Origin of the sequence: Streptomyces sp. NPDC049879 (assembly GCF_044461265.1) — a bacterium.
GTDB lineage: Bacteria > Actinomycetota > Actinomycetes > Streptomycetales > Streptomycetaceae > Streptomyces.
In genome coordinates this window covers 229,408-287,078 of the sequence record NZ_JBITKT010000007.1, presented here as the reverse complement: position 1 = coordinate 287,078, position 57,671 = coordinate 229,408, and the positions used below count along the sequence as shown (strand labels likewise).

Annotated in this window: 47 protein-coding genes (2 of these 47 only partly in view); 24 read left to right on the top strand and 23 right to left on the bottom strand. The window is 72.9% G+C overall.

What is annotated here, in order from left to right:
- Together ACIBPC_RS24375 and ACIBPC_RS24370 are read right to left on the bottom strand one after the other, a co-directional pair.
- On the bottom strand, window positions 1–412 hold the 5' end (the start) of the coding sequence (locus ACIBPC_RS24375) for a cytochrome P450 (protein ID WP_398847525.1). Its footprint begins 794 nt before the window's first position; 412 of the gene's 1,206 nt are visible here — the first part of the coding sequence; its start codon is at window positions 410–412; its stop codon lies beyond the left edge, outside the window.
- Between the two features lie 276 nt (window positions 413–688).
- Complete coding sequence (locus ACIBPC_RS24370; protein ID WP_362959771.1) at window positions 689–1,966, bottom strand: ROK family transcriptional regulator; 1,278 nt, start codon at window positions 1,964–1,966, stop codon at window positions 689–691.
- 318 nt (window positions 1,967–2,284) lie between these two features.
- Between ACIBPC_RS24370 and ACIBPC_RS24365 the strand changes: the two genes are divergently transcribed.
- The 6 genes from ACIBPC_RS24365 (at window position 2,285) to ACIBPC_RS24340 (ending at window position 11,350) form a co-directional block, all read left to right on the top strand.
- Window positions 2,285–3,967 (top strand): ABC transporter substrate-binding protein, encoded by a 1,683-nt coding sequence (locus tag ACIBPC_RS24365; RefSeq protein WP_398847523.1) that lies wholly within the window; start codon window positions 2,285–2,287, stop codon window positions 3,965–3,967.
- A 9-nt stretch (window positions 3,968–3,976) separates the two neighbouring features.
- Window positions 3,977–4,966 (top strand): ABC transporter permease, encoded by a 990-nt coding sequence (locus tag ACIBPC_RS24360; RefSeq protein WP_362959765.1) that lies wholly within the window; start codon window positions 3,977–3,979, stop codon window positions 4,964–4,966.
- Between the two features lie 18 nt (window positions 4,967–4,984).
- Complete coding sequence (locus ACIBPC_RS24355; protein ID WP_398847521.1) at window positions 4,985–6,898, top strand: dipeptide/oligopeptide/nickel ABC transporter permease/ATP-binding protein; 1,914 nt, start codon at window positions 4,985–4,987, stop codon at window positions 6,896–6,898.
- A complete protein-coding gene (locus ACIBPC_RS24350) occupies window positions 6,895–7,824 on the top strand; it encodes an ATP-binding cassette domain-containing protein (RefSeq protein WP_362959759.1) in 930 nt (309 codons plus the stop codon). Before ACIBPC_RS24355 ends, ACIBPC_RS24350 begins: the two co-directional genes overlap by 4 nt.
- 188 nt (window positions 7,825–8,012) lie before the next feature.
- The gene (locus ACIBPC_RS24345) at window positions 8,013–10,511 is read left to right on the top strand and encodes a glycosyl hydrolase 2 galactose-binding domain-containing protein (protein WP_398847519.1); all 2,499 of its coding nucleotides are present in this window, start codon (window positions 8,013–8,015) and stop codon (window positions 10,509–10,511) included.
- A 14-nt stretch (window positions 10,512–10,525) separates the two neighbouring features.
- Window positions 10,526–11,350 (top strand): substrate-binding domain-containing protein, encoded by an 825-nt coding sequence (locus tag ACIBPC_RS24340; RefSeq protein WP_362959754.1) that lies wholly within the window; start codon window positions 10,526–10,528, stop codon window positions 11,348–11,350.
- A gap of 57 nt (window positions 11,351–11,407) precedes the next feature.
- Here ACIBPC_RS24340 and ACIBPC_RS24335 read toward each other — a convergent pair whose 3' ends face one another.
- Complete coding sequence (locus ACIBPC_RS24335; protein WP_398847517.1) at window positions 11,408–12,514, bottom strand: ATP-grasp domain-containing protein; 1,107 nt, start codon at window positions 12,512–12,514, stop codon at window positions 11,408–11,410.
- A 197-nt stretch (window positions 12,515–12,711) separates the two neighbouring features.
- Window positions 12,712–14,169, bottom strand: a complete 1,458-nt coding sequence (locus tag ACIBPC_RS24330) for an MFS transporter (RefSeq protein WP_398847515.1) — start codon at window positions 14,167–14,169, stop codon at window positions 12,712–12,714.
- 170 nt (window positions 14,170–14,339) lie between these two features.
- Here ACIBPC_RS24330 and ACIBPC_RS24325 point away from each other — a divergent pair, with 170 nt between their 5' ends.
- Both ACIBPC_RS24325 and ACIBPC_RS24320 read left to right on the top strand, forming a co-directional pair.
- The gene (locus ACIBPC_RS24325) at window positions 14,340–14,708 is read left to right on the top strand and encodes a tetratricopeptide repeat protein (RefSeq protein WP_362959748.1); all 369 of its coding nucleotides are present in this window, start codon (window positions 14,340–14,342) and stop codon (window positions 14,706–14,708) included.
- A gap of 7 nt (window positions 14,709–14,715) precedes the next feature.
- Entirely contained in the window at window positions 14,716–15,801 is a 1,086-nt protein-coding gene (locus tag ACIBPC_RS24320; protein ID WP_398847513.1) for a hypothetical protein, read from the top strand.
- A gap of 7 nt (window positions 15,802–15,808) precedes the next feature.
- Here ACIBPC_RS24320 and ACIBPC_RS24315 read toward each other — a convergent pair whose 3' ends face one another.
- From ACIBPC_RS24315 to ACIBPC_RS24305, 3 genes are all read right to left on the bottom strand, one after another.
- Window positions 15,809–17,674: a transketolase gene (locus ACIBPC_RS24315; protein ID WP_398847511.1), complete on the bottom strand. Its 1,866-nt coding sequence runs from the start codon at window positions 17,672–17,674 to the stop codon at window positions 15,809–15,811.
- A gap of 157 nt (window positions 17,675–17,831) precedes the next feature.
- Window positions 17,832–19,022 carry a Vms1/Ankzf1 family peptidyl-tRNA hydrolase gene (locus ACIBPC_RS24310; RefSeq protein ID WP_398847509.1) on the bottom strand — a complete coding sequence of 397 codons (1,191 nt, stop codon included), beginning with the start codon at window positions 19,020–19,022 and terminating at the stop codon, window positions 17,832–17,834.
- A complete protein-coding gene (locus ACIBPC_RS24305; protein ID WP_362959739.1) occupies window positions 19,019–19,561 on the bottom strand; it encodes a type 1 glutamine amidotransferase domain-containing protein in 543 nt (180 codons plus the stop codon). Before ACIBPC_RS24305 ends, ACIBPC_RS24310 begins: the two co-directional genes overlap by 4 nt.
- 208 nt (window positions 19,562–19,769) lie before the next feature.
- On the opposite strand from ACIBPC_RS24305, the gene ligD reads away from it, so the two are divergent.
- Both ligD and ACIBPC_RS24295 read left to right on the top strand, forming a co-directional pair.
- Window positions 19,770–20,717, top strand: a complete 948-nt coding sequence (gene ligD, locus ACIBPC_RS24300) for a non-homologous end-joining DNA ligase (protein WP_398847507.1) — start codon at window positions 19,770–19,772, stop codon at window positions 20,715–20,717.
- 164 nt (window positions 20,718–20,881) lie between these two features.
- The gene (locus tag ACIBPC_RS24295) at window positions 20,882–22,927 is read left to right on the top strand and encodes a Dyp-type peroxidase (protein WP_398847505.1); all 2,046 of its coding nucleotides are present in this window, start codon (window positions 20,882–20,884) and stop codon (window positions 22,925–22,927) included.
- 76 nt (window positions 22,928–23,003) lie between these two features.
- Here ACIBPC_RS24295 and ACIBPC_RS24290 read toward each other — a convergent pair whose 3' ends face one another.
- A complete protein-coding gene (locus tag ACIBPC_RS24290; protein WP_398847503.1) occupies window positions 23,004–23,984 on the bottom strand; it encodes a TIGR03557 family F420-dependent LLM class oxidoreductase in 981 nt (326 codons plus the stop codon).
- 656 nt (window positions 23,985–24,640) lie between these two features.
- On the opposite strand from ACIBPC_RS24290, the gene ACIBPC_RS24285 reads away from it, so the two are divergent.
- The 8 genes from ACIBPC_RS24285 (at window position 24,641) to ACIBPC_RS24250 (ending at window position 35,468) form a co-directional block, all read left to right on the top strand.
- Entirely contained in the window at window positions 24,641–25,642 is a 1,002-nt protein-coding gene (locus ACIBPC_RS24285) for a LacI family DNA-binding transcriptional regulator (protein WP_362959728.1), read from the top strand.
- A 191-nt stretch (window positions 25,643–25,833) separates the two neighbouring features.
- The gene (locus ACIBPC_RS24280; RefSeq protein ID WP_398847501.1) at window positions 25,834–27,525 is read left to right on the top strand and encodes an ABC transporter substrate-binding protein; all 1,692 of its coding nucleotides are present in this window, start codon (window positions 25,834–25,836) and stop codon (window positions 27,523–27,525) included.
- Between the two features lie 197 nt (window positions 27,526–27,722).
- Complete coding sequence (locus ACIBPC_RS24275; protein ID WP_362959722.1) at window positions 27,723–28,874, top strand: ABC transporter ATP-binding protein; 1,152 nt, start codon at window positions 27,723–27,725, stop codon at window positions 28,872–28,874.
- Window positions 28,871–29,851, top strand: coding sequence for an ABC transporter permease (locus tag ACIBPC_RS24270; protein ID WP_362959719.1), 981 nt, complete (start codon window positions 28,871–28,873; stop codon window positions 29,849–29,851). Before ACIBPC_RS24275 ends, ACIBPC_RS24270 begins: the two co-directional genes overlap by 4 nt.
- A 4-nt stretch (window positions 29,852–29,855) precedes the next feature.
- The gene (locus ACIBPC_RS24265) at window positions 29,856–30,911 is read left to right on the top strand and encodes an ABC transporter permease (RefSeq protein WP_362959717.1); all 1,056 of its coding nucleotides are present in this window, start codon (window positions 29,856–29,858) and stop codon (window positions 30,909–30,911) included.
- On the top strand, window positions 30,908–31,900 hold the full coding sequence (locus ACIBPC_RS24260; protein ID WP_398847498.1) for an ABC transporter ATP-binding protein: 993 nt from the start codon (window positions 30,908–30,910) through the stop codon (window positions 31,898–31,900). Before ACIBPC_RS24265 ends, ACIBPC_RS24260 begins: the two co-directional genes overlap by 4 nt.
- Before the next feature lie 39 nt (window positions 31,901–31,939).
- The gene (locus ACIBPC_RS24255; protein WP_398847496.1) at window positions 31,940–33,361 is read left to right on the top strand and encodes a GH1 family beta-glucosidase; all 1,422 of its coding nucleotides are present in this window, start codon (window positions 31,940–31,942) and stop codon (window positions 33,359–33,361) included.
- 214 nt (window positions 33,362–33,575) lie between these two features.
- Window positions 33,576–35,468, top strand: coding sequence for a discoidin domain-containing protein (locus ACIBPC_RS24250; protein ID WP_398847494.1), 1,893 nt, complete (start codon window positions 33,576–33,578; stop codon window positions 35,466–35,468).
- A 207-nt stretch (window positions 35,469–35,675) separates the two neighbouring features.
- Here ACIBPC_RS24250 and gndA read toward each other — a convergent pair whose 3' ends face one another.
- The 11 genes from gndA to ACIBPC_RS24195 all read right to left on the bottom strand — a co-directional run bounded on the left by gndA (window position 35,676) and on the right by ACIBPC_RS24195 (window position 45,449).
- Window positions 35,676–37,115: an NADP-dependent phosphogluconate dehydrogenase gene (gene gndA, locus ACIBPC_RS24245; protein ID WP_398847492.1), complete on the bottom strand. Its 1,440-nt coding sequence runs from the start codon at window positions 37,113–37,115 to the stop codon at window positions 35,676–35,678.
- Window positions 37,116–37,191: 76 nt separating this feature from the next.
- Window positions 37,192–38,022 (bottom strand): aldo/keto reductase, encoded by an 831-nt coding sequence (locus ACIBPC_RS24240; protein WP_362959703.1) that lies wholly within the window; start codon window positions 38,020–38,022, stop codon window positions 37,192–37,194.
- Window positions 38,023–38,184: 162 nt separating this feature from the next.
- Window positions 38,185–38,565, bottom strand: a complete 381-nt coding sequence (locus ACIBPC_RS24235; protein WP_362960066.1) for a MerR family transcriptional regulator — start codon at window positions 38,563–38,565, stop codon at window positions 38,185–38,187.
- A gap of 50 nt (window positions 38,566–38,615) precedes the next feature.
- Window positions 38,616–39,278 carry a nucleoside/nucleotide kinase family protein gene (locus ACIBPC_RS24230; protein ID WP_398847490.1) on the bottom strand — a complete coding sequence of 221 codons (663 nt, stop codon included), beginning with the start codon at window positions 39,276–39,278 and terminating at the stop codon, window positions 38,616–38,618.
- Window positions 39,279–39,312: 34 nt separating this feature from the next.
- Window positions 39,313–40,008 (bottom strand): GNAT family N-acetyltransferase, encoded by a 696-nt coding sequence (locus ACIBPC_RS24225; protein WP_398847488.1) that lies wholly within the window; start codon window positions 40,006–40,008, stop codon window positions 39,313–39,315.
- Window positions 40,009–40,190: 182 nt separating this feature from the next.
- Window positions 40,191–41,444 carry a cytochrome P450 gene (locus tag ACIBPC_RS24220; protein ID WP_398847486.1) on the bottom strand — a complete coding sequence of 418 codons (1,254 nt, stop codon included), beginning with the start codon at window positions 41,442–41,444 and terminating at the stop codon, window positions 40,191–40,193.
- Window positions 41,445–41,453: 9 nt separating this feature from the next.
- A complete protein-coding gene (locus ACIBPC_RS24215) occupies window positions 41,454–42,737 on the bottom strand; it encodes a cytochrome P450 (RefSeq protein WP_398847485.1) in 1,284 nt (427 codons plus the stop codon).
- A complete protein-coding gene (locus ACIBPC_RS24210; RefSeq protein WP_362959689.1) occupies window positions 42,734–43,330 on the bottom strand; it encodes an ATP/GTP-binding protein in 597 nt (198 codons plus the stop codon). The genes ACIBPC_RS24215 and ACIBPC_RS24210 overlap by 4 nt, the downstream gene beginning before the upstream one ends.
- On the bottom strand, window positions 43,308–43,673 hold the full coding sequence (locus tag ACIBPC_RS24205) for a DUF742 domain-containing protein (RefSeq protein WP_362959687.1): 366 nt from the start codon (window positions 43,671–43,673) through the stop codon (window positions 43,308–43,310). Before ACIBPC_RS24205 ends, ACIBPC_RS24210 begins: the two co-directional genes overlap by 23 nt.
- Window positions 43,670–44,083 (bottom strand): roadblock/LC7 domain-containing protein, encoded by a 414-nt coding sequence (locus ACIBPC_RS24200; RefSeq protein WP_362959684.1) that lies wholly within the window; start codon window positions 44,081–44,083, stop codon window positions 43,670–43,672. Before ACIBPC_RS24200 ends, ACIBPC_RS24205 begins: the two co-directional genes overlap by 4 nt.
- Before the next feature lie 13 nt (window positions 44,084–44,096).
- Entirely contained in the window at window positions 44,097–45,449 is a 1,353-nt protein-coding gene (locus ACIBPC_RS24195; protein ID WP_398847482.1) for an ATP-binding protein, read from the bottom strand.
- 1,446 nt (window positions 45,450–46,895) lie between these two features.
- Between ACIBPC_RS24195 and zwf the strand changes: the two genes are divergently transcribed.
- From zwf to ACIBPC_RS24175, 4 genes are read left to right on the top strand one after another with little or no spacing between them, the layout of a single operon-like run.
- Window positions 46,896–48,434: a glucose-6-phosphate dehydrogenase gene (gene zwf, locus ACIBPC_RS24190; protein ID WP_398847480.1), complete on the top strand. Its 1,539-nt coding sequence runs from the start codon at window positions 46,896–46,898 to the stop codon at window positions 48,432–48,434.
- Window positions 48,431–49,480, top strand: a complete 1,050-nt coding sequence (gene opcA / locus ACIBPC_RS24185; protein ID WP_398847478.1) for a glucose-6-phosphate dehydrogenase assembly protein OpcA — start codon at window positions 48,431–48,433, stop codon at window positions 49,478–49,480. The genes zwf and opcA overlap by 4 nt, the downstream gene beginning before the upstream one ends.
- Complete coding sequence (pgi, locus tag ACIBPC_RS24180; RefSeq protein ID WP_398847476.1) at window positions 49,473–51,122, top strand: glucose-6-phosphate isomerase; 1,650 nt, start codon at window positions 49,473–49,475, stop codon at window positions 51,120–51,122. The genes opcA and pgi overlap by 8 nt, the downstream gene beginning before the upstream one ends.
- Window positions 51,115–51,717 carry a histidine phosphatase family protein gene (locus ACIBPC_RS24175; protein WP_362959671.1) on the top strand — a complete coding sequence of 201 codons (603 nt, stop codon included), beginning with the start codon at window positions 51,115–51,117 and terminating at the stop codon, window positions 51,715–51,717. Before pgi ends, ACIBPC_RS24175 begins: the two co-directional genes overlap by 8 nt.
- A 24-nt stretch (window positions 51,718–51,741) precedes the next feature.
- On the opposite strand, the gene ACIBPC_RS24170 is transcribed toward ACIBPC_RS24175, so the two are convergent.
- Window positions 51,742–52,824, bottom strand: a complete 1,083-nt coding sequence (locus ACIBPC_RS24170) for an Lrp/AsnC family transcriptional regulator (RefSeq protein ID WP_398847475.1) — start codon at window positions 52,822–52,824, stop codon at window positions 51,742–51,744.
- A 93-nt stretch (window positions 52,825–52,917) separates the two neighbouring features.
- Here ACIBPC_RS24170 and ACIBPC_RS24165 point away from each other — a divergent pair, with 93 nt between their 5' ends.
- Both ACIBPC_RS24165 and ACIBPC_RS24160 read left to right on the top strand, forming a co-directional pair.
- Window positions 52,918–54,153 (top strand): amidohydrolase family protein, encoded by a 1,236-nt coding sequence (locus ACIBPC_RS24165; protein WP_362959665.1) that lies wholly within the window; start codon window positions 52,918–52,920, stop codon window positions 54,151–54,153.
- Window positions 54,154–54,197: 44 nt separating this feature from the next.
- The gene (locus ACIBPC_RS24160; protein WP_362959662.1) at window positions 54,198–55,778 is read left to right on the top strand and encodes an AbgT family transporter; all 1,581 of its coding nucleotides are present in this window, start codon (window positions 54,198–54,200) and stop codon (window positions 55,776–55,778) included.
- A gap of 97 nt (window positions 55,779–55,875) precedes the next feature.
- On the opposite strand, the gene ACIBPC_RS24155 is transcribed toward ACIBPC_RS24160, so the two are convergent.
- The 3 genes from ACIBPC_RS24155 to ACIBPC_RS24145 form a co-directional block, all read right to left on the bottom strand.
- Window positions 55,876–56,223 (bottom strand): ankyrin repeat domain-containing protein, encoded by a 348-nt coding sequence (locus tag ACIBPC_RS24155; protein WP_398847472.1) that lies wholly within the window; start codon window positions 56,221–56,223, stop codon window positions 55,876–55,878.
- 79 nt (window positions 56,224–56,302) lie between these two features.
- Window positions 56,303–56,782: a hypothetical protein gene (locus ACIBPC_RS24150; protein ID WP_398847471.1), complete on the bottom strand. Its 480-nt coding sequence runs from the start codon at window positions 56,780–56,782 to the stop codon at window positions 56,303–56,305.
- A 119-nt stretch (window positions 56,783–56,901) separates the two neighbouring features.
- A protein-coding gene (locus ACIBPC_RS24145; RefSeq protein WP_398847469.1) for a DUF6531 domain-containing protein crosses the window boundary here: on the bottom strand, window positions 56,902–57,671 show its 3' end. The gene runs 3,787 nt beyond the window's last position; 770 of the gene's 4,557 nt are visible here — the last part of the coding sequence; its start codon lies off the right edge, out of view; it ends in the stop codon at window positions 56,902–56,904.

Sequence of the window (57,671 nt, the reverse complement as noted above, 5' to 3'; positions counted from 1 at the left end):
GGTCCGCGGGCGGGCCGTGGTCCTCCAGGCCGGAGAGCAGCGCGTCGACGATCCGCTGTGTCTTCGGCTTCATGGCCTCCACCTTCGGCGCGGTGAACGCCTGGGAGACCAGCCTCCTGAGCCGGTTGCTGGCCGGCGGGTCGAGCAGGTTGATCGACTCCGACTGCACGATCGGCGCGGGCGTCATGCGCGGGAAGTCGCGTCCCGCCACCGCCGCCCTGCTGAACCTGCGGTCGGTCGTCACCAGGCGCACGTCCTCGTAGCGGGTGACGAGCCAGGCCTCGCCCTCCCCGTAGGACATGCGGATGCGGGCGACAGGTGCCTCCGTCATCAGTTGCCGAAGCAACGGGTCGAACTCAAGGCCGTCCGCGAAGTCGAACGGACAGGCCCATACCTTGTCGGAGGTATCCACTCCGGCGCTCCAATCGTCGAGGACCGCCGCGTTCCGGCGTCTTTCCCCTGGACGACCGATGTGTCCCCGCCTCCGCGCGGGGTCATGTGCGGGGGAGCGCCAATTAACCCTTTAGTGGACACCGGCGCCGAACGGGCTTGCGGCTGCCGAGACTTCGACCGGCGCCTTTCGCGGCAGCGACGGTCCGCGCGCGCCCGTCCGCGCGTCGGTCCGCCGGGGGCGCGCGCCACCGGATCACCCGGAAGGGGGGCGCCGCGGCGCCGGGCCGCCGCGCGGTCAGCGGTGCGCGGACGGGGCGGCGGGCTCGGCGTCGGCGAGGTTGTCCGGCAGCCGCAGGCCCTCGCGCAGCGGCACCAGTTCCGACTGGAGGACGAGCGCCGCCGCCCCGATGGCGGGCGCGGTCGCCGCCGACCGGGACAGCCGCACCGTCACGCCGTGCGTGGCGCGGGCGAAGAACGCGCGGTCCAGCTCGCCCTGGACGACCGGCAGGTAGATGGAGCCGGCGATGGCGAGGCCCGGCCCGGTGAGGACCATCTGCTCCAGGTCCATCACGTTGGCCAGCGTGCGCGCGGCCACCGCCAGGTTCCGCGCCGAGCGCTCCAGGAGCGTCCTGGCGCCGGGCTCGCCCCGCAGCGCGGCCCGGGTGACGGCCGCGAAGTCGGCGAGGCGGCGGGGCCGTTCGGCCGGTCCCGTGGCCAGTCCCGCCGCGCGCGCCACCGCCGGGTCGGCGCGCGCGGCCTCGACGACCGCGCCGGGGCCCGCCAGCACCTCGGTGCAGCCGCGCGCGCCGCACCAGCACTCGGGGCCGTCCACGTCGAGGCAGATGTGGCCGATCTCCCCGGCGTTGCCGCTCGCGCCGCGGAAGGTGATGCCGTTGACCATCAGGCCGGCGCCGATGCCGGTGCCCATGTAGACCGCCGCGAAGGTCGAGGTGCCCCCGACGTCGCCCGACCAGTGCTCGCCCAGCGCGGCGGCCGTCGCGTCGTTGTCGAGCACGACGGGCAGCCCGGTGGCGGACTGGAGTTCGCGGTCGAGCGGGAAGTCGTCCCAGTGCCGCATGGCGGGCGGGACGAGCCGCATGCCGCTCGTCTGGTTCATGGGCCCGGGGGCGACGAGCCCGAGGCCCAGCACCCTGCCGCGGTCGATGCCCGCGCCCTCGATCAGGGCGTCGGCCTCCGTGGCCATCCTCGCGACGACGACGGGCGGGTCGTCCGTGCCGATGCCGGCCCGGGACATCCGGGCCACCACCGAGCCCCCCAGGTTGGTGAGGACGTAGGTGATGCCCGCGTGGTCGAGGTGCACGCCCACGGCGAACCGGGAGGACTGGTTGAGCTGGAGCAGCACCCGGCGTTTGCCGCCGGTGGACTCGGCGCGGCCGGTCTCCAGGACGAGGCCGTCGTCGATCAGGCGCCTCACCACGGTGGAGATGGTCGCGCCGGTGAAACCGGTCGCGTTGACGAGGCCCACCCGGCTGATGGTGCCCGCGGCCCGGATGACGTCCAGGACGGCTGCCCTGCTGCTGGCGTGCGGGGTGGCTCCCGCCGGTCCGCTCACTGGCTCCTCCGCATCGTGCACGGGAGTTCGCAACGTCCGCGTTGCGAGTGGTGACGCTGTGCGTTGCTTAGTTTATTTGCCTGACGAAGCTTCGCGCCAGAGGGATTGACCGGTGGAGGTGAGTTCGTGTCACTTTCGCCGCGCCGTGTCCGGTCCGTCGCGGACAGCGAAAGTCAACTCCATGCGTGTCGTTGTCTGTTCGTGTCTTGCGAGGGTTGACTTCGTTAATTCGGCGGCTTAACAATCACATACCCCTGGGTGACTCCGCCCATGCCCCAACGGTGGGGCAGGCCCACCGTGGCTCTGAGAGGAACGAATATGTCCCTGCACGTAAGGCGACGGATGCGCACGGCGGCGATCGGAGCGGTTTCGGTCGGCCTCCTCGTGTCCGGGTGCGGCGGTTCCGACGGGGGCGGCGGCTCCACCCCCTCCGACACCCTGGTGGTCTACGCCGGACAGGCCACCGACTACACCGCGAACTTCAACCCGTTCTCCCAGTCGTTCATCGAGGGGCCGGGCAGCATCTTCGAGCCGCTGTTCTTCTACAACATCGCCTCCCAGGCGGAGCCGGCGCCCAAGCTCGGCACCGAGTACGCGTGGAACGACGAGGGGACCGAGCTCTCCATCACCCTGCGCGAGGACGTGACCTGGTCCGACGGCGAGCCCTTCACGGCCGACGACGTGAAGTTCACCTTCGACATGCTGATCGCCCAGCCCGCGATGAACGCGGTCGGCTTCGCGGGCGAGACCGAGGTCGTGAGCCCGACCGAGGTGCGGATCACCTTCGAGGAGCCGTCCTTCATGGACGGCCCCCAGCTGCTCGGCAAGACCTACATCGTGCCCGAGCACATCTGGAGCCAGATAGCCGACCCGGTCACCGACCCGATCGCCGAGCCCGTCGGCACCGGCCCCTACACGCTGAGCGACTTCAAGCCGCAGTCGTTCGTCCTGACCGCCAACCCCGAGTACTGGGACGGCGAGCCCGAGCTGAAGAACGTGCGCTACCGCTCGCTCTCGGGCAACCAGGCCGCCGCCGACGCGCTGGCCGCCGGTGAGATCGACATGAACACCGGGCCGGTCCCCGACATCGCCAACGTCGAGCGCCAGTACCCGGGTTACAAGGCGATCACCGTCCCGATGAACCAGATCGTGCTCAACGCCTGCTCGAACGCGGAGCTGGGCTGCGAGGGCGCGCAGATCGACCCGGCCGTGCGCCAGGCGATCTACTTCGCGATGGACCGCGAGCAGATCAACTCCCTCGCGTTCCAGGACACCGCCGGTGACATGTCGCCCGGCTTCGCGCTCCCGGACCGCGACGCCGCCTTCATCTCGGCCCGCCTGACCAACCGCACCGTGCCGATGTCGCCCAACACCGCGCGGGCCGAGCAGGCGCTGGAGTCCGCCGGCTACAGCCGGGGCGACGACGGCGTCTTCGAGAAGGACGGCCAGCGCGTCTCCATGACCGTCTCGGTCGTCGCGGGCTGGAACGACTACATCACCACGCTGAACACGATGGCGGAGCAGGTGGCCGCCGCCGGCATCGAGCTGACGGTGCAGCAGGTCTCGTGGAACGAGATGGCGGACTCCCGCGCCACCGGCGACTACCAGCTGATGATCGACTCGCTGGCCCCCGGCCCGGCCCCCGACCCGTACTACATCTACAGCTACTTCTTCCACAGCGCGAACACCGCCGAGGTCGGCACCGCCTCCTCCACGAACTACGCCCGGTACGCCAACCCCGAGGTGGACGAGGCCATCGACCAGCTCGGCCAGCTCGCGCCCTCCAGCCCGGACCGGACGCAGTACTACGACACGATCCAGGAGGCCCTGGAGCAGGAGATGCCGTACATCCCCGTCCTGACCAACGGCACCACCACCGAGTTCAACGCGGAGAAGTTCAGCGGCTGGCCCACCAACGTGAACCTGTACGCGTTCCCCGCGATCTGGAGCCGCCCCGACCAGGCGGAGATCTTCGTCCGCCTCGCGCCCAACGGTGAGTGACGTCCAGCCATGAGGTACTACGCCCGGAAGCTGGGGTTCTACGTCATCGCCCTGTGGGCGGCACTGACCCTCAACTTCTTCATTCCGCGAATGATGCCGGGCAGTCCGGTCGACACGCTGCTGGCGAAGCTCCAGCAGCGTGGCGGCTCGGTCACCCCGGAGGCCCGCGAGGCGTTCGAGCTGATGCTCGGCACGGACAGCGGCGCCCCGCTGTGGAACCAGTACATCGACTACCTGGGCAACCTGTTCGCGGGCGACCTGGGCGTCTCGGTCAGCCAGTTCCCCGCGAACGTGACCGACGTCATCGGCGACTCCCTGCCGTGGACGATCGTGCTGGTCGGCATAGCGACCTTCCTGTCCTTCGCGATCGGTGTCCTGCTCGGCGCCCTGGTCGGCTGGAAGCGCGGCTCCTGGATGGACACCCTCGTCCCGGCCACCACGCTGCTCGCCGCCGTGCCGTACTTCTGGCTGGCGCTGATCCTCGTCCTGCTCCTGTCCACCAACCTCGGCTGGTTCCCGCTCAACGGCGGCTACGACGTGACGCTGTCCACCGGCTGGAACTGGGACTTCATCAGCTCGACGGTCGAGCACGGCTTCCTGCCCGCGCTCACCATCGTGCTCTCGTCCGTCGGCGCCTGGCTGCTCGGGATGCGCAACATGATGGTCTCCACCGTCGCCGAGGACTACGTCCTCACCGCCCAGGCCAAGGGCCTGCGCACCAGCCGCATCATGCGCCGCTACGCCGCGCGGAACGCCGTCCTGCCCTCCGTGGCCGGGTTCGCGATCTCCCTCGGCTTCGTGGTCTCCGGGTCCATCGTCACCGAGCAGGTCTTCTCCTACCCGGGGATCGGCTCACGGCTGCTGGAGTCGGTGCAGAACAACGACTACGCCCTGATGCAGGGCATCTTCCTCGTGATCACCGTGGCGGTGCTCGGCGCCAACCTGGTCGTCGACCTGCTCTACGGCCTCATCGACCCCCGCACCCGAGTCGAGAACTGAGCTAAGGAGCAGGCACCCATGACCAATCTCAGCCCGCTCACCGGCGCGACCGACGAGGGCGCCCCCCAGGCGGAGGCGGCGGCGTCGGCCGCACCGCCCACCGGACGCGGCAGCGGCCTGCGCGCGCTGCTGCCCGCGTGGTCGCCGAAGCTGGCCGTCGGACTCCTCCTCGTCGTCGGCATCGCGCTGTTCGGCGTCCTCGGCCCCCTGTTCACCGGCGACCCGAACGCCATCGACAGCATGGGCATGACCTCGCCGAGCGGCGAGTTCTGGCTCGGCACCACCCAGACAGGACAGGACGTCCTCGCCCAGCTGGCGCACGCGACCCGGGGCTCGCTCCAGGTCGGCCTGCTCGTCGGCGTCCTCGCCACCGCGCTGTCCGCCGTCTTCGGCATCATCGGCGCGTACGTCGGCGGCGCCCTGGACGAGGGCTTCTCGCTGTTCTCCAACGTCATGCTGGTCATCCCCGGCCTGCCGCTGGTCATCGTGATCGCCGGGTTCGTCCCCGCCCCCGACCGCGGCTGGTGGACGATCGCCGTCGTCCTGGCCGTCACGGGCTGGGCCGCGTCCGCCCGCGTGCTGCGCGCCCAGACGCTGTCCCTGCGCAACCGGGACTACGTGGCCGCCGCGCGCGTCGCGGGGGAGAAGCGCTGGCGCATCGTCTCGGTGGAGATCCTGCCGAACCTGCTGCCGCTGCTGGCCTCGCAGTTCGTCTTCGCCGTCATCGCGGCGATCCTCTCCGAGGCCGGCCTCGCCTTCCTCGGCCTCGGCGCCACCAACTCGCACACGCTCGGCACCATGCTGTACTTCGCCCAGAACGGCTGGGCGCTCCAGTACGAGGCGTGGTGGTGGTTCGTCCCGCCGGGCCTGATGATCGCGTTCTTCGGCTGCGGCCTCTCGCTGATCAACTTCAGCATCGACGAGATCATCAACCCCAAGCTGCGTGTCCGCGCGTCCCGGGCGGGCACCGGCGTCGAGCCGGGCGCCGTCGCCGCCGAGGCGCGGACCGGCACCGGCGCGGGCGCGGCGCCCGCCGAGGACGGGCGCGAGCGGGTCCTGACGGTCGAGGGCCTGAACGTCGTCTACCGCTCCGACACGCCCGTGCACGCGGTGAAGGACGTCTCCCTCACCCTCAGGCGCGGCGAGATCCTGGGGCTCGCGGGCGAGTCGGGCTGCGGCAAGACCACCCTGGCCTACGCGATCAACCGCCTGCACCGCCCCCCGGCCGAGGTCTCGTCGGGAACGGTCACCTTCCACGACCGCTCGGGCGAGGACATCGACCTGCTGGCGCTCGGCGCCGAGGAGCTGCGGCAGTTCCGCTGGTCGAAGCTCTCGATGGTCTTCCAGGGCGCGATGAACTCGCTCAACCCGGTGATCACCGTCCACGAGCAGCTCGACGACGTGCTCCTCACACACCGCCCCGACATGCCGCGCGACGCACGCCGCGCGCGCTGCGAGGAGGTCCTGCGCCTCGTCGGCGTCGACCCGAAGCGGCTCGGCTCGTACGCGCACGAGCTGTCCGGCGGCATGCGCCAGCGCGTCATGATCGCCATGGCCATGCTGCTCGACCCGCAGGTGATGATCATGGACGAGCCGACCACCGCGCTCGACGTGGTCGTCCAGCGGGGCATCCTGCGCGAGATCGTGCGACTGCGCGACGAACTGGGCTTCGCCGTCGTCTTCATCACGCACGACCTGCCGCTGCTGCTCGAACTGAGCGACCGCATCGCCGTGATGCGCGCGGGCGAGATCATCGAGTACGCCCCCGCCGCGGAGATCCACGCGAGCCCGCGGCACCCGTACACCCGTCAGCTGCTCGACTCCTTCCCGAGCCTGACCGGCGAACGGGGCGCGTTCGTCCGCACCGGCGAGTCCAGCGCGCGCCCGGCCGACCCGCACTCCACCGACGCGAACGAAGGTGCACCGCGATGACCGCTCTCGAGGTCCGCGACCTGGTGAAGGACTTCCGTATCCGCTCGGGGTTCTCCAGCGCCCGCCTGCGGGCCGTGGACCACGTGTCCTTCACCCTCACCCCCGGCCGCACCGTCGCGCTCGTCGGCGAGTCCGGCTCGGGCAAGTCCACCGTCGCGCGGATGATCGCGCGTCTGGAGCGGCCCACCGGCGGCGAGATCACCGCCACGGGCGACGACGGCGCGCCGATCCCGGACCGCAGGTACCGGGACCACGTGCAGATGGTGTTCCAGGACCCGTTCGCGTCGCTCAACCCGTTCCACAGCATCGAGCACCACATCGCCCGCCCGCTGCGCCTGCACGGCGTGACGCGCGGCCGTGAGGAGACGCGCCGCCACGTCGAGCAGCTCCTGGAGCGCGTCAACCTGACCCCGGCGGCCGACATGGCCGTCCGGCGGCCGCACGAGCTGTCCGGCGGCCAGCGCCAGCGCGTGGCCATCGCCCGCGCGCTGGCGCCGGGCGCCCAGGTCGTCGTGGCCGACGAGCCGGTGTCGATGCTCGACGTGTCGATCCGCCTCGGGGTGCTCAACCTGCTGGCGAGGCTCCAGCGCGAGGACCGTCTCGCCGTCCTCTACATCACGCACGACCTCGCCACGGCGCGGCACTTCTCCGACGAGATCCTGGTGATGTACCGCGGCCGTGTGGTCGAGCGCGGCCCGGCGGACGACGTCATCCTCACCCCCAGGCACTCGTACACGAAGCTGCTGGCCACCGCGGCGCCCAACCCGGACGACCGCGGCCGCACCCTTGCCGACACCCCCGGGGCCATCGCCCCCGAGGACCTGGCGCGGTCGTACGACCACTACACGGGGTCCTGGCAGTCGTTCGACGAGGCGGCGCCGATCGCGGCGGCGGCGGCCGACCCCGCCGCCGGGGACCCGGTGTGAGCCGCGCCCGCCGGACCTGAGCCGGGCCGGGCGCGCACCGCCCCGGGGTGGGCCCGGCCGCCCGCGGGGGAGCGGCCGGGCCGGCCCGGATCCGGGGCCCGTCCGCCTCTGTTGACTTACTTTGTTCAGCTGCGTAAGAATCTCTGGCCGCGCCGACGGCGAGAGAAACGTTCTTGGGAGTGTTCACGATGATCCGCCACGCCCTGCACGACGGTTGGCGCCTCACGGCGGTCGCCGGGCCGGTCCCCGACACCGTCGCGGGCCGCAGCCTGCCCGCCCAGGTCCCCGGCAGCGCCCACCTCGACCTGCTGGCCGCGGGCCTCATCCGCGACCCCTACCTCGACCGCGTCGAGGAGGAGCTGGTCTGGGCGCACCGCACCGACTGGCGGTACGACACCACCGTCGAGGCGCCCGCCGCGGCGCCGGACGAGCGGATCGACCTCGTCTTCGAGGGCCTCGACACCGTCGCCACCGTCGAGCTGGCCGGACGGGTGCTCGGCGAGACCGCGAACATGTTCCGCACCCACCGCTTCGACGTCCGCGACGCCCTGGACGGCACCCCGGCGCCCCTCGCCGTCACCTTCCGCTCCGCGCTCGTCCACGCCGAGGAGGTCGAGAAGCGCCTCGGCGAGCGCCCCCGCGCGTACGGCCACCCGTTCAACATGGTGCGCAAAATGGCGTGCAGCTTCGGCTGGGACTGGGGCCCCGACCTCCAGACCGCCGGGATCTGGAAGCCGGTCCGCCTGGAGCGCTGGCGCACCGCGCGGCTCGCCGAGGTGCGGCCGCTCGTCACCGTCGCCGACGACGGCACCGGGCGCGTCGAGGTCCACGTCCGCGTCGAGCGCTCGGGCCTTGAGGACGCCGCCGACCTCACGCTGACCGCCGCCGTCGACGGGCACCGCGCCGAGGCCACCGTCCCGGCCGGGTCCGACACCGCGACGGTCACCGTCGAGGTCCCCGGCGCACGCCTGTGGTGGCCCGTCGGCTACGGCGAGCAGCCGCTCTACGGCCTGGAGGTCACCCTCGCCTCGGCCGCCGGGCGGCTCGACGGCGCCGAGCGGCGCGTCGGCTTCCGCACCGTCACCGTGGACACCACGCCGGACGAGACCGGCACCCCCTTCACCTTCGTCGTCAACGGCGTGCGGATCTTCGCCAAGGGCGCCAACTGGATCCCCGACGACCACTTCCTGACCCGCATCACCCGCGAGCGCCTCGAACGCCGCGTGGACCAGGCCGTGGACGCCCACATGAACATGCTCCGCATCTGGGGCGGCGGCATCTACGAGTCCGAGGACTTCTACGACGTCTGCGACGAGCGCGGCGTCCTCGTCTGGCAGGACTTCCTCCTCGCCTGCGCCGCCTACCCCGAGGAAGAGCCGCTGTGGGGCGAGTTCGAGGCCGAGGCGCGGGAGAACGTCGCCCGCCTCACCTCCCACGCCTCGCTCGCCCTCTGGAACGGCGGCAACGAGAACCTGTGGGGCTGGATCGACTGGAACTGGCAGGAGCCCCTCGACGGCCGCACCTGGGGCCGCCGCTACTACACCGAGCTGTTCCCCTCCATCGTCGCCGAGCTGGACCCGACCCGCGCCTACTCCGACGGCAGCCCGTACAGCCCCGGCTTCACCCCCGAGGACAAGCACCCCAACGACGAGGACCACGGCACCCGCCACGAGTGGGAGGTCTGGAACCGCGTCGACTACACCGCCTACCGCGACAACATCCCGCGCTTCTGCTCCGAGTTCGGCTTCCAGGGCCCCGCGACCTGGCGCACGCTCACCGACTGGGTGCACGACGAGCCGCTGACCCCCACCTCGCCCGGCTTCCTCCTCCACCAGAAGGCCGAGGACGGCAACGGCAAGCTCGACCGCGGCATGGCGCCGCACCTGCCCGCCCCCGCCACGTTCGCCGACTGGCACTGGGCCACCCAGCTCAACCAGGCGCGCGCCGTGCGCTTCGGCATCGAGCACTTCCGCTCCTGGTGGCCGCGCACCGCCGGGTCCCTCGTCTGGCAGCTCAACGACTGCTGGCCGGTGACCTCCTGGGCCGCCGTCGACGGCGAGGGCCGCCGCAAGCCGCTGTGGTACGGCCTGCGCCACGCGTACACCCCCCGGCTGCTGACGGTCCAGCCGCGCGACGGCCGCCCCGCCCTCGTCGCGGTCAACGACACCGGCGAGCCGTGGCGCGGCCCCGTCACCGTGCGCCGCGTGACGTTCGGCGGCGACGTCCTCGCCACCGCTACGCTGCCCCTGGACGCGGCGGCACGCTCGGCCGTCGTGCTGGAACTCGCCGACGCGCTGGTCACCCCGGCCGACGCGGCCAGGGAGGTGCTCGTGGCCACCGCGGGACCCGAGGGCGCGGGGGAGACCGCCCGCGCGGTCCACCTCTTCGCCGAGGACCCCGACCTCGCGTACGACCCGGCCGCCCTGGACGCCGAGGCGACCGCCGTGCCCGGCGGCTACCGGGTGGACGTGCGGGCCCGCTCGTTCGCCCGCGACGTGGCCCTGCTCGCCGACCGGGTCGCCCCGGACGCCGAGGCCGACGAGATGCTGGTGAGCCTCCTGCCGGGCGAGACGCACAGCTTCACCGTGCGCACCGCCGCCGAGGTCGACCCGGCGGAGTTCACCGGACCGCTCGTGCTGCGCAGCGTCAACTCGCTGGCGGCGTCCGGGGCGGACGGCATCGGGTGAACCGGCCGGGAGCCGTGGGGCTTGTGCTCGCGCGCCCGGCGCGGCTGCTGGGCGTCGAGCCGTTCTTCATGGAGTTCATCGCGGGGATCGAGGAGACGCTCGCCGGGCGCGGGCTGTCCGTCCTCCTCCACGTGGTGCCCTCGCACGACGCGGAGATCGCCACGTACGGGCGCTGGGCCGCGCACGGCCTGGTCGACGCGGTCGTGGTGGTCAACCTGGAGGAGGGCGACCGCAGGCCGGGCGTGCTGCGCGACCTGCGGCTGCCGTACCTGGTCGTCGGCACGTGGGCGGCCGATCCGGAGACCCCGGCGGTGCCGACGGACGACGTCGGGCCGGTCCGCGAGGCGTTCGGCCGCCTGACCGGCCTGGGCCACCGGCGGATCGCCCGCGTCACGGGCCCCGGCACGCTGCTGCACACGCGGGCCAGGACACGGGCGTACGTCGCGAGCTGCCGCGAGGCGGGGATCGAGCCGGTGCTGGTCGAGGGCGACTACTCGGCCGAGGCGGGCGCCGAGCTGACCGCGCAGCTGCTGCGCCGTCCCGGGCGGCCGACGGCCATCATGTACGACAACGACGTGATGGCCCTGGCCGGGCTCGGGCTCGCGAAGGACCTCGGCGTGTCCGTGCCCGACCAGCTGTCGCTGATCGCCTGGGACGACTCGGCGATGTGCCAGCTCGCGTCGCCCGCGCTGTCGGTGATGCGCGGCGACGTGCACGACTTCGGCGTGTCGGTGGCCCTGTCGGTCCTCGAACTGATCGACGGGGTGCCGGTCACGCCGCGCTGGTCGCCCGCCGTGCGCTTCGTGCCGAGGGGGACGACCGCGCCGCCCCCGGCCTGAGCCGTGCCCCGCCCGCGCCCCCGGTCCCGAGCCCTCGGCGACCGGGGGCGCGGCGCGTCAGGCGGTGGCCGCCAGCTCGCCCGGGTGCGCGGTCCGCTGCCTGACCACGCCCGGCGTGACCTCCCGCACCTCGGTCGCCACCTCCGTCACGGCCACCCGGCCGCCGAGCCGCAGCCCCGACACCGGCCCGGCGTCCCCGGTGAGCAGCAGCCGGACGGCCGCCCAGGGCAGGTTGACGCCGGTGAAGGCCGTCTGGAAGATCCCGGCGGACGGCCGCGGGTTCGCCTCCAGGAGCACCGGCCGCCCCCGCCAGTGGCGCAGCTGGACGTTCGACAGGTACGCGAGCCCGAAGTGCCCGACGACGAGCCCGGCGATCCGCGCCGCCTCGGGGTCGTCGAGCAGCAGCCGGTAGCGGCCCTGCTTGGCGCGCGGCACCGCCGCCAGCAGCTCCCCGCCGGGCGCGGAGAGGCAGTCCACGCTGACCTCGGGGCCGTCCAGGTACGGCATCACGATGAACCGGGGCACCTTCTCGCGGGCCTGCGCCGCCCGTTCCAGCGCCTCCGCGACCGCGCCGACCGACACCAGGGGCCTCGCCGGCTGCAGCAGGTCGCGCAGGCTCGGCGGCCCGTCGTCCAGGATGCGGAAGCCGAACGCGGAGTACTCGCCCGCCGGTTTGATGCAGACGGGGCCGCCCGCCGCGCGCAGCTCCGCCACCGCCGCCCGCAGGCCGTCCGCGTCCGACACGACCCGCCAGTCGGGCACCGGCACGCCGATGGCGCGGGCGGCCTCGTACGTGCGGCTCTTGCTCGTCAGCACCCTGATGGCGGCCGGTGACGACGCCATCAGCCGTGTCCCGGCCGCGGCGAAGTCGGCGGCGCGCGGCGCCAGGGCGTCCAGCCGCCGGGGCGGGATCAGCACGTCGATGCCGTGCCGCCGGCAGAAGTCGAGGGCGAAGTCGGCGTACTCCGCGTCGGAGACCCGGTGGGGCTCGACCTCCGCCACGTCGCACGCCGCCAGGGCGGGCGCGGCGGGATCGACGTTCGTCCCGTGGACGCGGACCGGGTGGGCGTCCGGATTGTCGCGCAGCATCCGGATCACCTGGGTGGTGGCTGCTCCCGCGCTGCTCAGCCATATGCGAAGTGTTATCGCGCACGCTCCCGTCATCAACCGAGGCCAACAGACCGGCATGGTCCACCGCGTCGGGATCACGGGCCGGGACCCGCCGGACGCCGTGGACCGGGGCGTCCTGGCCCCCGCCACGGCCGCGGGCTCAGGCGGCCATGGCTCCTGTGATGATCATGGGAGCTGGAGCATAACTCCCGCGCGTGACACGCGTGTTTCACGGGCGCGTACGCCGGGGCTCACGCGCCGGGGCGCTGCTGCGCGATCGGCACCGACTCCTCCGGCAGCGCCTCCGCCGCCCGGTCCGCCGTGCCCCTGGCCCAGCGGCCGGTGGTCAGCGCGCCCATCGCCAGGACCAGCAGCCCGCAGGCCGCGATGATCCACCAGCCCGCCGTCTGCGAACCGGCGCCGAGCGCCGTGCCCACCACCGCCACGCCGAGCGCCGACCCCATCTGCCGCCCCGTCGAGGCGATGCCCGCGGCCACGCCCGCCTGCGAGCGCGGCATACCGGTCACCGCCGTGTTGGTCAGCGGCGCGTTGACCAGCCCGAAGCCGATGCCGAAGAGCGCGTACGCGGCGAACAGCAGCGGCAGCGACGTGTGCGGGTGCAGACGGGTCAGCAGGATGCCGCTGGCCGTGATCGCCGTCCCGGCCAGCAGCAGCGGCACCCGCGGGCCGATGTGCCCCACCAGGTAGCCGGACAGCGGGGAGAAGAACAGCGTCACGGCCGCCATCGGCAGCAGGTGCAGACCCGCGTCGAGCGCCGACAGGTGGCGGTCGTCCTGGAGGTAGATCGTGTTGAGGAAGAGGAAGCCGCCCAGGCCCGCGAACGCCGCGATCGCGATGCCGAACGCCCCGCTGAACGGCGCGCTCCGGAAGAAGCGCACCTCCAGGAGCGGCTGCGCGCGCCGCGGCTCGTACACCAGCAGCGCGACCAGCGCGGCCACCGCCAGCGCCACCGGCGCCACCAGCAGCGGCGACGTCCAGCCCTCCTTGCCGCCCTCGATGATCCCGAACGTCAGCCCGCCGAGCACCACGATCACCAGCAGCTGGCCCACCGGGTCGAGACGCCTCGGGCGCGGCGCCCGCGACTCCGGCACGAACCGCATCGTCAGGAACAGCGCCGCGAGCCCGATCGGCAGGTTGATCCAGAAGATCGCCCGCCAGCCGAACGACTGCACCAGCGCGCCGCCGACCACCGGCCCGACCGCCATCGAGATGCCGACGACACCGCCCCACACGCCGATCGCCCGCGCCAGCTCTTTGGGGTCGCGGAAGGTGTTGGTGATGATCGACATCGCCACCGGGTTCAGCATCGACCCGCCCACGGCCTGCGCCGCGCGGAACGCGACCAGCCACCCCAGGCTCGGCGCCAGGGCGCACAGCACCGAGCCCGTCACGAAGACCACCAGGCCCGTCTGGAACACCTTGCGCCGCCCGATCCGGTCCGCCGTCGAGCCGGACAGCATCAGGAAAGACGCGATGACCACCGTGTAGATGTCCACCGTCCACTGGAGCCCGGAGATGTCCGCGTCCAGCTCGCGCTGCAGCGACGGCAGGGCGACGTTCAGCGCGGTCACGTCGAGGCTGACGATCAGCAGGCTCATGCAGCAGATCGCGAGGACGAGGATGCGCCGCCGCGGCGGCAGCTCGTCGGACGGCTGCGGACGGGGCGTCGGAGCGTCGGACGTGGCCATGATCCCCCAGGCTAGCCGCGGCCCCCCGCCCCCGCCCGGCGGGCCGCCGTTCTGGCCGGAGGTGCGGGAACGGGCCCGCACGGGGAATAACCCCCCGGTCGGCAACGTTCCCCGGCTCGGAGCCCCGGACACCCGCGGGCCCGTCCGGCAGCGAGCGCAAGGAGACTCCCGTGCCCGAAGCCACTCCCGAGACCAACGTCATCGCCTACCGCGCGGCCGAGCACCTCATCGACGCCCGCGACCCGCGCGGCGCCCTCAAGCTGCTCGACCCCGTCGTCAGCGCGCACCCGGAGAACACCGCCGCGCGCCTGCTGCGCGCCCGCGCCTTCTTCCTGGCGGCGCAGCTGCGGGCCGCCGAGCTGGAATTCGGCCTGGTGCTGGAGCGCGAGCCCGACAACCCGTTCGCGCACTTCGCGCTCGCCCGCACGCTCCAGCGCGCCGGGCGCGGCGACGAGGCGCTGCGGCACTTCCGGCTGGCCGCCGCCCTCGACCCGAAGCCCGAGTACCTGGCCGCCGCCCACTTCGACCGGGCGGGCTGACGGCACGGTGCTGGCCGGGGACGCCAGGGACGCGGCGGCCGACTGGGTCGCGCGCCACGGGAGCCGCCTGCCCGGCTTCCGCGGCGCGTACCTGACCGGCTCGACGCTGTCGTTGCCGCCCGGCGCGGAGGTCCCGGTCGGCTCGGACACGGACGTGATGGTCGTCCTGGACGAGCTGCCCGAGGGCCACAAGCCGGGGAAGTTCCTGTACGGCGGCGCGCTCCTCGAAGTCTCCTACCTGCCGCACGCCCGGCTCGCCTCCCCGGCGGACGTGCTCGGCTCCTACCACCTGGCGGGCGCGTTCCGCGCGGACCTCGCGGCCGGGGACACCGTGCTCGCCGACCCCACGGGCGAGCTGGGACGGCTGCGGACGGAGGTGGGCCGCGCGTTCGCCGAGCCCCGCTGGGTGCGCCGCCGCTGGGCGGAGGCGCGCGGCAACGTCGCACGCGCCCTGACCGGCTTCGACCCCACCGCCGCGCCCTGGCCGCAGACCGTGCTGGCGTGGCTGTTCCCGACGGGCGTCACCACGCACGTCGTGCTCGTCGCCGGTCTGCGCAACCCGACCGTACGGCTGCGCTACCTCGCCGCCCGCGAACTGCTCACCGCCCACGGACTCGGCGACGCGTACGAGGAGCTGCTCACGCTGCTCGGCTGCCAGGACCTCACGGCGCGGCGCGCGGAGGAGCACCTGCACGCCCTCGCGCGCACCTTCGACGCGACGGCCGCCGTCGCCCGCACCCCGTTCTTCTTCAGCTCGGACCTGACGCCCGCCGCCAGGCCCATCGCCGTGGACGGCAGCCTGCGGCTGATCCGGCAGGGGCGGCACCGCGAGGTGATGTTCTGGATCGCCGCGACGTTCGCGCGCTGCCATACGGCGCTGGACGCCGACGCGCCCGCCGCGCTGCGCCGCGAGCTGGAGCCCGCCTTCCACGCCGCGCTCGCCGACCTGGGCATCACCTCGGCCGCCGACCTCACGGCACGCGCCCGCGCGGTGCTCGCCGCGCTCCCGGCCGTCGAGGAGACCGCGGAACGCGTCCTGGCCGCCACCCTCGCCCACAGCGGCAGACGGGGCGGCGGCCAGGCCGTGTCCTAGAGCGGCGTCAGACGGTGCCGTGGCCCGCTGCCTGGCGGCGTACCGCCGTGGCGATGGCCGAGGCGTCGATGCCCGCCGCCTCCAGCTGCTCCGCCTCCGTCGCCGAGCCCGGCATGGAGCTGACGGCGAGCCGCAGCAGCCTCGGCACGGGACGCCCGTCGCCGAACGCCTCGAACACCGCGTCGCCGATCCCGCCCTCGGGATGGTGGTCCTCCACCGTCAGCAGGCAGCCCGTCACGTCGGCCGCCTCGCGCAGCGTCGCGACGTCCACCGGCTTCACCGAGTAGAGGTCGATCACGCGCACGCGGATGCCCTCGCCGGCCAGCTCGTCGGCCGCCTTCAGCGCCTCGTGCACGGTCACCCCCGCGGCCACGACCGTCACCACGTCGTCGGACGACGCCCGCAGCAGTTTGCTGCCGCCCACGGGGAACTCCTCGTCCGGCCCGTAGATCACCGGCATCTTCCCCCGCGACGTCCGCAGGTAGCTGATGCCCTCCAGATCGGCCATGGCGGCCGTCAGGTGGCCCGTCTGGTGCGCGTCGCACGGGTACAGCACGGTGCTGCCGTGGAGGGAGCGGAACATGGCGAGGTCCTCAAGCGCCATCTGCGACGGCCCGTCCTCGCCGATCGCCACACCCGCGTGCGACCCGGCCACGCTGAGCTTCGCCCTGCTGACCGACGCCATCCGCAGGAAGTCGTGCGCGCGCGTCAGGAACGCGGCGAACGTCGAGACGTACGGCGTCCAGCCCCGCACCTGCATGCCCACCGCCGTCGCGACCATCTCCTGCTCGGCGATGTAGCACTCGAAGAAGCGGTCGGGGAACTTCTCGGCGAACACGCCGGAGCGCGTCGAGTCCGCGACCTCCCCGTCCAGCGCCACCACGTCCTCGCGCACCTCGCCCACGGCCGTCAGCGCGTCGCCGTACGCGTTGCGCGTCGCGACGGGCTCGCCCATCTCGTAGCGCGGCATGCGCGTGTGGACGCCCTGCGCGCGGCGCGGCGCCGTGGCGGCGGGCGGGCGCTCGACGTCCACCCGCAGGTCCCTGATGCCGCCCAGCTCGGCGATGGCCTCGGTCTCGTCGGGCACCGGCTTCCCGTGCTTGCCCTCCTGGTCCTCCACGGCCTTCACGCCGCGGCCCTTCTTCGTCCGCGCCAGGATGACGGTCGGCCGGTCCTCCTCGCCCGCGGCCTCGGCGTAGGCGGCGTCGACGGCGGCGATGTCGTGCCCGTCCACCTCGATCGTGTGCCAGCCGAACGCCTCGGCGCGGCGGGCGTAGGCGTCGAGGTCCCACTCGTGGCGGGTCGGGCCGCGCTGGCCGAGGCGGTTCACGTCCACGATCACCGTGAGATTGCCGAGCTTCTCGTACCCGGCGTGCTCGAACGCCTCCCAGACGGAGCCCTCCGCCATCTCGCTGTCGCCGCACAGCACCCACACCCGGTAGGGCATCTTGTCCAGCCTGCGGCCGGTCAGCGCCACGCCGACGCCGATCGGCAGGCCCTGGCCGAGGGAGCCGGTCGCCACGTCCACCCAGGGCAGGCGCGGCGTCGGGTGCCCTTCGAGGCGGCTGCCGAGCGTGCGGAACGTCATCAGCTCCTCGTCGGTCACCACGCCCGCCGCCTTGTACATGGCGTACAGCAACGGCGACGCGTGCCCCTTGGAGAAGATCAGATGGTCGTTCCCCGGGTGGTCGGGCCAGTCGAAGTCGTAGCGGAAGTACCGCGCCAGCAGCACGGACATCAGGTCCGCGGCGGACATCGACGACGTCGCGTGGCCCGAGTGGGCGCCCGACGTGGCGCGCACCGAGTCCACCCGCAGCTGCTGCGCCAGATCTGCCAGGAACTGGTCCGTGGTCGTGTCCATGGTCGCGGTCATGTCCGAGCCTCCCTGCATCCCGGCCGGGGCCGGGGTCCGATTCCGAGCGCGGGTACCCGCACGGTCCCGCGCGTAACGCCGGGGACGGCGGCGCGCCGGCGGGCGGCGGCCGTTTCCGGCCACCCGTCCCGCCGGGCCGCGGCGCCCGCGCCGGTGCTCACGGCACGGCGCGGTTGCCACCGCCGGGCACGCCGTCCTGGTACGGCCAGCGCAGCAGGCCGCCGAGCCCGCCCGACGGGTACTCCATCGAGCCGAGCGGCGGGCCGAGCGCCTCGTCCCGCGCGTCCGCCTCGGCGGGCAGCGGCACCACGTCGGCGCCGGTCGCCGCCGCCGAGCGCAGCAGCGCGTCATCCGCCCGCACCGCCCACGGGTCGTACACGCCGAGGGCCTCGGCGTCCGTGCGCCGCACCGCGATCTGGTCGGGGTCGCGGCCGACCCAGACGTCCCGGTGCAGGTCGGGCCCGCCGACGCGCATCAGCAGCGTGTCGAGCCGGTGCTCGCGCGCGGCGTCCACCAGCGAGGGCACGCCCTCCGCCGAGTCGCCGTACGACGGCATGCGCCCGGCCTGGAAGCGCTCCAGCGTCTCCGCCGCCCGCTGCCGGGCGATGTCCACGCGCGCCGCGTCGATCTGGGCGTCCAGCAGCGTGTTGTCCGCGCCCGCGGCACGGCCGCCGGACTCCGCCTCGTACGCGATCTGCCGCAGCGGCTCGGGCAGCTGCTCCCACACCGAGCGCCGCTCGCGCTCGTCACCCGCGACGACGATCATCTCGGCGCCGGTGCGCGCGGCCTCCGACGCCAGCACGTCGGCGGTCTCCCGGGCGTTCTCCTCCCAGGTGTTCTCGACGGCCAGCTGGAAGTGGCGCTCGCCCCAGTCGTCGCGCGCGGTGCGGTGGATCGGCCACTGGCGGCCGGAGACGTGCCCCGCGTCCGCCGGGTGCCGCCGCATGCCGCGCAGCTCGAAGTCGGCGCCCCTGCGGTCGACGAACGCGACCAGGCAGCGCGGTTCCGGGCCGCCGTGGTCGAGCAGCGGGCCGAGCCTGGCCAGCGGCGCCCAGTCGGTCAGCGGCGGGGAGAGCGGCGGGTCCGTCAGCGGGACCGACAGCACGGTCTCGCCGTCCGTGGCGAACACGGCGTGGCCCAGGTGCTCGCGGTCGAGGCCGTCCACGGTCGCGCGGACGGCGCGGCGGGTCGCCTCGTCGGCGCCCTGCTCGCCGAGCCGGTCGTAGGCGTCGCGCGCCTGCAGCTCGCCGATCCGCACCGCGTTCTCGGAGGTCCGCGAGGTGTCCACGTACACGGACGCCCACGGCCCCGGCCTGCTCAGGAGGGGTTCGAGGATGTCGAGCTTCATGCGATCGCCTTCCCGAACTCGTTCAGCATCGCCTCGTCGAAGGCGGGCAGGTCGTCCGGCCTGCGGCTGGTCACCAGCGTGTTCGGCCCGCTCGTGCAGACGGCCACGCGCTCGTCCACCCAGTGCGCACCGGCGTTGCGCAGGTCGGTGCGCAGGCTGGGCCACGAGGTCATGGTGCGGTCGCGCACCACGTCCGCCTCGATCAGGGTCCACGGCGCGTGGCAGATCGCCGCGACCGGCTTGCCCGCCTCGAAGAAGCCCTTCGCGAAGGCGACGGCGCGCTCGTCGAGCCGCAGCGCGTCGGGGTTGGCCACGCCGCCGGGGAGGACGAGGGCGTCGTAGTCCTTCGCCGTCACCTGGTCGACGGTCCGGTCCACGGGGAACGTGTCGCCGTGGTCCAGGTGCTTGAACGCCTGGATGTGGCCCGGCTTCGTGGAGACCAGCTGCGGGGTCTCGCCCGTCTCGGTCAGCGCCCGCCAGGGCTCGGTCAGCTCGACCTGTTCGACGCCTTCCGGCGCCACCAGGAACGCGATGCGCATGGGATGCCTCCCTTTCCTCCGGCGTTGCCGCGTTCTCGTCCGGGGTTGTCCGGTGTGTCGCGGGGGCAGACCGGGAATGTCCGACTGCTCCACCGCGCTCCCGGGGCGGGTAACCGACGTCCCCGCCGCCAAAACCCGCCGCGGCCGCCCGCCGGGGAGCCCCGCCGTGCCGCCGTTTGCGCCGCGGCACACGGGGAACCCGGGCGCGGTGAGCGCACGCAAGCGGCGGGAGGTCCGGGTCGGCGGGCGGCAGGTGCCCCTGTCCAACCCGGACAAGGAGATGTTCCCCGAGGACGGCATCACCAAGGCGGAACTGTTCGACTACTACCGCACGGTGGCCCGGCCGATGCTCACGTACGTGCGCGACCGGCCCGTCTCGATGGAGCGGTACCCGGACGGCTGGGAGGGCAGGTCGTTCTTCCACAAGGACATCCCCGCCCACTTCCCCGACTGGGTGCACCGCCAGGAGGTCCCCAAGGCGGGCGGCAGCCTCACCATGGCCGTCTGCGACGACGCGCCGACCCTCGCGTACCTGGCGGACCAGGCGTGCATCACGCCGCACGTCTGGCTCAGCAGGACCGGCGGCCTCGACTGCCCCGACCGGCTGGTGTTCGACCTCGACCCGCCCTCCGAGGGCGAGGGCGGCGACGGCCCCCGCGCCGACTTCGGCACGGTCCGCTGGGCCGCCCGGGAACTGCGCGGCCTGCTGACCGGCCTCGGCCTGCGGCCCGTCGTCATGACCACCGGCTCGCGCGGCCTGCACGTCCTCGTCCCCCTGGACGGGCGCAGCGACTTCGACACGGTGCGCGGCTTCGCGCGCGACGTCGCCGACACCCTCGCCGCCCGTCACCCCGACCGGCTGACCACCGAAGCGCGCAAGAACCGCCGCGCGGGCCGCCTCTACCTCGACACCCAGCGGAACGGCTACGCGCAGACGGCCGTCGCACCGTACGCCGTGCGCGCCAGGCCCCACGCGCCGGTCGCCACCCCGCTGAGCTGGGACGAGGTGGACGACCCCGGGCTCGGGCCGCGCGACTGGACGCTGCGGACCCTGCCGGACCGGCTCGCCGAGCGCGGCGACCCGTGGACCGGCCTGCACCGCGCGCGCCGTTCCCTGCACCCGGCGCAGCGCCGGCTCGCGGCGCTCGCGTCCTGACCGGTCCGCCCACGCTCCCAGTTCGCTCGAACGAGTGGATTGACCGTCCGACCGCACACAGCGTGACCAGCGGATGGATACGTTCGGGCAGGCGGCCGGCCGCACCGGCGCGGCCGCATCGGGGATCCGAAGCACAACGGTTCGCAGCACAACGGGGGAGTTCCATGGGGTTCACATCAGCCACGCCCGCGTCCGGACAGGCGGGCACCGTCACGACGCTGGACGGCGCCGCATCCGCCGCCGTCACCACCACCGCACCGCCCGCGCCGCCCCTGCCCGCGCCCGCCGCGCCCGCGGAGGACACCGGCGCGCACTCCGACGTCCCGCCCGCGCCGTCGCACGTACCGGACCAGGCGGGCGACCCGCTCACCCAGCCCGACCTCCCGCTGCGCCGCAGCACCGAGATCCAGGGCGACGTGCTCGCCGGGTTCAAGAAGGACCATGTCCAGCTGCTGTTCCTGACCTTCGGCAACGGCGAGCGCGCCCGCCGCTGGCTGGGGCGCCTCAGGCACCGCATCGCCACGACCCGGGACGTCGCGGCGTTCAACGCCGTCTTCAGCCGCGCCCGGCGCAACTCGGGCGGCGACGACCCGCACAACCTCAACGCCGTCTGGCGCTCCGTCGGCTTCACGCACCCCGGGCTCGTCACCCTCGTCGGCGGCGCCCCGTACGCGGACGTCCCCAGGGGCAGCACGCAGGAGGCGTTCGTCCAGGGCATGGCGGCACGCGCCGCGTCGCTCGGCGACACCGGGGCGAACGACCCCTCGGACTGGCTCTTCGGCGCGGGCCACACCCTGCCCGTCCACGCGGTGCTGACCGTGGCCGCCGACCGGGTCGAGGACCTGCACGCGGCGCTGGCCCGCGAACGCCAGGAGGCCGCGACGCACCGGGTGACCGTGTCGTTCGAGCAGTACGGCGCGACGCTCACCGGCGACCGGCGCGGCAAGGAGCACTTCGGCTTCAAGGACGGCATCAGCCAGCCCGCCGTGGAGGGCTTCGACGAGCGCGACCCGGACGACCCGCAGCATCAGCGCGGCAAGCCGGGCACCCGCGTCCTGCCCGCGGGCGAGATCGTGCACGGGCACCCGGCCGACCACCGGCTCGGCCCCTACCTGCCCGACTGGATGGCCGACGGGTCGTTCCAGGTGGTGCGCCGCCTCGCCCAGGACGTGCCGGGCTGGTGGGCGCAGGTCGCGGACCAGCTGCGGGTGCTGAAGGAGGCGGGCGCGGTCCCGGAGGACGCCGGCTCCGAGTGGCTGGCGGCGCGCCTGTTCGGGCGCTGGCGCTCCGGCGCGCCGGTCGCCAAGTACCCGGACGCCGACCCGGCGTCGGTCCTCGCCGACGACGGGGACAACGACGTGACGTTCGCCGACGACTTCGAGGGCCGCGTCACGCCGCTGTGTTCGCACATGCGCAAGTGCAACCCCCGGGACGGCCTCAAGGTGAACGTCGACGACGACGCGGCGCTGGAGCAGAAGGGGGCGCTCGACGGGCGGCGCATCATGCGGCGCGGCATCCCGTTCGGCCTGCCCTTCGACCCGGCCGCGGGCGGCGGGAACGGGCCCGACGCGCCGCGCGGGCTCGTCTTCGTGTCCTATCAGGCCGACCTCATCGCGCAGTTCGAGTTCGTCCAGCGCACCTGGATCGACGGCCACGACTTCCCGAGCAGGGAGCCCTCGGTCGGCCGCGACGCCGTGCTGGGGCGCGAGGGCACCGTCGCGTTCCCCGTCGGCGGCCGGGAGGGTGACGGGATGGCGGAGCTGAGTCTGCGCCAGTTCGTGCGCACCGAGGGCGGGGTGTACGCGTTCGCGCCGTCGCTCAGCGCGCTGAAGCTGCTGGCCGAGGGGGCGCTCCCGCCGGGCGGCGGCCCGCCGCGCGACCGGGTGGTGACCGCGCCCGCGATCGTCGCGCGGGGCGAGGTCGTCAGCTCGGGCAAGGCGCGGCTGCGGTACGAGGCCGACAACAACCTCGTCGTCCGCGACGAGAACGAGAACCGCCTCTGGGACGCGGGGATGGCGGGGAGCACCGGGGTGCGCGGCGAGCTGCGCGAGGACGGGTCCCTGGTGCTCGTGGACGTGACCGGCGCGGTTCTGTGGAGCACCGGCACGGGCGGCAACCCCGGCGCCGTCCTGGTCGTGCGGGCGGACGGCGACGTCGTGATCCGCGCGGCGGACGGCCGGATCCTGTGGAGGACCGGCACCGCCCACTGAGCGCACCCGGCGCGGGCGGTGCGGGGTACCGGCGTACCCCGCACCGCCCCGCCCGTTCGTGCCGTCCGTCCCCGGGTCAGACGGCCGCGTCGCGCGGGCTGAGGTCGCGCAGGCGGCCCGCCAGCTCGTCGCGGAAGAACTCGATGAACCCGTCCGGGTCGGGACCCGCGTTCATCAGGACCAGCCGGTCGAAGCCCGCGTCCGCGAACTTCCGCGCCATCGCGACGTGGTGGTCCGGGTCGCTGCCGCAGGCGAACTGCTCCAGCATGTCCTCCTCGCGCACCGTGGTGGTGGCCGCCTCGAAGTTCACCGGGTTGGGCAGCTCGCTCATGACCTTCCAGCCGGTGACACCCCAGCGGTTCGTCTCCAGCGCGGCGCGCGCGGCGGTGCGCTCGTCCGGCGCCCAGGCCAGCGGCACCTCGGCGTAGCGCGGCAGGTCGCCGCCCGACTGCCGGTAGGTGTCCACCAGTTCGGGGCGCGGCTCGGTGGCGAAGAGGCCGCAGCCCGTCTCGGCGGCGAGCGTGGCCGCCTCGTGCCCGCCCGCGGCGAGCGCGACGAGCGGCGGTTCGTCCGGCAGGTCGAAGACCCGGGCGTCCGCCAGGCGCAGGTGCCTGCCCTCGTAGCTCCGGTAACCGCCGCGCCACAGCAGCTTGATGATCTCCACCGCCTCGCGCAGCCTCTCGTGCCGCTCGGGCACGGACTCGGGGAAGCCGGGACCGACGACATGCTCGTTCAGCCGCTCGCCCGCACCGAGACCGAGGGTGAAGCGGCCGCCGGAGAGCAGGGCGAGGGTGGCGGCGGCCTGGGCGATGACCGCCGGGTGGTAGCGGACGGTCGGGCAGGTCACGCCGGTCGCGAGACCGACCCGGTCGGTCTTCGCCGCGATGGCGCCGAAGACCGTCCAGGTGAAGGGCGAGTGGCCCTGGTTGTCGAGCCACGGGTGGAAGTGGTCGCTCATCTCGACGAAGTCGAAGCCCGCCCGTTCGGCGAGCACCGCCTGCCGCACCAGCTCGTCGGGCCCGAACGCCTCGGACGCGAGCTTGTAACCGATCTGCATCTGCGCTCCTCAATCCGGCTCTCGAAGGGGGCTGCCCGGCTCTCAGGGGGCTGCCCGGCCCCCGCCGGGGTCCGCCGTACCGGGCACGCTGCCAGGCGCGGCGGGGTCTCCCCGGGCGACAGGCCGTCCGGCCGGGCCGGTCCGCCGGATGGCGGACCGGCTGGTCCGGCGGAACGGCGCGCCTGGACGCGGGTACCGCGCGCGGCGGCGTGCATGCGTGTTCCGCGCCTTCCGCACGCCCTCCTCACGGGGCGTGTACGGACCGGCGGAACCGGTGAGGGAGGGCGGGCGGACGGCGGTCTGGTCCGTACCGTTACCGAATCGAGGCCGGTTGCCCCGTGGGCACGCCCCCCAAACCTGCATACCGTCTCTCACCAGCGACAACAGGGGCGTCACGCAAGGGAGCGTGGAACGAGATGTCATCGTGACCATGAAGCAGCGGTGCTGGTCAGTCCGGGTACAACGTTTTCCGCGTTCAAGACCTGAAAGCTTGCGCGCCCCTGAGTGGCCCTCAAAAGATTGACCCGCCATCTCTTGACGGGTTTCGGGCGAGCCGGTTAACTCCCACGCAACATCGCCGGAACCGGTTCCGGAACCGGTGTCGGCGCTGCCGCCGAGTCGGACGGCAGCCCTCATGTGCCCGAGGAGCCCAGTCCATGCGTGTCACCATCGCCGACGTCGCGCGTACCGCGGCGGTCAGCAAGACCACCGTCTCGCGCGTGCTCAACGGCAAGGGAGAGGTGGACTCGGAGACCGCTGACCGCGTCAGGGCCGTCATCGCGGAACTGGGGTACGTCCCCAGCTCGCGCGCCGTCGGCCTCGCCCGGGGCAGCAGCCGCACACTGGCGATGCTCGTACCGTCCCTGACCTGGCCCTGGGTCGGCGAGATGGTGCAGGGCGTGGCCGACACGGTGGAGGCCGCCGGCTACGGCCTCCTCCTCTTCACCTGCAACCGCGGTGAGGTGTCCATGGCGCAGTTCACCAGCCAGGTGTCCGCCCGCGCCTTCGACGGGGTGCTGGTCATCGAGCCGGAGAACACGCTCCGCATGATCGCCGCGCTCCACCACCAGGGCCTGCCGCTCGTCATGATCGACGACCGGGGGCAGCGCCCCGAATTCCCCTCGGTCGCCACCACCAACGCCGAGGGCGCCGCCGCGGCGGCGCACCACCTGCTCGCCTCCGGGCGCCGCGCCCCGCTCACCATCACCGGGCCCCGGCACTTCGGCTGCGTGCAGGACCGGCTCACAGGCTTCGGACGGGTGCTGCGCGAGAACGGCGTGGCCCTGACCGAGAAGTACGTCCTTCCCGGCGACTTCACCGTCCGCAGCGGACAGACCCAGATCGAACGCGCGCTGGCCGACGGACTGCACTTCGACTCCGTCTTCGCGCACAACGACCTCAGTGCCACCGGAGCCCTGCACGCCCTGCGGGGAGCCGGTCGCCGGGTCCCGGACGACGTGGCCGTGATCGGGTTCGACGACATCCCGATCGCGGCCTACACCGAACCGCCCCTCACCACCGTCCGCCAGCCCATGCGGGCGATGGGGGAGACGGCGGCCCGGCGCATGCTCGACCACCTCGGCGGTGTGATCCCGCTGGACACCGAACCGGTCGTGCTGCCCACCGAATTCGTCGTCCGGTCGTCCGCGCCGGGCTGACGGTCCCTCCACGCACCACCCCCCGCACCACCCCGTACCACCAGCACCACCGCACCCCCCACAGCGCCGCCGGGCGGCGCGCCACCGCAGGACCGCGTCACACGCACGCGGCGCCGGTCCCAGCACCATCGGGACAGTGCACACGACACGGCGCCGAGAGAACAGCATTGCCCTACGGGAGGTTCCAGAACATGAGAGTCCGTACGCGTTCGCGCAGAACGCTCACGACCGCGACGAGCGTCGTCATCGCGCTCGGGGTCATCGCCGGCTGTGGCGGTGGCGGCAGCGAAGGGGCGTCGGGCCCCGGCGGCGGCGGTGGCGGCAACGGCGTGCTGAACGTCGGTATGCCGAACGGCCCGCAGACCAACAACAACAACCCCTTCCTCGACACCTCCGCCGGCGCCTCCCTCGGCTACCGCGCGATGATCTACGAACCCCTCGCCATGACCAACCCGGTCCGCCCCGACCAGGACCCGGACCCGTGGCTCGCCGAGTCGTGGGAGTTCAGCGAGGACTTCACCCAGATCACCATCACCGCGCGTGAGGGCGTGACCTGGGCCGACGGTGAGGACTTCACCGCCGAGGACATCGCGTTCACCTTCGACATGCTGATGAACACGGACGCGCTGAACACCGCGGGCCTGCCCTACTCGGACGTCGCGGTCGACGGCAACACCGTCACCGTCACCTTCGAGTCGTCGCAGTTCGTCAACCAGACGCGCATCCTCGACACCTACATCGTGCCCGAGCACATATGGTCCGAGGTCGAGGCCCCGGAGATGTACGAGGACCAGGAGCCGGTCGGCACCGGCCCCTACTCCATCGACACCTTCACCCCGCAGACGGTCACGCTGGTCCGCCGCGACAGCTACTGGCAGGACCTGCCCGAGGTCGAGGAGCTGCGCTACACGTCGTACAACGACAACAACGCGCAGACCACCGCGCTCGCCAACGGCGACAGCGAATGGTCCTACGTCTTCATGCCCGACTACGAAAGCGTCTTCGTCGAGCGCGACCCGGAGAACCACAAGCTGTGGTTCCCGACCGGCCTCGGCATCCACGGTCTGTGGATCAACAACGAGCGGGCCCCGTTCGACGACCCGGCGCTGCGCCGCGCCATGTCCATGGTGATCGACCGGGAGTCCATCAGCTCGGTGGCCCACGCCGGTCTGTACCCGCTGCTGGAGAACCCGACCGGTCTGCCGCTGCCCGCGGGCGAGTCGTTCATCGCCCCCGAGTTCCAGGGCCAGGTCGCGGAGCCGGACGTCGACGGCGCCCGCGCGGTGCTGGAGGAGGCCGGTTACGAACTGGACGGCGACACCCTGCGCACCCCCGAGGGCGACCCGGTCACGCTGACCCTGACCGACCCGGCCGGTTGGTCCGACTACCTGACCGCGCTGTCGATCATCCGCGACAACTTCGCCGAGATCGGCATCGAGGCCAGCGTCGAGACCCAGACCGTCGACGCGTGGACCGACGCGGTCAACGCCGGTGGCTTCGACGCCACGCTGCACTGGACCAACACCGGTGCCACGCCGTACGACATGTACGCCAACATCATGGACGGCGACCTGTACAAGCCGATCGGCGAGGCGTCGCCCGGCGGCAACTTCGGCCGCTTCCAGAACGACGAGGCCACCGCGGCGCTCGCCGAGTACCGCGAGGCGACCGACGACAACGCCCGCAACGAGGCGCTGTACGAGCTCCAGCGGATCCTCGTCGACGAGGTGCCGATGATCCCGACCGTCGCCGGCCCCATCGGCGCGGAGTACAGCACCAAGAACTGGACCGGCTGGCCGACGGAGGAGGACCCGTACGCCCCGCCGCAGCCCACCCAGCGCGGTGCCCTGGAGGTCGTCCTGAACCTCGAAGCAGCCAACTGACGGCACGTTTCCCCCAGAACGGACCGTCGGCCGCCTGTGATTCAGGCCCCCCGATGACGAGGACCGCCTGACAAGGCCCGAGTGACAAGGACCCCGCCGGGTCCGCCCAGACCGCCCGCCCCCGCCGCACCCAGACCGCGCCAGCACCGCGGCGGGGGCGGGCGCCCTCTCGCCCTCGTACGACAGGACACCAAGTCATGCCCGAAATTCCCGATCCACCCACGGCCGAAGTGCCGCTGAGGGACCGCGAAGTCGTCCTGGAGGCCAAGGACCTCAGCAAGCACTTCGCCGTCCGCCGCACGCTGCGCAACCTCGCCGACCGCGACCGGCCGGTCGTCCACGCCGTCGACGACGTCAACATCAAGCTGCGCCGCGGCACCGTCACCGCGGTCGTCGGCGAGTCCGGCTCAGGCAAGTCGACCATCGCCCGGCTCCTCGCCCAGCTCTACCCCGCCACCGGCGGGGAACTCCTGCTGTCGGGCAAGCCGGTACGCGCCGCGCGCGGGCGCGCGTTCCGCGCCTACTGCCGCCAGGTCCAGATGATCTTCCAGGACCCCTTCGGCTCGCTGAACCCGACGCACACCATCCGGTACCACCTCACGCGCGCCCTGCGCATCCACAAGCGCGCCGGGAAGACTCCCGCCGACCTGGAGGCCGCGCTCAAGGAACTCCTCGGCCGCGTCCACCTGACGCCGCCCGAGCGCTACATCGACTCGTTCCCGCACGAGCTGTCCGGCGGCCAGCGCCAGCGCGTCGCCATCGCCCGTGCCATGGCCGCGGACCCGCAGGTCCTGCTCGCCGACGAGCCGGTCTCCATGCTGGACGTCTCCATACGCCTCGGCATCCTGAACCTCCTGCGCGACCTGAAGGAACGCCTCAACCTGGCGATCCTCTACATCACCCACGACATCGCGTCCGCCCGGTACTTCGCCGACGAGACCCTGGTGATGTACGCGGGCCGCATGGTCGAGGGCGGCGACAGCGAGACCGTCACGCAGCGCCCCGCGCACCCGTACACGCAGCTCCTCATCGGCTCGGCGCCCGACCCGGACCGCATCGCCGTCGCGCCCGGCGCCCCCGCGGGCGAGCCCACCGAGGCCGCCGAGGCGGTGAGCGAGGCCGTCGTCGCCACCGAGGACGACGACAAGGCGGGCGAGCCGCCGAGCCTCATCAGGCCGCCCGCCGGCTGCCGGTTCCACCCGCGCTGCCCCAAGGCCATGGAGCGCTGCCGCACCGAACTGCCGCCCCGCTTCGACCTGCCAGGCGGCCAGTGGGCCGCCTGCTGGCTGTACGCCGACGACCTGGACAAGGCCGACGCCCGCCCGGTGAACAAGGGGGCCACGGCGTGAGGTACTTCATCCAGCGCGTGCTCTTCTACGCCGCCACGGCGTGGGCCGCCATCACGATCAACTTCTTCATCCCCCGGCTCATGCCGGGCGACCCGGTCCAGTCCCTGATCAACCGGTACCAGGGCCAGCTCAGCACCGACGCCATCGACTCGCTGCGGGTCCTCTTCGGCCTCGACAACGACACGTCGCTGTGGCAGCAGTACATGGACTACTGGGGCAACCTGTTCAACGGCGACCTCGGCACGTCGTTCACCTACTTCCCGACCGGCGTCTCCGACATCATCAGCCAGTCCATGCCCTGGACGCTGACACTGATGGGCATCACCACCATCCTCAGCTTCCTCCTCGGCACCGGCATCGGCATCCTCGCCGGCTGGCGCCGCGGCTCCTGGCTCGACTCGATCCTGCCGATCACCACCTTCTTCGCCGCGATCCCCTACTTCTGGCTCGGCCTGATCGCCATCGCGGTGTTCGCCGTCCAGTGGCAGTGGTTCCCCGCGTCCGGCGGCTACAGCAACGAGTTCGTGCCCGGCTGGGACTTCGACTTCATCGGCAGCGCCCTCTACCACGGCATGCTGCCCGGCATCACGATCATCATCAGCTCCATCGCGGGCTGGATCCTCGGCATGCGCAACATGATGGTCTCCGTGACCGCCGAGGACTACGTGCTGGTCGCCCAGGCCAAGGGCCTTTCGGAGCGCCGCGTGATGTTCTCCTACGCCGCGCGCAACGCCATCCTGCCGAACATCTCCAACTTCGCGCTCTCGCTGGGCTTCATCGTCGGCGGCACCCTGCTCGTCGAGATGGTCTTCTCCTACCCGGGCATCGGCTACATCCTCTATCAGGGTGTCAGCGCGAAGGACTACCCGCTGATGCAGGGCGTCTTCCTGTTCATCACCCTGGCGGTGCTCGCCGCGAACCTCGTGGCCGACATCGTCTATCTGCTGCTCGACCCACGCACCCGGCGGGAGGGGTAACGCCATGGCCCTGCAAGCCACCGAATCCGCCATCGCCTCGTCAGACGAGGCGGCGGCCCCGCGCCGCGACAGGTTCCGCTTCCTGCGCAACCGCAAGACCGCCATCGGCCTCGGCATCCTCGCCGTCTTCCTGCTCATGGCGATCTTCGGCGACTGGCTCGCGCCGTACGACCCGTCGGCGCGCAGCGAGGACCTGCTCCAGTCCCCGTCCTGGGACCACCCGTTCGGCACCACGCAGACCGGTGAGGACATCTTCTCGCAGATCCTCGTCGGCACCCGGGGCGTGCTCCTGGTGGGCCTGCTCGCCGCCCTGATCGCCACCGTGCTCGGTGTCCTCATCGGCGTGACGGCCGGCTACCTCGGCGGTGTCGGCGACGACGTGCTGTCCTCGCTCAGCAACGTCTTCCTCGTCATCCCCGCCCTGCCGCTGATCATCATCATCACCAGCTTCCTGCCCGACACCAGCGACCTGGTCATCGCCCTCGTCATCGGACTCACCTCCTGGGCGTGGGGCGCCCGCGTGCTGCGGGCCCAGACGCTGTCGCTGCGCGGCCGCGACTACGTCCAGGCGGCCCGCGCCACCGGCGAGTCCACCTGGCGCATCATCGTCTTCGAGCTGCTGCCGAACCTGACGCCGGTCATCGCGTCCGGCTTCATCGGCACGGTCATCTTCGCCGTCCTGTCCGAGATCACGCTCGCCTTCATCGGCATCGCCGACATCTCGAACTGGAACTGGGGCACGGTGCTGTTCTGGGCGCAGAGCAACCAGGCGCTCGCCCAGGACGCCTGGTGGTGGTTCGTCCCGGCCGGTCTGTGCATCGCGCTGCTCGGCACGGCCCTGTCGCTGATCAACTTCGGCATCGACGAGTTCATCAACCCCCGGCTCCGCAGCCAGGGACGCAGCGAGCGGTCCGTCAAGATGCGCGTCGGCTTCACGCCCGTGCTCCGCGACAAGCGCCCCGCCACCGGTGCCCCCCGGCACGCCGCCGTGCAGAAGCTCCCCCCGACGGAGCCGCCCGCACCACCGGCCCGCTCCAACGGAAAGGGGAAGCGGCCATGACCGCACCAGCCGTTCTCGACATACGCGGCCTCGACGTCAACTACGGGCTCGGGGACAAGGCGGTGCACGCCGTCCGCGACATCAACCTCACCCTGCACCGCGGCGAGGTCCTCGGCCTCGCCGGGGAGTCCGGCAGCGGCAAGTCGACGCTCGCCTACGCCGTGACCCGCCTGCTGTCCCCGCCCGGCGTCATCACGGGCGGGGAGGTCATCTACCACCCGCGCAAGGGCGAGCCGATCGACATCCTCGACCTCGGCACCGAGCAGCTGCGCGCCTTCAGGTGGCAGGAGATCTCCCTGGTCTTCCAGGGCGCCATGAACTCCCTGAACCCGGTGCACACCGTGCGCGCCCAGCTGACGGACGTCCTCAAGGCGCACCGGCCCGACATGAGCCGCGCCGACCGCGACGCCCGCGCCGCCGAACTGCTCGCCCTCGTCGGCATCTCGCAGGACCGGCTCGGCAGCTACCCGCACCAGCTCTCCGGCGGCATGCGCCAGCGCGTCATGATCGGCATGGCCCTGGCGCTCGACCCGGACATCGTCATCCTCGACGAGCCCACCACGGCGCTCGACGTCGTGATGCAGCGCCAGATCCTCCGCCAGCTCACGCGCCTGCGCGCCGAGCTGGACTTCTCGGTCGTCTTCATCACGCACGACATCTCGCTCCTGATCGAGTTCTCCGACCGCATCGCGATCATGTACGGGGGCAGAATCGTGGAGGAGGCCGACAGCAAGCAGATCTACGAGTCGGCGAACCACCCGTACAGCGACGGGCTGCTGCACTCGTTCCCGGCGCTGCACGGCCCGCGCCGGGAGCTGACCGGCATCCCCGGCTCGCCCCCCGACCTGACCGCCATGCCGACGGGCTGCGCCTTCCACCCGCGCTGCCCGAAGAGATTCGAACCGTGCGACCAGCGCGTGCCGGTCCTCGCCCCGCCGACGCCGGGCAGCGACCGCACCGTCGCCTGCTGGCTGCACGCGGAAGCCTGACCGACCGACCGCGCCACACACAGGAGCGACGACAGCACCATGACCTCCACCGCAACGCCGGCCGACCGGCCCGGCACCGGGCCCGCGCCCGTCTCCTTCCCCGAACTCGCCGCCGATTTCCGCTGGGGGGTCGCGACGTCCTCGTACCAGATCGAGGGCGCCGTGGCCGAGGACGGCCGCACCCCGTCCATCTGGGACACGTTCTGCCGTGTCCCCGGCGCCGTGGTCAACGGGGAGAACGGCGACATCGCCTGTGACCACTACCACCGCTATACCGAGGACGTGGACCTCATCGCCGGCCTCGGCGTGGACACGTACCGCTTCTCCCTCGCCTGGCCGCGCATCCAGCCGGGCGGGCGCGGTCCCGCCAACGCGGCGGGCGTCGCGTTCTACGACCGCCTCGTGGACACCCTGCTCGACCGGGGCATCACGCCCTGGGTGACGCTCTACCACTGGGACCTCCCGCAGGAGCTGGAGGACGCGGGCGGCTGGCCGGTCCGCGACACGGCCTACCGGTTCGCCGACTACGCCGAGCTGGCGTACGACGCGCTGGGCGACCGCGTCGTCCACTGGACCACGCTGAACGAGCCCTGGTGCTCGGCCATGCTCGGCTACGACATGGGTCTCCACGCGCCGGGCCGCAAGAACTTCGGCGACGCCATGCACGCCGTCCACCACCTGCTGCTCGGCCACGGCCTGGCCGCCCAGCGGCTGCGCGCCCGCGCCACCGGCCCGCTGGAACTGGGCATCACCCTGAACATGGGCCACTCGGTCCCCGCCTCGGACTCCGAGGAGGACCGCGCCGCGCAGCGCCGCGCGGACGCCCTCGGCACCCGCGTCTACATGGACCCGCTGGTCCACGGCCGCTACCCGGCGGACCTGCTGGAGGACCTGGCGGCGCGCGGCGTCGAACTGCCCGTCGAGGACGGCGACCTGGAGGTCATCTCCACGCCGCTCGACGTCGTGGGCGTCAACTACTACTCCAGCCACCAGTTCGCCGGCACGGACGAGAACGGCGCCACGACCGACGCGGACGGCGTCCCCGTCGTCCGCGGCGTCCCCTTCGGCCGCCCGGTGACGGCGATGGACTGGGAGATCGTCCCCGAGGGCCTGACGAGCCTCCTGCTGCGCCTGCACGAGGACTACGGCGTGCCGATGGTCATCACGGAGAACGGCGCCGCGTTCGACGACACGGCGCAGGACGACGGCACGGTCCACGACGCGGACCGCACCGCCTACCTCGTCGAGCACATCGGCGCGGTCGCCAAGGCGCGCGCGGCGGGCGCGGACATCCGCGGCTACTTCGCGTGGTCCCTGTTCGACAACTTCGAATGGGCCTACGGGTACGACAAGCGGTTCGGCATCGTACGGGTGGACTACGACACGCAGCGCCGCACCGTGAAGGACAGCGGCCAGTGGTACGCGGACAGCATCAGGCTCACCCGGGAGGCCTCCTCCTGAACGGCTGACGCCGACGGAGCCCCCGTCCCGCCCGGACCGCGCGATTTTCCGGGAAAGGGCCGGGGGTTCCGGAACCTGACGCCGCAGTTGACATGCACGCAACCTGCTCGTGACCATCACAGGTGTCTGAGAGCGCTCTCACAATCTTTGCGAGACGTCTGACAAAGGGTCATCACCTTTCCCTGTGTTGCCTCATCGGCAGAAGTGGAGCGTCATGTTCCGCAGTCGGACACGTGCACGCAGCAGGGTCCTCGCCCTCGGCGCGGCCCTCCTGTTCATCGTCACCGGAATCACCTACACGGCCGCCGCCGACCCCGCGGGCGGGGTCGCGGCGGCGGCCTGGAACAGCGACTGGGCCGCCTCCTCGGCCGCGGCCGCCCCCGCCCGGGTCACCTCGTCGGGCGCGGAGAACGCGGACACCGCGGCCGCCCGGGCCTTCGACAGCAACGGCGCCACCCGCTGGTCGAGCAACTTCGCGGACAACGCGTGGATCGCCATCGACCTCGGCCAGACCCTCCGCATCACCGAGGTACGCCTCGCCTGGGAGGCCGCCTACGGCCGCCGCTACGCCCTGGAGGTCTCCTCGGACGGGCAGAACTGGCGCTCGTTCTTTACGGAGAACGCGGGCACGGGCGGCACCCTGACCGCCCGCACCTACCCGCAGGAGGTCACCGGCCGCTACGTCCGGATGCGCGGCATCGAGCGCGCGACCCCCTGGGGCTACTCGCTCTTCTCCTTCGAGGTCTACGGCGGCGTGACCGCCCCGGCCTCCACCACCACGACCAACCTGGCGCTGAACCACCCGGCCTACGGCGACATCCACCAGGACGCCGCCCACTCCCCGGCGTACGTGACGGACGGCGGCATCCCCGCCAACCTGCGCGACGACATCAGCCGCTGGGCCAGCGACTGGAACGCCAACCGCTGGGTCGGCGTGGACCTGGGCGCCACCTCCCGCATCACCTCGGTCGACCTGTACTGGCAGGCCGCGTACGCCGTGGACTACCGCATCCAGGTCTCGGACGACAACCGCAACTGGCGCACGGTGTGGCAGCCGTCCGCCTCGCAGGTCGCCGCCCGCCGGGCCAACATCCAGGGCCCGGGCGAGGCGGCCGGCATCCGCGACACCATCACCCTGAGCACGCCCGCCAACGCGCGCTACATCAGGATGCTCGGCGTCGAGCGCCGCTCCTTCTACAACCCCGCGCCCTACACCGCCCAGTTCGGCTACTCGCTCTACGAGTTCCAGGTCTGGGGCACGGGCGGCAACGGCAACGTGCAGTACGCGCCGCTGCCCGCGGAGTCCAACGGGACCTACCGCACCACGTTCACCGAGGACTTCAACGGCACCTCGCTCGACCGCGGCAAGTGGCGCGTCGTCACCACCGGTTCGACCATGGGCTCGGTGAACGGCGAGTCCCAGGCGTACGTCGACTCCCCGCAGAACATCCAGGTCGCCGACGGCACCCTGCGCCTGCGCGCCAACCACTGCGTCCGCTGCACCACGGCCCCCAACGGCCAGGTGTACGACTTCTCCTCCGGCCGGATCGACACCAACACCAAGTACGACTTCACCTACGGACGCGTCAGCGCCCGCATCAAGATGCCGGTCGGCGACGGCTTCTGGCCCGCCTTCTGGATGCTGGGCAGCAACGTGGACGACCCCAACGTCTCCTGGCCCGCCAGCGGCGAGACCGACATCATGGAGAACATCGGCTACGCCAACTGGACCAGCGCCGCCGTCCACGGCCCCGGCTACTCGGCCGACGGCAACATCGGCGCCTCGCAGACCTTCCCGGCGGGGCAGTCCGTCGACCAGTGGCACACCTACAGCGTCGAGTGGACCCCGACGGCCCAGCGCTTCTACGTGGACGACCGCCTGGTGTACGAGCTGCTGCGCCAGAAGGTCGAGGCGACCCGCGGCCAGTGGGTCTTCGACCACAACCAGTACGTCATCCTCAACCTGGCGCTCGGCGGCGCCTACCCGGCGGGCTACAACCAGGTCACCAGCCCCTACTGGGGCCTGCCGCAGTCCAGCGTGGACCGCGTCCGCGCCGGGGGCGTGCAGCTGGAGGTGGACTGGGTGCGGGTCGAGCAGAAGTCCTGACCGCCGCCCGTCCCCGGCGGCCTGACCCGACCGCCGGGGACGACGGCCAGGACCCTGCCCGTACACGGACCGCTCCGTCCGCCGCGCGTCGCACGCGTCGGACGGCCGCACACCCGGCCCCGCGGGTCCCGGACCGTCAGCCGTGATCCGGGACCCGCGTCCGCACCGCCCCGGCCCCCCGCGAGGGAGGCCGGGGCACCGGCGCGCTCAGGCCTCCTGCTCGCTCCGGTCGCCGCCCCACAGCGTGTGGAACGACCCCTCGCGGTCCGTGCGCTCGTACGTGTGGGCGCCGAAGAAGTCGCGCTGCCCCTGCACCAGCGCCGCCGGAAGCCGCTCCGCGCGCAGCGCGTCGTAGTACGCCAGCGCCGACGAGATGCCGGGCACCGGGACGCCCAGCTCCGTCGCCTTCGCCACGACGTGCCGCCACGGGTTCTGGGCCGCGCCCAGCGCCTCGGCGAACCCCGGGTCCGCCAGCAGCGTCACCGGCGCGTCGCCGCCCTCGTGGTAGGCCGCCCTGATCTGGTCGAGGAACCGCGCCCTGATGATGCAGCCGCCGCGCCAGATCTTCGCGACCGTGCCCCGGTCGATGTCCCAGCCGTACTCCGCGCTGCCCGCCTCGATCAGGTCCCAGCCCTGCGCGTACGCGACGATCTTCGACGCGTACAGCGCCTCCTCGACCTGGCTCGCGAAGCGCGCCGCGTCGTCCGGGTGCAGCGCGGGGCGCGCCGGGCCCGGCAGGCCGCGCGCGGCCTCCCGCAGCTCGGCGTGGCCCGACAGCGACCGCGCGAACGTCGCCTCCGCGATGCCCGTCACCGGCACGCCGAGGTCGAGCGCCGTCTGCACGGTCCAGCGCCCTGTGCCCTTCTGCTCGGCGCGGTCCGCGACGATGTCGACGAACGGCTTGCCGGTCGCCGCGTCGGTGTGCGCGAGCACCTCGGCCGTGATCTCGATGAGGTACGAGTCGAGGCGCCCCTTGTTCCACTCGCGGAACGTGTCGGCGATCCGCGCCGGCTCGTACCCGGCGACCTGCCGCAGCAGGTCGTAGGCCTCCGCGATCAGCTGCATGTCGGCGTACTCGATGCCGTTGTGCACCATCTTCACGAAGTGGCCCGCGCCGTCAGGGCCGATGTGCGCGCAGCACGGCTCGCCGTCCACCTGGGCGGCGATGCTCTCCAGCAGCGGCCCGAGCGCCTCGTACGACTCGGCCGAGCCGCCGGGCATGATGCTCGGCCCGTTCAGCGCGCCCTCCTCGCCGCCCGAGATGCCGCAGCCGACGAAGTGCAGCCCGCGCTCGCGCAGCGCGGCCTCGCGGCGGCGGGTGTCGGCGTAGTGCGCGTTGCCGCCGTCCATGATCATGTCGCCCGGTTCGAGCAGCGGGGCGAACTCGTCGATCACGGCGTCCGTGGGCGCCCCCGCCTTGACCATGACGACCAGCCGCCGCGGCCGCTCCAGCGACGCGACGAACTCCTCGGCCGACTCGGCGGGCACGAAGTCCCCCTCGTCGCCGAACTGCTCCACCAGCTCCCTGGTCCGGGTCGCGGTGCGGTTGTGCACCGCGACGGTGTGGCCGTGCCGCGCGAGGTTGCGCGCGAGGTTGCGCCCCATCACCGCGAGCCCGGTGACCCCGATCTGCGCCTGCCGCCCCATGTCTCAACTCCCTCTTCCGATAGGTGCGTCCGGTAGTGCCGCACGGCCCGGGGCGCGCGCCCGCCCCGGGCCGCGTTCAGAACTCCTCGTGCGTGTCCGGGTCGCCGCCGAGCCGCCGGTGCGGCCGGTCGGAGACCGCGGCCAGTTCGTCGTCGTCCAGCGCGAAGCCGAAGACGTCGAAGTTCTCGCGGCGCCGCTCCGCGCTCCCCGACTTGGGGATCGGCACGGCGCCGAGCTCCACGTGCCAGCGCAGGATCACCTGCGCCGGGCTCACCCCGTGCGCCGCCGCGATGCCGCCGATCACCGGGTCGCCCAGGAGGTCGCTGCCGCGCCCCAGGGGGCTCCAGCTCTGGGTGACGATGCCGTGCTCGGCGTGGAACGCGCGCAGCTCCTCCTGGGGGAGCAGCGGGTGCATCTCGATCTGGTTGACGGCCGGCAGCACGCCGGTCTCCCGCTTCAGGCGCAGGATCTGCTCGGGCGTGAAGTTCGAGACGCCGAGCGACCTGACGGTCCCCGCCTCGCGCAGCTCGATCATGGCCCGCCACGAGTCGACGTACTTGTCCACCCGGGGGAGCGGCCAGTGGATCAGGTAGAGGTCCACCTGCTCGACGCCGAGCCGCGCCCGGGATTCGGCGAACGAGGCGAGCGTCTCGTCGTGGCCCTGGTGCCTGCCGGGCAGTTTGGTGGTCACGGTGAACGCCGCGCGGGGCAGCCGGGAGGCGGCGAGGCCCTTGCCGACGCCGGTCTCGTTCCCGTAGTTCACGGCGGTGTCGATCAGCCGGTAGCCGGTCTCCAGCGCGTCCGCCACGGCGTCCTCGGCCTCCGCGTCGTCCAGCGGGTAGGTGCCGTAGCCGAGGGCGGGCAGGGTGTGCGAGTCGTTGAGGGTGTGGGTGGGGGCGGATGCCACAGGCTCCTCCTCGATCGGCGACAAGCCGGACCGGGTCATTTCCGGACCAAACTCGATCATGTTCGGCCAGCGTAACGCGCGGCCGGGCCCGGGCGGGACGGTTTCCCCACAGGTCACGCCGAAGTCGTCAGGTAGCAGGCGACCCAGGGGTGACGGGGCCCGTCAGCGGTCGGTGCCCGAGGGGGCGAGGCGGCGCACCTCGTCCAGGTACGCGGTGATCGCGTCCCGGTTGCGCACCAGGCAGTCGATGCGCTCCGCCATCCGCTCGCGCTCGTGCTCCAGCGTCGCGAGCATCTCCGGCGTGGCGTCCGGGAAGTGGATGGTGCGCGGCTTGTCGAGGCAGGGGAGGATCTGCTTGATGATGCGGGTCGGCAGCCCGGCGTCGAGCAGCCCGCGGATCTGGAGCACGCGGTCCACGAACCGCTCGTCGTACTCGCGGTAGCCGTTCGGCGCGCGGCAGGCGGCGATGAGGCCCTGCTCCTCGTAGTAGCGCAGCAGCCGCCGCGGCGTGCCGGTCAGCTCGGACAGCTCCCCGATCCGCACGGTCCCCACCCCCTCGTTCCCCGGGGCCCTTCCCGGCCCGTGGACGGACGCTACACGGTCCCCGGCAGCCCGGGGACCACGCGGTCGCAGCGGGCGCGCGACCGCTCGGCGAGACCGGCGTTCGGCAGGTCGTTGCCGTCGATCCAGGCACGGGCCGCCGCGCGGGCGCGCCCGAAGCCGGTGTGCCGCCGCATCAGCCGCTCGTCCCGCAGCTCCGGCGGCGCGTCCACGTACCAGACCGCCGCCATCAGGGACCGCGCCTCGCGCCAGCCGGGCAGGTCGCACGCCAGGTAGTTCCCCTCGGTGACGACCAGCCGCGCGGCGGCGGGCACGGCGTGCCGCGCGGCCACCGGCTCGTCCAGCGCGCGGTCGAAGTCCGGCACGTACACGTCCCGTACGGGGTCCCGGCCGCCGTCGCCCAGCAGGCGGCGCAGCAGCGCCTCGTAGCCCCAGACGTCGAAGGACGGCTCCGAGCCCTTGCGGTCGCGCAGGCCGAGCCGGTCGAGCTGGCCGTTCGACAGGTGGAAGCCGTCCAGCGGCACATAGGCGGCGGACGGGCCGAGCGCCGCCGTCAGGGCGCGGGCCAGCGTGGACTTGCCCGCGCCCGGCGGACCCGCGAGGCCGAGGACGGCGCGGCCGTGCTCCGGCAGCAACGCGCGGGCGGCGGCGACTAGTTCGGGCGCGGGGCGGCCGGTGGTCCCGTCGTGCGTCATGCCGCGAGCGTACGGCGCGCGGCGGCGCCCCGCCTCACCCCGGGTACCGCAGGTACGGGACGCCGCCCGGCCGCTCCACCGCCTGCCACAGCCGCGCGGACCACGGATCGGTGCCCACCGAGCCCTCCGTCTCCGCCTGGTGCTCCTCCAGCCAGGTCCGCAGCAGCGCGCCGTCGATCGTCTCCGGCACGCTCCCGGCGAACGAGGGGTCGGCGTGCAGCACCGTCAGCAGCATGTCGGGCACCCGCCTGCGGCCCTCGCCCAGCGCGGGCTGGAAGTAGGGCAGGTCCAGGACCCGCGCGCCGTGCCGCAGGTAGAACCGCAGCCGCCCCGCCGGGTCGCCGTGCGCCTCGCCGGCGGCGTGCCGCTCCGGGTCGGCGACCTCGGCCAGGACCATGCACGGTTCGAACGCCGCGCGCCACGCCGCCACGGCCGCGTCGAGCAGCGGGCCGCCGAGACCGCCGCCGCGCCGCCCGGGGCGCACGGCGAGCCAGGTCAGCAGCATGATGCGGTGGCCGGGTTCGAACGTGCCGACGGCCGCCGCGAGCGGCTCGCCCGCCGCCCCGGCGCACCACAGGACGCTCAGCCGCCCGGCCGCCAGCTCAGCGGCCAGCTCCTCGGGCGGCGCCAGCTCGTCGTCGTCGAACGAGGGCCGCAGGATCTCCGCGTAGATCCGATCGAACTCCGGACCCGGCTCCCCGAGGGAGCGGATCTCCGGCGCGTCTGTCACCCCGTCACCTCTCCGCTGCGTCGACACGCACCCTATGAGGCGGGTGGGGGAAAAGTCCGGATTGCGAACGGCCAGGACGCGCGCCGGGCCGCGGAAGGCCCGGCGCGCGGCCGGGTGGCTGCGCGCGGTGGGGGGACGCGGTGGGGGAGTGGAGCGGCGGAGCCGTGGGGGAGGGGCCGCCGTTACGCGGCGGCGGGGCCGAGCCGTACGGGGACGCGCTCGTGGCCGTTGGAGATGAGGCTCGGCATCGGGCGCAGCCCGTCCGCCGCGACCGCGAGGCGGATCTCCGGGAACCGGTCGAAGAGCGCCGCCAGCGCGATCCGCGCCTCGATACGGGCGAGTTCCGCGCCGAGGCACAGGTGCGCGCCGTGCCCGAACGCCAGGTGCTCCCTGGCCGTGGCCCGGTTGATGTCGAAGCGGTCGGCGTCGTCGCCGTGGACCCCGGGGTCGCGCCCGGCCGCCGCGTAGTTGATGGCGATGGCGTCGCCCCGGGCGAAGGTCAGCCCCGTCGCCTCGTCGTGCACGTCGCGCACGGCGAAGCGCAGGATGATCGTCGCGATCGGCGCCTGGTGCCGCAGCGCCTCCTCCACCACCTGATCCCAGCCCACGCGGCCCGAGGTGGCCTCGGCCAGCTGGTCGGGGTGGAGCATCAGGTCCACGGAGGCGTGGTCGAGGAGGTTGACGGTCGTCTCGTGCCCCGCGCCGATCAGCAGCATCAGGCTGTCCGCCAGCTCCTGGCCGGTCAGCTCGCCCTCGGCGTGCGAGGCGATCAGCGCGGACGTCACGTCGTCGCCCGGCTGCTCGCGCTTGTGGGCGATCAGCTGCGTGATGAGCCCGTACACCGCCACCGGGGCCGCCGCCGCCTCCTCGGGCGGCAGGTCGGTGGCGAACAGGTTCCCGACCGCGTCGCGGAACCCGTCGTGCAGCTCCTCGGGCACGCCCAGCACGGCGTTCACGACGAGCAGCGGCAGCCGCCAGGCGAAGCGGGCCCGCAGGTCCACGGTCTCCTCGGGGTCCGCGGCCGCCAGCTCGTCCAGCAGGGTGCGGGTGATCTCCTCGATCCGCGGGGTCAGCGCCCGCACGCGGCGCGTGCTGAACGCGGCGGCCAGCGGGCGGCGCAGGCGGCGGTGCTCCGAGCCGTACGCGGACAGGGCGTTGCGGACGTCCACCCAGATGCGCAGCGGCCAGTCCTCGGGGATCTCCTTGTCGATGTAGGCGGGCCAGTGCTGGTGGGCGTCCTTCGAGATGTCGGGGTGGGTCAGCAGACGGCGGATCAGGTGCGGGTCGGTGACGGACCAGGCGGGGATCCCGCCGGGGAGGATCACTCGGGCGGCGGGTCCGAGGGCGCGCAGGGCGGCGGCCTCACCGTGGATGTCGGTGGCGGCGCCGTCGAGGTGGTAGGGGCATCCGGTGGTAGGGGTCTGTGCGGTTGCCATCGCGGTCACCTATCTGTGCGAAGCGGTTCTGTCCTGGATGAGTCGGTTGTCGGGCTGGAAACGGACGGGCAGCGCGGTGAGTCCGGCCAGGAACGTCCCGGGCCGGTTCTCCAGTGCGCTCTCCGGCACGGCGAGGTCGAGACCGGGGAGGCGGTCGAGGGCGCGCTCCAGGGCGGTCTCGGCGATGATGCGGGCGAGGTCGGGCGCCGGGCACGCGTGGGCACCGGCGGAGAACGCGAGGTGGCCGCGGTTCCCCGCGCGTGCCGCCGGGTTCGCGACGGCCAGCGCCGGGTCGCCGTTGGCGGCGGCGAAGGACACGAGGATCGGGACGCCGGGCGGCAGCTCGACCCCCTCGAAGCTCTGCGGTCCGAGCGCGTAGAGCGGCGAGTAGTTGGGGACCGGCGGGTTGTCCCACAGCACCTCGTCGAGCGCGTCCGCGACCGGCCGCACACCGTCGTGGACGCTGCCCGCGAAGCTCGGGTCGGTCAGCACGCGCCGCAGCCCGTTGCCGATGTGGTTGCTGGTGGGCGGCGCGGCGGCGCCGATGACCAGCAGGATCGTCTGGATCAGCTCGGGGTCGGTCAGCCCCGCCGCGATGAGGTGCGAGGTGACGTCACGGCCGGGCCGCCGCCGCTTGAGGTGCGTCAGCTCCAGGCAGGCCGCCTCCAGCTCGGCGTTGGCCCGCGCCGCGTCCGCGCCGTCGAACAGCCGCGTGACGGCGCTGACGATGCGCCCGCCCAGCTCCTGCGAGCAGCCGAACATGTCGATGACGGTCAGCATCGGCAGCGGGTCCGTGTACTGGGCGACGAGGTCCGCCTTCCCCGCCGCGGCGAACCCGTCGATCAGCTGGTCGGCGATCCGGGTGACCGTGGCCACGAGCGCGTGCGTGTCCACGCGGCCCAGGCTGTGGGTGATCGCCTTGCGCAGCCGCGCGTGCTCCTCGCCGTCCTTCCACAGCGCGTTGTCACGCGGCTGCATCATCGCCCGCGCCGGACTGTCGGCGGGCACCTGGCCGAGCCGCAGGGCCTCCCAGTGCCGCGGGTCCTTCGCGAAGCGCACCGGGGTGTTGCGCAGCAGGTGGAGGGCGGCCCGGTACGTGACGGCCAGGAGCCCGTACACGCCGGGGGAGATCTCCACCGGCACGATCGGCCCCTGCGCCCGCAGCCGCCGGTACGTGGCGTGCGGGTCGGCGGTGAAGGCCTCGCCGTGGATGGGTATCGGGCCCGCGGGCGCCTCGGCGTCCTCGTGCGCGACGGGGCACCGGGTGGGGACGGACTCGTGGTGTGTGGTCATCGGACGGCTTCCGGCGTGAGGGTGAGCAGGTGGCTGACGAGGGAGATCAGCGCGTCGCGGGAACTGGTCCTGTCCCGCGCGTCGCACCACACGAGCGGCGTGCGCTCGTCGAGGTCCATGACCTCGCGCAGCCGCTCGTCCGGGATGACGGGCGCGCCGTCGAACGCGTTGATGGCGACCGTGTAGGGCAGGCGCAGGTCCTCGACGAGCTGGAGGATCGGGTACGTCTCGGCCAGCCGCCGCGTGTCCACCAGGACCAGCGCGCCCAGCGCGCCGACGGAGAGGTCCTCCAGGACCGGGAAGAAACGCGGCTGCCCCGGGGCGCCGAACAGGTAGAGGACGAGCTGGTCGCTCAGGTGCAGGCGCCCGAAGTCCATCGCCACGGTCGTGGTCGTCTTGTCCGGCAGGCTCGTGCGGTCCACCCCGGCGGCGGCGCTCGTCATCACCTCCTCGGTGCTGACGGGTTCGATCTGCGACAGGACGTTGACGAGTGTCGTCTTCCCGGCGCCGAAGTGCCCGGCGATCAGGATCTTCGCGGTGCGCTCGTCCCCCCGGAGCGTCGGCGAGGGGTCAGAGGTTCCGAAGGCCGGCAAGGACTTCCTCCAGCAGCGAGCGGGTCGGGTCGGCAGCGTCGATGGGCTGCCGCGTGGTGATGTGTCCTGACTCCATGAGGTCGGCCAGCAGGATGCGCAGCACGCTCACGGGCTGGCGCAATAACGCGCTCAGCTCCGCGACCGACTGGGCACTGCTCGCCAGCCGGTCGAGGATGACGTGGTGCTCCGGGTTCAGCTGGCCGCGGCTGAGGTGGACGGCGGACGTGGACAGGGCGACCAGCGTGATGTGGTCGAAGTGGTTGCGGCTGGCGCGCGCCCGGCCGGACGTGACCACATAGGTCCGCACCAGCCGGTCGCCGCTCCGCCGTTCCGGCGGCGTCATGCGGTCTCGGACCGCGGGCGCCGCGGCGCGACCGCCAGCTCGTCCCCGAGGCGCTCCACCGTCTTCGCCATCTGGTACGAGAAGGCGCCGACGTCCACGCCCGAGCCCGCCGAGGCCACCAGGAACGAGCCCTCGGCCGCCGCGATGACGAAGAGGAAGCCGTCCTTGTAGCTGACCATCGTCTGCTGCCACGGCGTCTCGCCGCCGCTGACGAACGCCGCGCCGCTGCGGCTGAGGGACTGCATGCCGGAGGCGATCGCGGAGACGCGGTCCGCCATGTCGCGGTCGACGCCCTCGGACATCGCCGTCGCCAGTCCGTCGGCCGACAGCAGCACCGCGTGCCGGGCCCCCGGTGCCGACACCAGCTCGTCGAGGATCCAGCTCAGGTCCGGTGAGGCAGGGCTGTTCACGTTTGTCGTCTCCTCAGTCAGTCGTGTTGCGTGCGGCCTCGGTGCCGCGGACGAAGGCGGCCAGTGCCTGACCGGCCTCGGGGGAGGGGGGTTCCGCCGTCTGCCGGGACCGGCCCTGCCGGGCGCCGGAGGCGCGGCGGCGCAGGGGCAGGCCGTCCTCGCCCACCGCGTACTCCGGGGACGCCGCGTCGTCCGCGGCCTCCTCGGGCGCGGGGTCCGCGTCCGTACGGGGCGCCGGGGCCGGGTCCTGGCCGGCCGCCGTGCCCTGGGCCCGGGTCCGCGCCGTGTCCGACTCGCCGGGCGGGGCGGCGAGGAGCGCGCGCGGGATGTGCAGCACCGCCCTGACACCGCCGTGCACCGAGTGCTCCTCGTCCACCGAGGCGCGGAAGCCGTACTGCGCGGCGAGCGCGCCGACGCCGAGGTGGCCGAAGCTCGGCGGGGTGCGCAGCTCGGTGAGGCGGATCGGCTCCTCGCCCGACAGCCGCCGCCCGGCCTCGTCGCGCGCCTCCGCCCGCAGCCCGGGACCGGCGTCGTGGATCTCGATGCTGATGCCGTGGTGCGCCTCCAGGAAGCTGACCTCCACCGGCGTGCTCGGCGCGCTGTGCCGCGCCGCGTTGTCCAGCAGCTCGGCCACCGCCAGGACGATGGGCTCGACATAGCGCCCGGCCACGTAGTGCGCCGACTCCTTCGGGACCCGCACGCGGTGGTAGTCCCTGATCCGGGAGACGCCGCCGCGCACCGTCTCCAGCAGCGGCGCGTCGTCGCGCTGGCGCCCCGGCCACATGCCGGTGAGGACCCCGAGGATCTGCAGGCGCCTGGCCAGCTGGCTGGCGGCGTGGTCGATCGGCTGGATGAGTTCGAGGAACTTCTCGTCGTGCTGCGTGTCCAGCAGGTGGGTGATCGCCGACTGCTGCTCGTAGACCAGCGCCTGGACGGAGCGCGTCACCGCCTGCACGGCGGAACGGGCGGCGCCCTCGGCGTGCTCGGACGCCCGCTCCGCGACCGCGCCCACCTGCTCCAGGACCGAGAGGTAGGCCTTGCCGGTGACGGTGTCGGCGAGCCGCCGGTGCCTGAGGCCGCCCGCCGTAGCGGCGGTCCCGTCGGCGCCGACGGGACCGAACTGGAGCGCGTACACCAGGTCGGGCAGCCGGGTCTCGGCGAGGTACTGCGCCTCCTCGTCCCGGACGGCGATCCCGCGCTCGGCCTCGGCCGCCCGCAGTCCCGCCTCGGCGGCCTGGTCCTGGAGCACCCCGGCGCGGGTGCGGTACTGGGCCGCCTTCTTGCGGTAGTGCAGTGCGAGCGCGCCGGCGGCGAGCATGCCGCCGGTCGGCGCCCACACCAGCGCGTCCTGTATCACGGGAGTCATCGGGTCCTCAAGGGCGTTCGGAACGGGGGCTGATCGTCGGAGAGGGGGACGGGAGGCACGCCGTACGGGCGGCGGCGGAAGTGCGTCCCCGGTGGCTCGGTGATGGTGCGTCAGACATCACGCCACATGTATCACGTGTGAAGTCGCCTGCCCCGCCCCGCCCATGGCGTGCGGGCCGTGCGCTGGGCGATCCCGCCGGGCCGCGCGGCGCCGCATGACGCCGGACGCGGCGCCTCACCGGACGGCCCGTCAAGTGACAGGCTTACGAGGCTGTTCCGCCGTGCGCCATACGGGGCGTCACCTGCGTCGCTGTACGTCCGTGCGGTGATCACGCGGAACAGGGTACGGGTCCCGCCGGGCCGCGCGAGCGCGGTCCACCAGGTGAACGCGGCCCGCCGCCCGGCGCCCGCCGCCTTCCCGACTCCGGTGCGCCGTCCGCCGGTTGCCGGGGTCAACCGGTACCGGGACGGGTGCGCGTGCGGCGAAGTCCCGCCGTCCCTGCGGTGTTCCCGTATGCGGGGACGTAACTCGGGGGAACGGGCGGGCATCTCGGTCCTTCCTGGTCCGGAAGACGGCGGGAACGCGTCCGGACGGCGTGCGTCGAGTGGCCCAACTATGCTTGTGGCACAAGCGGATTGGCAAGCCGCACTTTGCGATTTGTATAGTGGCGTCGCCTTACGTCCCGATGGGCCGCCGCATACGCGCCCGTGTCCGCGTCACGGCGGGACCGTGAACGGCGCCGTGGCCGCCGCGCGGTGAAGTCGGGAGAGCGCCGCGCGATTGCCGTCCGGACGGGCGGGACGCCGGTCGGCCTGCGAAGACGTGGGCGTCGTCACCGGCGGGAACGGCCGGTCCTTTTCCCGGGAGCGAGGGCTCCGGGGCGCGCGCAAAGGGCGCTTTCCATTTCCGCGTTCGCGAATGCCGATGTTCCCGCGCCGGGGGTCCGCGCCGCCGCGCGCCCGTTTTACCGCGCCGGGGGAGCGGTGCCGCGCGGCCGGAAAAGTGACGGCGGACACCTCGGTTGTACGTGCGGGCAATGGGCGGATTATCCTCGCACCTGTGGAAGCGCTCTCGCATAACCTCCCGGGCGGGCGCACCATTTCCCTACAGCGGAACTCCGCCGCCCGGCACATGGGAGCGCTCCCTTCCTCGCGGGTCCCCCCGGAATCCCCGCCCCGCCCCGGCCGCCCCTCGCCCCGCACACGCCCCGCCACCGCCGCGCAGATGCCGGGGTGGGCGCCGTGTGCCCCCTCCGCCGCTTGGCCGGGAATGCCCGGGGCACGCTGAGCATTGAACATCCCGACGACAAGATCAGCAGGAGACCCGATGTCCCGTACCGCACCACCAGGCCGCCGCGCCGCGCGGGCGACCCGGGCGCCACAGGACCCGTTCGCCTCCGCCGAGCACCCACAGGGGCGGCGCACCGCCGCCCGGGAGGGCTGACCCATGACGGACTCCGACACCTGGACCAACCCGCTGCGCGACACCGCCAACGACCGCAGGCTGCCGCGCATCGCGGGCCCGTCAGGGCTGGTGATCTTCGGCGTCACCGGCGACCTGTCGCGCAAGAAGCTGATGCCCGCCGTGTACGACCTGGCCAACCGCGGCCTGCTCCCGCCGGGCTTCTCCCTCGTCGGCTTCGCCCGCCGCGACTGGGAGGACGAGGACTTCGCACAGGTCGTGCACGACGCGGTCCGCGAGCACGCCAGGACGCCGTTCCGCGAGGAGGTCTGGCAGCAGCTCGCGGAGGGGATGCGCTTCATACCCGGCCAGTTCGACGACGACGAGGCGTTCAAGCGGCTCGGCGAGACGATCGCCGAGCTGGACACCGCGCGCGGCACGGGCGGCAACTTCGCGTTCTACCTGTCGGTGCCGCCGAAGTTCTTCCCGCAGGTGGTCAGGCAGCTCAAGCGGCACGGGCTCGCGGACGCGCCCGCCGGGTCGTGGCGGCGCGCGGTGATCGAGAAGCCGTTCGGCCGCGACCTCGCCACCGCCGAGGAGCTGAACGCGGTGGTGCACGAGGTCTTCCCGCCGCGCGAGGTCTTCCGCATCGACCACTACCTCGGCAAGGAGACCGTCCAGAACATCCTGGCGCTCCGCTTCGCCAACACCCTCTTCGAGCCGATCTGGAACCGCGGTTATGTGGACCATGTGCAGATCACGATGGCCGAGGACATCGGCATCGGCGGCCGCGCGGGCTACTACGACGGCATCGGCTCGGCCCGCGACGTCATCCAGAACCACCTCCTCCAGCTCCTCGCCCTCACCGCCATGGAGGAGCCGGCCGACTTCGACGCCGACGCGCTGATGGCCGAGAAGCTCAAGGTCCTCAAGGCCGTGAAGCTCCCCGACGACCTCGAACGGCACACCGTGCGCGGCCAGTACACGGCCGGGTGGCAGGGCGGCGAGAAGGTCGGCGGCTACCTGGAGGAGGAGGGCATCGACCCGCAGTCGCGCACCGACACCTACGCGGCGGTGAAGCTGGAGATCGACAACCGGCGCTGGGCCGGGGTGCCGTTCTACCTGCGCACGGGCAAACGGCTCGGGCGGCGCGTCACCGAGATCGCCGTCGTCTTCCAGCGGGCGCCGTACTCGCCGTTCGACGCGACGGAGACGCAGGAGCTGGGGCACAACGCGCTGGTGATCCGCGTCCAGCCGGACGAGGGCGTCACCGTACGCTTCGGCTCCAAGGTCCCGGGCACCCAGATGGAGATCCGGGACGTCACGATGGACTTCGCCTACGGCGAGTCCTTCACCGAGTCCAGCCCCGAGGCGTACGAACGCCTGCTCCTCGACGTCCTCCTCGGCGACGCCAACCTCTTCCCCCGCCACCAGGAGGTGGAGGAGTCCTGGCGCATCCTCGACCCGGTCGAGGAGTTCTGGGACACGCACGGCAGGCCCGCCCCCTACCCCGCCGGAACGTGGGGCCCGGACGAGGCCGACGAGATGCTCGCACGAGACGGAAGGACCTGGCGGCGGCCATGAGCACCGAACTGACCGGCACCACCTCAGCCAAGATCAACGCGGCGCTGGTCGCCGCGCGCCGCGCCGCGGGCAGCCCCGCCGTCGGCATGGTGCTGACCCTCGTCATCGTCACCGACGAGGAGAACGCCCACGACTCCCTGAAGGCCGCCCGCGACGCCTCCACCGAGCACCCGTCGCGCATCCTCGTCGTCATCCGCAGGCCCGGCAGGAGCGCGCGCCGCACCGAGTCGCGCCTCGACGCCGACGTACGCGCCGGCGGGGCGGCCGGGAACGGCGAGACCGTCCTGCTGCGGCTGCACGGCGAGCTGGCCGACCACGCCGACTCCGTCGTCCTGCCGCTGCTCCTGCCGGACGCGCCCGTCGTCGTCTGGTGGCCGGTGGACGCGCCCGAGGTGCCCTCCCGCGACCCGCTCGGCGCCCTCGCGCAGCGCAGGATCACCGACGCGTACGCCGTCGAGGACCCGCTGGCCCAGCTCGACGCCCGCGCCGCCGCCTACGCGCCGGGCGACACCGACCTGGCGTGGACGCGCCTCACGCCCTGGCGCTCGATGCTCGCGGCGGCGCTCGACGAGGGCGGCGCGGTCGTGACCTCGGCCACCGTCGAGAGCGAGGCGGACAACCCGAGCGCCGAACTGCTCGCCCGCTGGTTCTCCGACCGGCTGCGCGTCCCCGTCGAGCGGATCGTCACCGGCGGCCCCGTCGTGACGGCCGCCAGGCTGCGGACCGAGGACGGCGAGATACGCATCGACCGCCCGGACGGCCCCGTGGCGCGCCTGTCCATCCCGGGCCAGCCGACGCGCACCCTCGCGCTCAAGGTGCGCGGCACGTCCGAGCTGATCGCCGAGGAGCTGCGCCGTCTCGACCCGGACGAGGCGTACGCCGCCGCGCTCGCCGCGCGCGTCACCCCGCCGCCCGCGCGGGACGGCGGCGGGTCGCGGGACGCGGCCGGAGGGCGCAGGATCGAGGGCACGGACACGCAGCACACGGACACGCAGCTCACCGATGACGAGCACACGCACGACCCGCGGGAGACCTCCGATGCCTGACCCGACGCGCCTGACCCGGCTGCCCGAGTGGACCGCCCTGGCGAAGCACCGCGAGCAGACGGCGGGCACGCGGCTGCGCGACCTGTTCGACGCCGACCCCGGCAGGGCGGACCGGTTCACCACCCGCGTCGGCGACCTGCGGGTGGACTGGTCGAAGCAGCTCGTGACCGACGAGACGGTGCGGCTGCTGCTCGACCTGGCCGCCGCCCGGGACGTGGCGGGGCTGCGGGACGCGATGTTCCGGGGCGAGAGGATCAACGTCACGGAGGGGCGCGCGGTGCTGCACACGGCGCTGCGCGCGCCGCGTGACGCGGTGGTGGAGGTGGACGGGGAGAACGTCGTCCCGCGCGTCCACGAGGTGCTGGACCGGATGGCGGGCTTCGCCGACGCCGTGCGGGACGGCCAGTGGGCGGGCGCGACCGGCCGCCGCATCCGGCATGTCGTGAACATCGGCATCGGCGGCTCCGACCTGGGCCCGGCGATGGCCTACGAGGCGCTGCGCCCGTACGCGGACCGCCGGATCGACGTGCGGTTCGTGTCGAACGTGGACGGCGCCGACCTGCACGAGGCGCTGCGCGACCTCGATCCGGCGGAGACGCTGTTCATCGTCGCCTCGAAGACGTTCACGACGATCGAGACGATCACCAACGCGACGTCGGCCAGGCAGTGGCTGCTCGACGGCCTGGGCGCGGGCCAGGAGGCGGTCGCCCTCCACTTCGTGGCGCTGTCCACGAACGCGGAGAAGGTCGCCGACTTCGGCATCGACCCGGTGAACATGTTCGAGTTCTGGGACTGGGTCGGCGGGCGGTACTCGTACGACTCGGCGATCGGCCTGTCGCTGATGATCGCGATCGGTCCCGACCGCTTCCGGGAGATGCTCGACGGTTTCCACACCGTGGACGAGCACTTCAGGACCGCCCCGCCGGAGCAGAACGTTCCGCTCCTCCTCGGCCTGCTCGGTGTCTGGTACGGGGCGTTCTTCGGGGCGCAGTCGCACGCGGTGCTGCCGTACAGCCATTACCTGTCGCGGTTCACGGCGTACCTGCAGCAGCTGGACATGGAGTCGAACGGCAAGTCCGTCACCCGCGCGGGCGAGCCGGTGGACTGGCAGACCGGGCCCGTGGTCTGGGGAACCCCGGGGACGAACGGGCAGCACGCGTACTACCAGCTGCTGCACCAGGGCACCAAGGTCATCCCCGCCGACCTGATCGGCTTCGCCGAGCCCGTGCCCGGACTCGAACCCGCCCTGGCCGCCCAGCACGACCTGCTGATGGCCAACCTTTTCGCGCAGGGCCAGGCCCTCGCCTTCGGCAAGACCGCCGACGAGGTACGGGCCGAGGGCGTCCCTGACGCGCAGGTGCCGCACCGCACGTTCCCCGGCAACAGGCCGACCACGACGATCCTCGCGCCCCGCCTCACCCCGTCCGTCCTCGGGCAGCTGATCGCTTTGTACGAGCACAAGGTGTTCGTGCAGGGCGCGGTGTGGGACATCGACTCGTTCGACCAGTGGGGCGTGGAGCTGGGCAAGGTCCTCGCCAAGCGCGTGGAGCCCGCGCTGACCGAGGGCGCCGACGTCCCCGGGCTCGACCCGTCCACCACCGCCCTCGTCGCCGCCTACCGGAAGCTCCGCGGCCGTGGGTGAGCTGATCCTGGTCCGGCACGGCGAGACCGAGTGGAGCGCCACGCACCGGCACACCAGCTGGACCGACCTCCCGCTCACCCCCCACGGCGAGGAGCAGGCGCGCGCCGTCGCGCCGCTCCTCGCCGGGCGGCCGGTCGCGGCCGTCCTCGTCAGCCCGCTCGGCCGCGCCCTGCGCACGGCCGAGCTGGCCGGGCTGCGCGACCCGGAGCACGTCGAGGACCTCCACGAGTGGGACTACGGCGCGTACGAGGGCGTCACGACCGTCGACATCCACCGCGACCGCCCCTCCTGGGACCTGTGGACCGACGGCGTGCCGCCGGGCCCCGACGGGCATCCCGGCGAGACGCCCGAGCAGGTCGGCGCCCGCGCCGACCGCGTCCTCGACCGCGTCGCGCCCCTGCTGGCCGACCCGGACGCCGACGACGTGGTCCTCGTCTCGCACGCGCACTTCCTGCGCGTGCTGACCGCGCGCCGCCTCGGGCTGCCGGTCGGCGGCGGCAGCCTGTTCTTCCTCGACACGGGCACGGTCAGCCGCCTCGGGCTCGAACACGGCAGGCCCGTCGTCACGGCCTGGAACGCGACCGCCGTCGGCTGACCCGCCCCGCCCGCGCCCGCCGCGTCAGTTCGTCCATGTGTTGATCGGCACGCTGCGGACGCTGTGCCCGTGCCGGTCGAGGATGCGGCCCACGTGCTTGAACGTCCGCAGGATCACCGAGCGCTCGACGACCCGCAGCCGCAGCGGCCCCAGCTCGCGCGAGATGTGCGCCTCCAGCGCGTGCACGTCGTGCAGCGTCCGCAGCCACACGTCGAGGAACAGGTTGTGCGGCCCGGCCGTCATGGTGCACAGCCGCAGCTCGGGCAGGGTCCGCAGCGCCGCGGCGGTCGCGTCCAGGTGCTCGGCCGGCACGGACGCGAAGTACATCGCGGACACCGGCCAGCCCGTCAGCGGCCTGGCCAGGTTGCAGCGCAGCGCGAGACGCCCGCTGGCGAGCAGCCGCCCCAGGGCGCGCCGCGTCGTCGCGACGCTCGCGTCCACCTCCCTGGCCAGCGCCGCGAGCGGCATCCGGCCGTCCGTCCCCAGCGCCACCGCGATGCGCCGCTCCACCGGCCGCAGCGGCTCCGCCGGTACGGGCGTCCCCGGCGCGGGCCGCGGCTCCGCCGCCAGCCGCAGCTGCTCGCGCTGCGCCGCGTTCAGCGACCGCAGGCGCCACTGGCTGCCCTCGAACGGTGTGGCGGTGATCACATGCACGCGCGCGCCGTGCACGCCGGGCACCCGGCACACCCGCTCGCTCACGTACTCCGCCAGCGTGTCCACGTCCACGGCCTGCACCAGCGCGACGAGGTCCCGGCTGCCCGAGGTCTGCTTGAGGCTGAGTATCCCGGCGTCCTCGCACAGCGTGCGCACCACGTCCGTCAGCCGCGCGCCGTTGACCGCGATCTCCAGCTGCGCCCAGGTCATGTCCTCCTGGGCGGGTGACAGGTAGCCGTCCACCCAGGCGGCGCCCGTGTCGCACAGCCTGGCCCAGCGGCGGGCGGCCGTGACGGGGTCGATCTCCAGCACGGAGCCGACGAGCGTCCAGGGCGCGCGTGGCTGGATCTGGAGGGCGTGCACGATGGCCAGATCCAGCTCGTCGAGGCGCACCGGACCGTCGCCTCCGGCCGATCCCTGCGTCTCCAAGGGGTGACCGATTCCTGCGGTCATGGCGTCCTCCGGAACGATTCCTGCGCTGTAACAGCCTCTTCATAGTATGAACAGACGATATTTGCCGTCTTACCCGCCCCAGGAGGGACAGCAGTGCCGACCACACCTCTGACGTTCACCGGAGCCCGCATCATCGACGGAACCGGCGCCGCCCCGGTCACCGACGGCGAGCTGCACACCGACGGGAACGGCGACCTGACCTATGTGGGCCCGGCCGCCGGAGCGCCGCCGCGCCCCGAAGGCGCGCAGGTCATCGACGTGGCCGGCCAGACCGTGCTCCCCGGCTTCATCGACTGCCACGTCCACTTCTCCGTCGCCGCACCGTCGGAAATCGGCCAGCGCTTCGCGATGGACCCGACCGTCGCCACCCTGCGCACCGCGCAGCGCATGCGCGAGACGCTGTACGCGGGCGTCACCACCGCCCGCGACCTCGGCGGCACCCCCGCCGGGTTCCGCACCGCCGTGGCCGAGGGCCTCATCCAGGGCCCGCGCCTGCACACCGCCGTCCGCATCATGGGCCACACCGGCGGCCACGCGGACTTCACCACCCCGGACGGCTACGACACCAGCTCCGGCATGGGCGAGATCGTCGACACGGTGGACCAGACCCGCATCGCCGTCCGGCGGCTGCTGCGCGAGGGCGCCGACGTCATCAAGCTCTGCGCCACCGGCGGCATGGGCAGCCCCCACGACCAGCCCGACGACGAGGGCCTGAGCGAGGACGAGATCCGCACCGTCGTGGACGAGGTCTCGCGCCACGGCGGCCGTCCCGTCGCCGCGCACGCCCAGGGCCTCGCGGGCATCATGAACGCCCTGCGCGGCGGCGTCACCAGCGTCGAGCACGCCTACGGCATCGACGACGAGGCGTGCGACCTCGCCGCCGAACGCGGCGTCTTCATCGTGCCGACGCTCTCCACCACCCTGGAGGGCATCGACAAGTCCCGCATGGAGCCGTACCACTACGAGAAGAAGATCCGCTGGTCCGAGCGGACCAAGATCAACATCTCCCGCGCCATCGAGCGCGGCCTCAAGATCGCCCTCGGCACCGACTCCGGCGTCTGCCCCCATGCCAGGAACCTGCGCGAGCTGACCCACCTCGTGTCCCTCGGCATGTCCCCCATGGACGCCATCGTCGCCGGCACAAGGACCGGCGCCGAGCTCCTCGGCCTCGCCGACCGGATCGGCACCCTCCAGGCGGGCAAGGCCGCCGACCTGGTGGTGTGCGACGGCGACCCGCTCGCCGACATCTCCGTCCTCGCCGCCCCCGGGCGCATCCGGCACGTCGTCCAGCAGGGCGTCGTCCACACGTCCCCGGCCCCCGGGCACTGATACACGCGCGCCCCGCCGCGCTCACGAAAGGTACAACGCGCATCATGCAGGAATCGCTCGCCCGGTCCCCGGGCACGGGCCCCGGCTCCGGCCCCGGCGGTGGCTCCCGGCTCCTCGACCGCGTCCTCGGCGGTATCGAGCGCGCGGGCAACCGGCTGCCGCACCCGTTCTTCCTCTTCTGCGGACTCTTCGTCCTGCTCGGCGCCGTCTCGTCCGTCCTCGCCGCGATCGACGCGGACGTGGCGGTGCCGGGCAGCGACGAGGTGCTGGAGGTCAAGGGGCTGTTCACCGGTGAGGGCCTCCAGTGGCTGCTGGAGAACCTGATCCCCAACTTCACCGGTTTCCCGTCGCTCGGCACCGTGATGCTGATGATGATGGCCGTCGGCGTCGCCGAGCGGACGGGCCTGCTGGAGACCGTGGTGCGGGCGACCATCGCCCGCGCCCCGGCGCGCTGGCTGCCGTACGTGGTCGCGTTCGTGGCCTGCCAGGGCCACGTGATGAGCGACATATCGATCCTCGTCATCCCGCCGCTCGCCGCCCTGGCGTTCCGCAGCGCCGGGCGCAACCCGGTCGCGGGCCTCATCGGCGGCTTCGCCTGCACCTGCGCCGGTTACGCGGCGGGCTTCATCGTCGGCTCGCTCGACGCCCTGTACGTCGGCATCACCGAGCAGGCCACCGCCGTCCTCCCCATCGGCGAGGGCGCCCCGACCCACATCCTCGTCAACTACTTCTTCACCGCCGCCGCCAGCGCCGTCCTCGGCGCCCTGGGCGGCTTCCTGATCGACCGCGTCCTGGAGCCCCGGCTGCCCCAGCCCGACGACGAGGCCGCCGAGCTGGCCTCCGACGGTGTCACCACCGAGGTCACCGCGATCCAGAAGCGCGGCCTGGCCGTCACCGGCATCGCGCTGGCGGTCTACGCGGCGATCGTCCTCGTCGGCTGGCTGATCCCCGGCAGCCCGCTGCGCGGCGAGGGCGGCGCGCTCGTCCAGTCCCCGGTGATGTCCGGCATCGTGCCGATCCTCTTCGTGGCCTTCCTGCTGAGCGGCATCGTGTACGGCCTCACCGTGCGCACCCTCACCAAGGCGGAGGACGTGCCGAAGCTGATGGCCGAGTCGGTCACCAGCATGTCGTCGTACATCGTCCTGATCTTCGCCATCGCCCAGGTGATCGCGGTCTTCAACTGGTCGAACGTCGGCACGCTCCTCGCCGTCAAGGCGGCGGCCCTGCTGGAGGACATCGGCCTCACCGGCTTCACCGGCATCGTCCTGTTCGTCCTCCTGGTCACGCTGCTGAACCTGTTCATCACCTCGGGCTCGGCCCTGTGGTCGCTGATGGCCCCGGTGTTCGTGCCGACGTTCATGCTGCTCGGCATGGAACCGGCGCTGACCCAGGCCGCGTTCCGCATCGGCGACTCGGCCACGCAGATGATCACGCCGATGAACCCGTACCTCTTCCTCACCCTTGCGCTGCTGCGCCGCTACGAACCCTCGGCCCAGCTGGGGACACTGCTGTCCCGGCTGTCGATCTTCGTCGTGCCGTTCCTGATCGCCTGGCTGGCCGTGCTCGGCATCTTCTACGGCTTCGACCTCCCCCTCGGCCCCGGCGCGGACATCCACATGCCGTAGCCCACACCCCGACACACCCGACACCCCACGGGCCCGGCGGACATCCGCCGGGCCCGTGGGCCGTTGGTCGTCCGGGGCAGCGCGCAGGTCACGTCGCCTACCGCTCCCGGCGCCATGCCCTGAAAAGCTCGACCGCCAGCCAGTGGCCGGTGAGTTCGGCGAGTTCTTCCGCGGACATGCGCGGGCCCTCCGTGGCCCTGCGGGTGGGGTCGGCGCCGCGCGCGAGGAGCAGTGCCGTCATATCGACATGGACGGGGGTCCGGCGCTGCGTGGCGCCGTCGCTCTCGACGTCCACCGCGTGCACGAGCAGCGGGATGCCGAACTGCGCCTCCTCGACATCCGCCCCCGCGTCGAGCGCCGCCCGCAGGGCCCGCAGGTCATGTTTCTCGACGGCCTCATTGGCGGGACTCCGCACGAGCCGCCGGGGGAGGTGATCGGCTTCCATCGAATGCCCTGACTACGGGTGACGTTTCTCAACTGGTCGATGATCTCATCACCACTCGGTCCTGTGATGTGCCGGTTCGTCAGCTGAGCCGGGGGAGGACGTCGTGGAGCCATACTTCGCCGCGTGCCCTGAGTTCCGGGTCGGAGACGTGGGGCAGGACCGGTTGCAGGTTGGCCAGCATCCAGGGGAGTTCGCTGTAGGCGGTCGGTGATCTGGGGGACACCGTTTCGCCGGGGGTGTGCGTTCCGTCTTCCTCCGCCTCCGCGTCCCAGCGTGTCTTCTCCCGTAGCGCTCCTTCCGGTGGCCAGGGCAGTGAGTCGAGGGCGAGCCGTACGGCGCCGTCGGGCGTCAGCTCCTCGGGCACGGTCACGTCCTCCGGCCCCGGGCGGGCGGCGAGGTCGGCGAACCGCAGTGCCCAGCGGCCCGCCCTGACCCGGCTCGCCTCGTCGTCACCGCGCACCACCGTCACGAACGCGGCGCCCAGCGTGAAACCGTCCGTCCGATCCTGCGACGGCAGGCCACGCAGCGGGTGGACCTGCGACGTCGCCACCTCCAGCACACCCCACCACCACTGAACCGGCACCCCCTCCGGGAACCACTCCCGCACGCGGGCAGCCACATTCCCCCGCGGAAGACCGCGCAACGCCTCGTAACACTCCCTGAAATGCGTCACAGCGCCTAGATACCACCGAAGTCAACCATGCTGCGAAGAGGGACGAAATGTCCCGCAGCTTCGAAGGCCGCTACACCCTGCCGCAGGAAGTTCTCCGCATGGTCGCTTCCTGGCGTGTAGTGACCGGTTCCGTTGTCGATCTGATTGATCCGTCCGCCCTCCGCAATCGCCACCTGACCGGCTCCGTACACCGGGCCACCGTCGGTCAACGTCGTGTGCTTGATGTCGTCCGCCACGGCGGGGATGATGTGCAGCGCGTCGTCCGCGTCCACGGCCCACAGGAAGCGCCCTCCGCCCTGTACGGCCGCGGTGAACTCGGGTGTCCCCGCCGTCAGCCGGGACACGCCGTGCATGCCGGGCATCATCAGCTCGAACGCGAGCTGGTCCGGGTCCCTGTTCTGGACCAGCCGCCCGCCCGGGTAGGGGGAGAGGCCGAGGGGGTCCCACTGCGTCCATGGGTTCGCCACGTATGTCACCGGGTTGGGTGACGGCGCGAGGCCCAGTGGATCGGGGGTGAGGTAGCGGGCGGTGGCGGGGTCGTAGTACCGCCGCACGTTGTAGTGCAGGCCGCTCTCGGGGTCGTGGTACTGACCGGGGAACCGCAGCGGGGTGTACGCCGTGGCGTCGGACGGCCAGGCCGTCAGCCCCCACACGGTGCTGCGCGTACGCCACGCCACCTGCCCGTCCGTCCCCACCAGTTCGGTGGGCATGCCGGTCAGGTCCGTGACGATCGCGAAGAACCGGGTGTCGATGTCCTCCTGTGCCGTCGCGTCGG

Coding starts and splice junctions, on each gene's coding strand:
- ACIBPC_RS24355 (WP_398847521.1), top strand. CDS start 4,985: ATGACCAATCTCAGCCCGCTCACCGGCGCGACCGACGAGGGCGCCCCC.
- ACIBPC_RS24350 (WP_362959759.1), top strand. CDS start 6,895: ATGACCGCTCTCGAGGTCCGCGACCTGGTGAAGGACTTCCGTATCCGC.
- ACIBPC_RS24360 (WP_362959765.1), top strand. CDS start 3,977: ATGAGGTACTACGCCCGGAAGCTGGGGTTCTACGTCATCGCCCTGTGG.
- ACIBPC_RS24215 (WP_398847485.1), bottom strand. CDS start 42,737: ATGACCACACACCACGAGTCCGTCCCCACCCGGTGCCCCGTCGCGCAC.
- ACIBPC_RS24295 (WP_398847505.1), top strand. CDS start 20,882: ATGGGGTTCACATCAGCCACGCCCGCGTCCGGACAGGCGGGCACCGTC.
- ACIBPC_RS24310 (WP_398847509.1), bottom strand. CDS start 19,022: ATGAAGCTCGACATCCTCGAACCCCTCCTGAGCAGGCCGGGGCCGTGG.
- ACIBPC_RS24255 (WP_398847496.1), top strand. CDS start 31,940: ATGACCTCCACCGCAACGCCGGCCGACCGGCCCGGCACCGGGCCCGCG.
- ACIBPC_RS24155 (WP_398847472.1), bottom strand. CDS start 56,223: ATGGAAGCCGATCACCTCCCCCGGCGGCTCGTGCGGAGTCCCGCCAAT.
- gndA (WP_398847492.1), bottom strand. CDS start 37,115: ATGGGGCGGCAGGCGCAGATCGGGGTCACCGGGCTCGCGGTGATGGGG.
- ACIBPC_RS24160 (WP_362959662.1), top strand. CDS start 54,198: ATGCAGGAATCGCTCGCCCGGTCCCCGGGCACGGGCCCCGGCTCCGGC.
- ACIBPC_RS24305 (WP_362959739.1), bottom strand. CDS start 19,561: ATGCGCATCGCGTTCCTGGTGGCGCCGGAAGGCGTCGAACAGGTCGAG.
- opcA (WP_398847478.1), top strand. CDS start 48,431: ATGAGCACCGAACTGACCGGCACCACCTCAGCCAAGATCAACGCGGCG.
- ACIBPC_RS24365 (WP_398847523.1), top strand. CDS start 2,285: ATGTCCCTGCACGTAAGGCGACGGATGCGCACGGCGGCGATCGGAGCG.
- ACIBPC_RS24280 (WP_398847501.1), top strand. CDS start 25,834: ATGAGAGTCCGTACGCGTTCGCGCAGAACGCTCACGACCGCGACGAGC.
- zwf (WP_398847480.1), top strand. CDS start 46,896: ATGACGGACTCCGACACCTGGACCAACCCGCTGCGCGACACCGCCAAC.
- ACIBPC_RS24345 (WP_398847519.1), top strand. CDS start 8,013: ATGATCCGCCACGCCCTGCACGACGGTTGGCGCCTCACGGCGGTCGCC.
- ACIBPC_RS24260 (WP_398847498.1), top strand. CDS start 30,908: ATGACCGCACCAGCCGTTCTCGACATACGCGGCCTCGACGTCAACTAC.
- ACIBPC_RS24205 (WP_362959687.1), bottom strand. CDS start 43,673: ATGACGCCGCCGGAACGGCGGAGCGGCGACCGGCTGGTGCGGACCTAT.
- ACIBPC_RS24335 (WP_398847517.1), bottom strand. CDS start 12,514: ATGACGGGAGCGTGCGCGATAACACTTCGCATATGGCTGAGCAGCGCG.
- ACIBPC_RS24170 (WP_398847475.1), bottom strand. CDS start 52,824: ATGACCGCAGGAATCGGTCACCCCTTGGAGACGCAGGGATCGGCCGGA.
- ACIBPC_RS24330 (WP_398847515.1), bottom strand. CDS start 14,169: ATGGCCACGTCCGACGCTCCGACGCCCCGTCCGCAGCCGTCCGACGAG.
- ACIBPC_RS24275 (WP_362959722.1), top strand. CDS start 27,723: ATGCCCGAAATTCCCGATCCACCCACGGCCGAAGTGCCGCTGAGGGAC.
- ACIBPC_RS24195 (WP_398847482.1), bottom strand. CDS start 45,449: ATGACTCCCGTGATACAGGACGCGCTGGTGTGGGCGCCGACCGGCGGC.
- ACIBPC_RS24250 (WP_398847494.1), top strand. CDS start 33,576: ATGTTCCGCAGTCGGACACGTGCACGCAGCAGGGTCCTCGCCCTCGGC.
- ACIBPC_RS24265 (WP_362959717.1), top strand. CDS start 29,856: ATGGCCCTGCAAGCCACCGAATCCGCCATCGCCTCGTCAGACGAGGCG.
- ACIBPC_RS24285 (WP_362959728.1), top strand. CDS start 24,641: ATGCGTGTCACCATCGCCGACGTCGCGCGTACCGCGGCGGTCAGCAAG.
- ACIBPC_RS24230 (WP_398847490.1), bottom strand. CDS start 39,278: ATGACGCACGACGGGACCACCGGCCGCCCCGCGCCCGAACTAGTCGCC.
- ACIBPC_RS24290 (WP_398847503.1), bottom strand. CDS start 23,984: ATGCAGATCGGTTACAAGCTCGCGTCCGAGGCGTTCGGGCCCGACGAG.
- pgi (WP_398847476.1), top strand. CDS start 49,473: ATGCCTGACCCGACGCGCCTGACCCGGCTGCCCGAGTGGACCGCCCTG.
- ACIBPC_RS24220 (WP_398847486.1), bottom strand. CDS start 41,444: ATGGCAACCGCACAGACCCCTACCACCGGATGCCCCTACCACCTCGAC.
- ACIBPC_RS24315 (WP_398847511.1), bottom strand. CDS start 17,674: ATGACCGCGACCATGGACACGACCACGGACCAGTTCCTGGCAGATCTG.